The 57,671-nt window shown below is 49.0% G+C and carries 49 protein-coding genes, 1 tRNA gene and 1 pseudogene (2 of these 51 only partly in view); 35 read left to right on the top strand and 16 right to left on the bottom strand.

The window, feature by feature from the left end:
- From GA565_RS04575 to araC, 7 genes are all read left to right on the top strand, one after another.
- A protein-coding gene (locus GA565_RS04575) for a LacI family DNA-binding transcriptional regulator (protein WP_226950908.1) crosses the window boundary here: on the top strand, positions 1–240 show its end. 783 nt of this gene lie to the left of the window's left edge; the window shows 240 of its 1,023 coding nt (coding positions 784–1,023); its start codon lies off the left edge, out of view; the stop codon is at positions 238–240.
- A gap of 520 nt (positions 241–760) precedes the next feature.
- Complete coding sequence (locus tag GA565_RS04570) at positions 761–1,486, top strand: gluconate 2-dehydrogenase subunit 3 family protein (RefSeq protein WP_193311874.1); 726 nt, start codon at positions 761–763, stop codon at positions 1,484–1,486.
- 48 nt (positions 1,487–1,534) lie between these two features.
- The gene (locus GA565_RS04565) at positions 1,535–3,304 is read left to right on the top strand and encodes a GMC family oxidoreductase (protein WP_152197522.1); all 1,770 of its coding nucleotides are present in this window, start codon (positions 1,535–1,537) and stop codon (positions 3,302–3,304) included.
- 14 nt (positions 3,305–3,318) lie between these two features.
- On the top strand, positions 3,319–4,572 hold the full coding sequence (locus tag GA565_RS04560) for a cytochrome c (protein WP_370518090.1): 1,254 nt from the start codon (positions 3,319–3,321) through the stop codon (positions 4,570–4,572).
- A gap of 213 nt (positions 4,573–4,785) precedes the next feature.
- Entirely contained in the window at positions 4,786–6,018 is a 1,233-nt protein-coding gene (locus GA565_RS04555) for an oligosaccharide MFS transporter (protein WP_152197520.1), read from the top strand.
- 14 nt (positions 6,019–6,032) lie between these two features.
- Positions 6,033–8,054 carry a beta-galactosidase gene (locus GA565_RS04550; protein ID WP_152197519.1) on the top strand — a complete coding sequence of 674 codons (2,022 nt, stop codon included), beginning with the start codon at positions 6,033–6,035 and terminating at the stop codon, positions 8,052–8,054.
- A gap of 39 nt (positions 8,055–8,093) precedes the next feature.
- Positions 8,094–8,969, top strand: coding sequence for an arabinose operon transcriptional regulator AraC (gene araC / locus GA565_RS04545; RefSeq protein WP_152197518.1), 876 nt, complete (start codon positions 8,094–8,096; stop codon positions 8,967–8,969).
- Positions 8,970–9,115: 146 nt separating this feature from the next.
- Here the strand turns inward: araC and GA565_RS04540 are convergent, their stop codons facing one another.
- Both GA565_RS04540 and GA565_RS04535 read right to left on the bottom strand, forming a co-directional pair.
- Positions 9,116–11,551 (bottom strand): glucose/quinate/shikimate family membrane-bound PQQ-dependent dehydrogenase, encoded by a 2,436-nt coding sequence (locus GA565_RS04540; protein WP_152197517.1) that lies wholly within the window; start codon positions 11,549–11,551, stop codon positions 9,116–9,118.
- A gap of 485 nt (positions 11,552–12,036) precedes the next feature.
- Complete coding sequence (locus tag GA565_RS04535; protein ID WP_055781966.1) at positions 12,037–12,849, bottom strand: IclR family transcriptional regulator; 813 nt, start codon at positions 12,847–12,849, stop codon at positions 12,037–12,039.
- Positions 12,850–13,122: 273 nt separating this feature from the next.
- Between GA565_RS04535 and GA565_RS04530 the strand changes: the two genes are divergently transcribed.
- The 10 genes from GA565_RS04530 (at position 13,123) to GA565_RS04485 (ending at position 24,549) form a co-directional block, all read left to right on the top strand.
- The gene (locus GA565_RS04530; protein WP_152197516.1) at positions 13,123–14,661 is read left to right on the top strand and encodes a sugar ABC transporter ATP-binding protein; all 1,539 of its coding nucleotides are present in this window, start codon (positions 13,123–13,125) and stop codon (positions 14,659–14,661) included.
- Positions 14,662–14,729: 68 nt separating this feature from the next.
- Positions 14,730–15,821, top strand: a complete 1,092-nt coding sequence (locus GA565_RS04525) for an ABC transporter permease (RefSeq protein WP_152197515.1) — start codon at positions 14,730–14,732, stop codon at positions 15,819–15,821.
- Between the two features lie 19 nt (positions 15,822–15,840).
- On the top strand, positions 15,841–16,947 hold the full coding sequence (locus tag GA565_RS04520) for a substrate-binding domain-containing protein (protein ID WP_055781975.1): 1,107 nt from the start codon (positions 15,841–15,843) through the stop codon (positions 16,945–16,947).
- 14 nt (positions 16,948–16,961) lie between these two features.
- Positions 16,962–17,834, top strand: coding sequence for an SMP-30/gluconolactonase/LRE family protein (locus GA565_RS04515; RefSeq protein ID WP_152197514.1), 873 nt, complete (start codon positions 16,962–16,964; stop codon positions 17,832–17,834).
- 347 nt (positions 17,835–18,181) lie between these two features.
- On the top strand, positions 18,182–19,162 hold the full coding sequence (locus GA565_RS04510) for a TIM barrel protein (RefSeq protein WP_152197513.1): 981 nt from the start codon (positions 18,182–18,184) through the stop codon (positions 19,160–19,162).
- A gap of 76 nt (positions 19,163–19,238) precedes the next feature.
- Positions 19,239–20,282, top strand: a complete 1,044-nt coding sequence (locus GA565_RS04505; protein WP_152197512.1) for a substrate-binding domain-containing protein — start codon at positions 19,239–19,241, stop codon at positions 20,280–20,282.
- A gap of 20 nt (positions 20,283–20,302) precedes the next feature.
- Positions 20,303–21,805: a sugar ABC transporter ATP-binding protein gene (locus GA565_RS04500; protein WP_152197511.1), complete on the top strand. Its 1,503-nt coding sequence runs from the start codon at positions 20,303–20,305 to the stop codon at positions 21,803–21,805.
- Positions 21,806–21,858: 53 nt separating this feature from the next.
- Complete coding sequence (locus GA565_RS04495) at positions 21,859–22,830, top strand: ABC transporter permease (protein WP_152197510.1); 972 nt, start codon at positions 21,859–21,861, stop codon at positions 22,828–22,830.
- Positions 22,830–23,687 carry a MurR/RpiR family transcriptional regulator gene (locus GA565_RS04490; RefSeq protein ID WP_152197509.1) on the top strand — a complete coding sequence of 286 codons (858 nt, stop codon included), beginning with the start codon at positions 22,830–22,832 and terminating at the stop codon, positions 23,685–23,687. The genes GA565_RS04495 and GA565_RS04490 overlap by 1 nt, the downstream gene beginning before the upstream one ends.
- Before the next feature lies 1 nt (position 23,688).
- Positions 23,689–24,549: a ribokinase gene (locus GA565_RS04485; protein ID WP_152197508.1), complete on the top strand. Its 861-nt coding sequence runs from the start codon at positions 23,689–23,691 to the stop codon at positions 24,547–24,549.
- 67 nt (positions 24,550–24,616) lie between these two features.
- On the opposite strand, the gene GA565_RS04480 is transcribed toward GA565_RS04485, so the two are convergent.
- Positions 24,617–25,477, bottom strand: coding sequence for a fumarylacetoacetate hydrolase family protein (locus GA565_RS04480; RefSeq protein WP_152197507.1), 861 nt, complete (start codon positions 25,475–25,477; stop codon positions 24,617–24,619).
- A 317-nt stretch (positions 25,478–25,794) separates the two neighbouring features.
- On the bottom strand, positions 25,795–27,255 hold the full coding sequence (locus tag GA565_RS04475; protein ID WP_226950907.1) for a DUF4091 domain-containing protein: 1,461 nt from the start codon (positions 27,253–27,255) through the stop codon (positions 25,795–25,797).
- A 693-nt stretch (positions 27,256–27,948) separates the two neighbouring features.
- On the opposite strand from GA565_RS04475, the gene GA565_RS04470 reads away from it, so the two are divergent.
- The 11 genes from GA565_RS04470 (at position 27,949) to GA565_RS04420 (ending at position 39,692) form a co-directional block, all read left to right on the top strand.
- The gene (locus tag GA565_RS04470) at positions 27,949–29,229 is read left to right on the top strand and encodes a sugar ABC transporter substrate-binding protein (protein WP_152197505.1); all 1,281 of its coding nucleotides are present in this window, start codon (positions 27,949–27,951) and stop codon (positions 29,227–29,229) included.
- An 89-nt stretch (positions 29,230–29,318) separates the two neighbouring features.
- Positions 29,319–30,293 (top strand): carbohydrate ABC transporter permease, encoded by a 975-nt coding sequence (locus GA565_RS04465; RefSeq protein WP_152197504.1) that lies wholly within the window; start codon positions 29,319–29,321, stop codon positions 30,291–30,293.
- A gap of 103 nt (positions 30,294–30,396) precedes the next feature.
- Complete coding sequence (locus tag GA565_RS04460; protein WP_152201310.1) at positions 30,397–31,179, top strand: carbohydrate ABC transporter permease; 783 nt, start codon at positions 30,397–30,399, stop codon at positions 31,177–31,179.
- 53 nt (positions 31,180–31,232) lie between these two features.
- Positions 31,233–32,354: an ABC transporter ATP-binding protein gene (locus GA565_RS04455; protein WP_152197503.1), complete on the top strand. Its 1,122-nt coding sequence runs from the start codon at positions 31,233–31,235 to the stop codon at positions 32,352–32,354.
- Positions 32,355–32,396: 42 nt separating this feature from the next.
- On the top strand, positions 32,397–33,698 hold the full coding sequence (locus GA565_RS04450) for a Gfo/Idh/MocA family protein (RefSeq protein ID WP_152197502.1): 1,302 nt from the start codon (positions 32,397–32,399) through the stop codon (positions 33,696–33,698).
- A gap of 17 nt (positions 33,699–33,715) precedes the next feature.
- The gene (locus tag GA565_RS04445) at positions 33,716–34,615 is read left to right on the top strand and encodes an ROK family protein (RefSeq protein ID WP_152197501.1); all 900 of its coding nucleotides are present in this window, start codon (positions 33,716–33,718) and stop codon (positions 34,613–34,615) included.
- A 342-nt stretch (positions 34,616–34,957) separates the two neighbouring features.
- On the top strand, positions 34,958–35,728 hold the full coding sequence (gene agaR / locus GA565_RS04440; RefSeq protein ID WP_152197500.1) for a transcriptional repressor AgaR: 771 nt from the start codon (positions 34,958–34,960) through the stop codon (positions 35,726–35,728).
- Between the two features lie 50 nt (positions 35,729–35,778).
- A complete protein-coding gene (locus GA565_RS04435; protein ID WP_152197499.1) occupies positions 35,779–37,077 on the top strand; it encodes a D-tagatose-bisphosphate aldolase, class II, non-catalytic subunit in 1,299 nt (432 codons plus the stop codon).
- Positions 37,074–38,258 (top strand): SIS domain-containing protein, encoded by a 1,185-nt coding sequence (locus GA565_RS04430; RefSeq protein ID WP_152197498.1) that lies wholly within the window; start codon positions 37,074–37,076, stop codon positions 38,256–38,258. Before GA565_RS04435 ends, GA565_RS04430 begins: the two co-directional genes overlap by 4 nt.
- A 34-nt stretch (positions 38,259–38,292) precedes the next feature.
- A complete protein-coding gene (locus GA565_RS04425; RefSeq protein ID WP_152197497.1) occupies positions 38,293–39,147 on the top strand; it encodes a tagatose bisphosphate family class II aldolase in 855 nt (284 codons plus the stop codon).
- A 125-nt stretch (positions 39,148–39,272) separates the two neighbouring features.
- A complete protein-coding gene (locus GA565_RS04420) occupies positions 39,273–39,692 on the top strand; it encodes an NUDIX hydrolase (protein WP_152197496.1) in 420 nt (139 codons plus the stop codon).
- Positions 39,693–39,707: 15 nt separating this feature from the next.
- Here the strand turns inward: GA565_RS04420 and cho are convergent, their stop codons facing one another.
- A complete protein-coding gene (gene cho, locus GA565_RS04415) occupies positions 39,708–40,547 on the bottom strand; it encodes an excinuclease Cho (protein ID WP_152197495.1) in 840 nt (279 codons plus the stop codon).
- 208 nt (positions 40,548–40,755) lie between these two features.
- Between cho and GA565_RS04410 the strand changes: the two genes are divergently transcribed.
- The 4 genes from GA565_RS04410 (at position 40,756) to GA565_RS04395 (ending at position 43,577) form a co-directional block, all read left to right on the top strand.
- Entirely contained in the window at positions 40,756–41,490 is a 735-nt protein-coding gene (locus tag GA565_RS04410; RefSeq protein ID WP_152197494.1) for a pirin family protein, read from the top strand.
- Positions 41,491–41,606: 116 nt separating this feature from the next.
- Positions 41,607–42,515: an SDR family oxidoreductase gene (locus GA565_RS04405; protein WP_152197493.1), complete on the top strand. Its 909-nt coding sequence runs from the start codon at positions 41,607–41,609 to the stop codon at positions 42,513–42,515.
- A 97-nt stretch (positions 42,516–42,612) separates the two neighbouring features.
- Positions 42,613–42,924 carry a hypothetical protein gene (locus GA565_RS04400; protein ID WP_152197492.1) on the top strand — a complete coding sequence of 104 codons (312 nt, stop codon included), beginning with the start codon at positions 42,613–42,615 and terminating at the stop codon, positions 42,922–42,924.
- 260 nt (positions 42,925–43,184) lie between these two features.
- Positions 43,185–43,577, top strand: coding sequence for a helix-turn-helix domain-containing protein (locus GA565_RS04395; protein ID WP_152197491.1), 393 nt, complete (start codon positions 43,185–43,187; stop codon positions 43,575–43,577).
- A gap of 829 nt (positions 43,578–44,406) precedes the next feature.
- Here the strand turns inward: GA565_RS04395 and GA565_RS04390 are convergent.
- Both GA565_RS04390 and GA565_RS24730 read right to left on the bottom strand, forming a co-directional pair.
- Positions 44,407–44,482 (bottom strand) — tRNA-Phe (locus tag GA565_RS04390).
- 256 nt (positions 44,483–44,738) lie between these two features.
- Positions 44,739–44,960, bottom strand: a complete 222-nt coding sequence (locus GA565_RS24730; protein WP_226950906.1) for a hypothetical protein — start codon at positions 44,958–44,960, stop codon at positions 44,739–44,741.
- Between the two features lie 194 nt (positions 44,961–45,154).
- On the opposite strand from GA565_RS24730, the gene GA565_RS24725 reads away from it, so the two are divergent.
- The 3 genes and pseudogenes from GA565_RS24725 (at position 45,155) to GA565_RS04375 (ending at position 46,399) form a co-directional block, all read left to right on the top strand.
- Positions 45,155–45,322, top strand: a complete 168-nt coding sequence (locus GA565_RS24725; protein ID WP_226950905.1) for a hypothetical protein — start codon at positions 45,155–45,157, stop codon at positions 45,320–45,322.
- A pseudogene (locus tag GA565_RS24910) lies at positions 45,291–45,589 on the top strand (isocitrate/isopropylmalate family dehydrogenase); the annotation flags it as partial. The gene GA565_RS24725 and the pseudogene GA565_RS24910, both read left to right, overlap by 32 nt.
- 192 nt (positions 45,590–45,781) lie before the next feature.
- The gene (locus GA565_RS04375) at positions 45,782–46,399 is read left to right on the top strand and encodes a phosphatase PAP2 family protein (RefSeq protein WP_152197490.1); all 618 of its coding nucleotides are present in this window, start codon (positions 45,782–45,784) and stop codon (positions 46,397–46,399) included.
- A 75-nt stretch (positions 46,400–46,474) separates the two neighbouring features.
- On the opposite strand, the gene GA565_RS04370 is transcribed toward GA565_RS04375, so the two are convergent.
- From GA565_RS04370 to GA565_RS04330, 9 genes are all read right to left on the bottom strand, one after another.
- Positions 46,475–47,629, bottom strand: coding sequence for a glycosyltransferase family 4 protein (locus GA565_RS04370; RefSeq protein ID WP_152197489.1), 1,155 nt, complete (start codon positions 47,627–47,629; stop codon positions 46,475–46,477).
- A 183-nt stretch (positions 47,630–47,812) separates the two neighbouring features.
- Positions 47,813–49,189, bottom strand: a complete 1,377-nt coding sequence (gene cpsG, locus GA565_RS04365; RefSeq protein ID WP_152197488.1) for a phosphomannomutase CpsG — start codon at positions 49,187–49,189, stop codon at positions 47,813–47,815.
- A gap of 12 nt (positions 49,190–49,201) precedes the next feature.
- Positions 49,202–50,623, bottom strand: coding sequence for a mannose-1-phosphate guanylyltransferase/mannose-6-phosphate isomerase (locus tag GA565_RS04360; protein WP_152197487.1), 1,422 nt, complete (start codon positions 50,621–50,623; stop codon positions 49,202–49,204).
- 130 nt (positions 50,624–50,753) lie between these two features.
- Positions 50,754–52,304, bottom strand: a complete 1,551-nt coding sequence (locus tag GA565_RS04355) for a right-handed parallel beta-helix repeat-containing protein (protein WP_152197486.1) — start codon at positions 52,302–52,304, stop codon at positions 50,754–50,756.
- A gap of 98 nt (positions 52,305–52,402) precedes the next feature.
- The gene (locus GA565_RS04350) at positions 52,403–53,566 is read right to left on the bottom strand and encodes a glycosyltransferase (RefSeq protein WP_152197485.1); all 1,164 of its coding nucleotides are present in this window, start codon (positions 53,564–53,566) and stop codon (positions 52,403–52,405) included.
- Positions 53,553–54,122 (bottom strand): acyltransferase, encoded by a 570-nt coding sequence (locus GA565_RS04345; protein WP_226950904.1) that lies wholly within the window; start codon positions 54,120–54,122, stop codon positions 53,553–53,555. Before GA565_RS04345 ends, GA565_RS04350 begins: the two co-directional genes overlap by 14 nt.
- On the bottom strand, positions 54,115–55,599 hold the full coding sequence (murJ, locus tag GA565_RS04340) for a murein biosynthesis integral membrane protein MurJ (protein ID WP_152197483.1): 1,485 nt from the start codon (positions 55,597–55,599) through the stop codon (positions 54,115–54,117). The genes GA565_RS04345 and murJ overlap by 8 nt, the downstream gene beginning before the upstream one ends.
- Positions 55,600–55,615: 16 nt before the next feature.
- Positions 55,616–56,773 carry a glycosyltransferase family 4 protein gene (locus GA565_RS04335; protein WP_226950903.1) on the bottom strand — a complete coding sequence of 386 codons (1,158 nt, stop codon included), beginning with the start codon at positions 56,771–56,773 and terminating at the stop codon, positions 55,616–55,618.
- A gap of 37 nt (positions 56,774–56,810) precedes the next feature.
- A protein-coding gene (locus tag GA565_RS04330; RefSeq protein WP_152197482.1) for a hypothetical protein crosses the window boundary here: on the bottom strand, positions 56,811–57,671 show its 3' portion. 420 nt of this gene lie beyond the right edge of the window; 861 of the gene's 1,281 nt are visible here — the last part of the coding sequence; the start codon falls outside the window, past its right edge — the gene reads right to left on this strand; its stop codon occupies positions 56,811–56,813.

Here is a 57,671-nt window from a genome sequence, read left to right as displayed (position 1 = left end):
GGGGCAATCATGGAGGCCGAGGCGCGCGGTTTACGGGTTCCGCAGGACCTGAAAGTTATCGGTTTTGCTGATTTAAACTTTGCGGCACATAACCGGCCTGCCATTACCACTATTTGCGTCGATAAAGTCAAAATTGGCCAGCAGGCTGCCAACATGTTGGCGGATAAAATCGAAGGTCACGAGGTTGCCGAAAGCGTTATCGATATCGGTTTCTCTCTTATCGTCCGCGAATCGGCCTGATTTAAAAGCATCTTAAAACCGCAGACTTTATCAATCAGTCTGCGGTCTTTATCTTATATCCTTCCGTAATATCTCTTATCCGCCAAATAAAATCCTAATGTTCAATATCATTTATTACCTAAAAGAAGTCGGGAATATTTAATTAATTAAATAGAAAAATATCTCATTTGATTATTTTGTTAGAAATGTTAGCGAACAAAACCAACATTTAACAACAAGATATTTCCATTGGTTATTATATTAATACGCAAATAAAGGTTAATTTAAAATTGATAAAAGAGAAGATTAATCGATTTATTTATAGCAAAAAATGCCACTCCCCCGCATGATCAATAAAATGCAACAAACTGAAAAATAACAACTTAAATTAAAAACTCACTCATCAGACAAGATGAACACACAAACAGCATGGAATTTAATCATTTATTTATCATGTTACGGTGATATTATTATTTTGTACCCAAACAATAATTAAAATTAACCCCCTTCTAACATTTAAGCCTGTGAGAGTCGTAATGCTATGCTCCTTCAAAAGAAAACTACCCGTCGTAAGTTTTTACTCGGGTCAATAATGGCTTTACCGGTTAGCGCCATCATGGTCAAAGGATTAACAGCGGCGCAGGCAGCTGAAATGGCGGCACCGGACCTGCTCGACTACAAACCCGTCTTTTTTAGCGCCGAAGAATGGCAATTTATTATGTCTGCCGCTGACCGCCTGATACCGCCGGGGGGCAAAGGGAAAGCACCGGGCGCACTGGAAACTAATGTGCCTATCTTTATCGATCAGCAAATGCACGGCGAATTCGGCAGCGAAATTTACATGCAGGGACCATTCAACGTGCATGCGCCCGCAACAATGGGTTATCAACTGCCTTATCGCCCGCAGGAAATCTACAAAATTGGCATTCGTCTGGCAAACAGTTGGTGCCAGCAGAATCATCAAAAAGCCTTTCATGATCTTTCAGAGAATGACAAAGACAGCGTTCTGACCCAGCTTCAGAAAAACGGTATCAAGTTCGCAGACCTGGGCGAGGCGTCTCTGATGGCCTCGCAATTCTTTAGCGAACTGCTTTCTGATACCAAACACGGCTACCTCGCAGACCCCATTTACGGCGGCAACAAAGGCATGAAGGCCTGGATTGCCATCGGATTCCCGGGAGCACGCGCCAGCTATACGGAATGGGTGAAGCAGCACAACATCCCCTATCCATTAGGTCCCGTCAGCCTCACCGGCGCGCGCGCTTAAGCAGACTGCACCCTCTCTCCGTTTTCTGATGATTTGACAGGATTAATGATGGCACAAGTGACAAAAGAAGAAGTCGACGTCGTTGTCGTCGGCCTCGGTTGGGCAGGCTCGCTGATGAGTATCGAGCTTGCTATGGCAGGCCTTAAGGTGCGCGCACTCGAACGCGGCGGTGACCGCGGCTATGAGGAGTTCGCCTACCCTAAGCCGGCCGATGAATACGCCTATGCGGTAAGAAATAAGGTCATGGCCACCCCGGCAGAAGCCGCGGTTACCGTGCGCTATAACATGAGCGAAACCGCATTACCTACCCGCAAATGGGGCGCTTTTGCGCCAGGCACCGGCGTGGGCGGATCGGGCCTGCACTGGACGGCAGTATTAATTCGCCCTACTCCTACCGATTTAAAACTTAAAACCTATGCCGACCAAGCGTATAAACCCGGAATTCTGCAGGAAGGCATGCGCATCATGGACTTCCCGTTCACCTGGGACGAGATTGAACCTTACTACACCAAGTTTGAGCACATTTGCGGTCAGTCGGGCAAAACCGGCAATCTGCGTGGCCAAATCATGGAGGGCGGCGATCCGTTTGAAGGGCCGCGTTCTGAGCCTTATCCGCTGCCTGCGCTAGAAGATACCCTTAATAGCAGCATGTTTGCCGACGTGGCAAAAAAGATGGGTTATCACCCGTTCCCCAACCCTTCAGCCTGCGTTTCTCGCGCCTGGACGAATCCGTATGGCAATCAGATAGCGCCCTGTAACTACTGCGGTTATTGCAGTAAATATCCATGCCTCAACTACTCCAAAGCGTCGCCACAAACGGCAGTGATGGACGCCCTCAAGCGCATGGAAAACTTCTCCTATGAAGTTCATGCCAATGTGCTGAAAGTCGTGCTGCACGACGACAAAAAAACCGCAAAAGGCGTTATCTACATGGACGCACAGGGCAACGAGTGCTTCCAACCGGCAAAAATCGTGGTGTTGAGCAGCTTCCAGTTCTGCAACGTGCGTTTAATGCTGCTGTCGGGTATCGGCAAGCCCTATAACCCTATCACCGAAGAAGGCGTAGTCGGTCGTAACTATGCGTTTCTGAGCAACGGCGGCTCCACGCTGTTCTTCAAAGATAAAAACTTTAATCCGTTTGCCACCGCAGGCGCTACCGGTCAGATGATCAATGACATCTCACCGGGTAACTACGACGGTCCGGGATTAGGCTTCATCGGCGGAGCAAAAATTCACAGCTCGCAGGCCACCGGCACGCCTATCAGCACCTCATTGCCAAAAGGTACGCCCGCCTGGGGAACCGGCTGGAAAGAGGGAATGGAAGAGTGGTACGGCCATTCGATGAAAATAAGCATCACCACCACTTGCCAGTCGTATCGCGATATTTATCTCGATTTAGACCCGAACTACAACGACGAATACGGCATGCCGCTACTGCGCATGACCTTTGACTGGAAAGAGAACGAGCTGAAACTGCAGCAGTATCTGAAAGGCATCGTCGGCAATATTACCAAAGAGTTGAATCCGGACAGCTACAGTGAAAGCTTCCTGCCGATGGATGCACACTTTGATCTGACCAAATACGTATCGACCCACAACGTGGGCGGCGCGGTAATGGGTGATAACCCAAAAACGTCGGCGCTGAACAAGTATCTGCAAAGCTGGGACGTGCACAACGTATTTGTGCCGGGCGGTAACGCCTTCCCGCAGAACTTCCAGGCGAACCCCACCGACACCATCGGCGCAATTACCCTGATGGCCGCTCAGGCGATTAAAGATCACTATCTGAAAAATCCCGGCCCGCTGGTACAGGTATAAGTGACATGAAAATGATGAATATTAGAAGTTTTTGTATTGCTAACGTTGTGTTGATCGGTGCCGGTTTTATGACGCATGCGCAAGCTGACAGCGCACAGTTAATTAAACAGGGTGAATACGTTTCGCGTCTTGGCGACTGCGCTGCCTGTCATACCGTCGCGGGTAAAACACCTTTTTCCGGCGGTCTGGCAATAAAGTCTGATTTAGGCACGATTTACTCGACCAACATCACACCGGATAAAGAGCATGGCATCGGCGACTACAGCGAACGGCAGTTTGCAGACGCCGTACGTAAAGGCGTGTTGCCCGACGGCACACGGCTTTACCCGGCAATGCCTTATCCCGATTATGCAAAAATCAACGATGAGGACATGCACGCGCTGTATACCTATTTTATGCAGGGCGTAAAACCGAGTGCAGAAGCGCCGCCGAAAACGGACTTGAGCTTTCCATTCAGCCAGCGTTGGGGCATGCGATTCTGGAACTGGGCCTTCACCTCTGACAAACCGTTCCAGCCTATCGGTGGCGCATCGGCCGAGGTCAACCGAGGTGCCTATCTGGTTGAGGGGCTGGGCCACTGCGGCAGCTGCCATACGCCCCGCGGCTTAGGGATGAATGAAAAAGCGCTCGACAGCAGCGACGCGAAGTTCTTGTCTGGTGGCAGTCTCAACGGCTGGGACGTTCCGTCACTGCGCGGCGTGGCCCACTGGAATGAGCAGGAAATAGTTGATTATCTTGGCAAAGGTCGTAACGACAAAGCTGCCGTGGGCGGCGAAATGACCTCCGTGGTCGAGAACAGCACCGCCTATATGACGGATGCCGATCTGCAAGCGATTGCGGCCTATATGAAGTTTTTAGGTGGTAATCCTCCGCTACCAGCAGAAGATAATCAGGCGGCTAGCGCCACCGAGGCCAAGTTGACCACGGCGAAAAATCTCAGCGTGGGCGAGCGGCTGTATCTCGACAACTGCGGCGCATGCCACTTTGTGACAGGTAAAGGCGCGCCGGGCGTGTTCCCGCAGCTGGATCAGGCCACCGTGGTCAATGCGCAGGACCCTACCGGATTGATCCATACTATTCTCGCCGGTGCCCAACAGCCTTCCACCGCACGCGCCCCTTCTACACTGGCAATGCCAGGCTTTGCGGCCCGTTTGTCTGACGACGAAGTGGCACAGCTTTCATCCTTTATTCGTCAAGGCTGGAGCAACAAGGCGCCAGCCGTCACGGCGGGTGACGTGAGTAAAGTGAGAAAAACGCTGGCACCGTAGCGAATCCATGGATTGCCAACATTAGTATTACCGCTGCCTAACGGCGCCCTTAATCGGGCGCCGTTTTTATATCTCTTCACCCGCGTGAGTTGGCTCACAAAGCAGTGTGGTGCAGCAGATTTTTCTATGTTGGCAGCGTCTCTTTACCGCTTTATTGACGCCTTTAGCGATAAGTTAATTCGATATCCTAAAAGGGCGGTAAAGAGGTTAATCATGCTGAAACTCGATAATAATTATCTCATGTGTTGCCTGTTCTTCTTATTTTTCTTTATCGGATGGGGAAGTTGCTACCCTTATCTTTCATTATGGCTGACCGATACCATCGGCATTGATTATGCTGACGTCGGGCTTGTTTACTCATTTACTGCCATCGTTTCCGTCTGCGTACAACCCGCTTTCGGTTTTATTGCCGACAAACTTGTTTTTAGAAAAAACCTGATGTGGATGCTGGCGATTATTATTACGCTATTTGCTCCTTATTGGATTTGGGTGTTTGCCCCGCTATTAAAATATAACATTATTGTCGGGGCACTGGCCGGCGGTATTTATATCGGTTTTGCCTTTGGTGCCGGCTGCGGAGTTTGTGAAGCTTATATCGACAAAGTTAGCCGCATGACCGGATTCGAATTTGGCAAAGCCCGGATGTTTGGCGGTATCGGCGCGGCCATCGCCACTTTTATGGCCGGTATATTGTATGGGATTGATCAGAATTATATTTTCTGGATGGCAAGTGCGGCGGGCGTTCTGCTGTTATTTATTGTCTGGAAAACTAACCCACGCATTTCGTTAAAAGACGCGGCAGAGGGTACCAAACGCACGCCAGTCACACTTGAAGATGTACGTAATTTAATGAAAATGCGTAAATTTTGGTTCTTCGCACTGTATATGGTCGGGGTGGGCGCAGTGTATGAAACCTACGATCAGCAGTTTGCGATTTACTACAGCCACTTCTTTTCCAGCAAAGCACGCGGTGCCCAAGTCTTTGGGTATCTCTATACCGCACAAATTTTTCTTGATGCGGTAGTGATGTTTTTTTCACCGTGGTTTGTGAACAAAATTGGTCCCAAAAATGCACTTATCTACTGCGGCCTGATTATGAGCCTGAGGATAATTGGGTCAGCCTACGCCATCGGCCCTATATCAATCAGCGCCGTTAAAATGCTGCATGGCTTTGAAAGCTCAGTATTCCTGGTGGCCGGCCTTAAGTATATTGCCAAAAACTTCAACCCTTGGCTTTCGGCAACGGTTTATTTGATTGGTTTTCAGTTTTCAAAACGCTTTAGCGAAATATTCCTCTCTAGCGGCATTGGCCATATGTATAAAAGCTATGGCTTTGCCGACAGCTATCTGGTGCTGGGGCTTATTGCATTGTCATTTACGTTCATCTCTTATTTCACCCTGGATAAAACGCGCGCTTTTATTCAGCAAAAGACAGTAACTGAATAATATCAGGAGGCAGTATGTCGACAATTTATTATGGTGTGGCCTATTACGATGAATATATGCCACAGGAGCGGCTGGCAGCAGATATTGCCATGATGAAAGAGGCGGGCATTAATATCGTTCGCATTGCAGAATCGACCTGGAGCACGCTGGAGCCGCAGGAAGGGGAATACAACTTTTATCATATCGACCGGGTGCTGAACGCCATGTATGAGGCGGAAATAGCCGTCATTATCGGTACGCCAACCTACGCCATTCCTTCATGGCTGGCGCGAAAACATCCAGAGGTCATGGTCACTACCGTTAAAGGACAGGAAAAATATGGCCGCCGTCAGATTATGGATATCGTTAGCCCAATCTTTCTGCGCTACGCGGAAAACATTATTCGGGTTCTGCTTGAGCACGTTCATACTCATCCAGCGATTGTGGGTTATCAGTTAGATAATGAAACCAAGCATTACGACAATGTCGGGCCGGTGATGCAGCAAAAATTTGTCGAAAGCCTGCGACAGCGTTACCCCAATATAGACCAGCTGAATAAAGATTTTGGTCTGGATTACTGGAGTAACAGGATGGATAACTGGGAGGATTTCCCTCCGGCGGCTTCAACAATTAACGCCAGCCTGGGTTGCGCATTTTCAACTTTTCAGCGTCAAACGGTGACCGATTATTTGGCCTGGCAAAGCCGTATCGTCGGGGAATATTCCCGCCCCGACCAGTTTATTACCCACAACTTTGATTTTGAATGGCGCGGCTACTCCTACGGCGTTCAACCGCGGGTCAATCACTTTGCCGCCGCCAGGGCGCTGACCGTTGCCGGTGTCGATATTTATCACCCCTCGCAGGCGCAGCTGACCGGCCGTGAAATATCTTTTGGCGGCGATATTACCCGTGCGCTAAAACAGGGAGCCGGATACTTGGTGCTTGAAACCGAAGCGCAGGGATTTGCACAATGGACGCCCTTCCCCGGTCAGCTTCGCCTGCAGGCTTTTAGCCATATTGCCAGCGGTGCAAAAATGGTCTCGTACTGGCACTGGCACTCTATCCACAACTCTTTCGAAACTTATTGGAAAGGATTACTTAGCCACGACTTCTCGCCTAATCCAACCTATCTGGAAGCCAAAACTATTGGTGCTGATCTGGCGCGTTTATCGGCTGAGCTTGACGGCCTCAAAATTGAAAACGATGTCGCTATTCTGATAAGCAATGAGGCGATGGACGCCGTAAACTGGTTCAAACCTGGGGACACAAAAAGCAACGTTTACAACGACGTATTCCGCCGGTTTTATGATGCGCTTTACGACAGCAATATCTCCGTCGATATCATCAATGATGTCGATGCAGGCTGCTCGCGTTATCGCGTTATCGTGGTTCCCGCGCTCTATGCCGCCGATGACGCGCTGCTAAAACGCATTAATCACTATGTGGAAGCCGGCGGTCAGGTTCTTATTGGTTTCAAAAGCGGTTTTAGTGACGAGAATGTCAAAGTCAGAACCTGCCGACAGCCGGGCATTCTCAGTGAATGCTGCCGAGTCAGCTACAGTCAGTTTGCACTGCCGCAGGACACGGGTCTGAACAGCCATTCTCCTGACGTTGTGATAGGTGCCGAGGACTGTGCCGAATTATGGATGGAGTTATTAACCCCGGATGAATCGGAGGAAGTGCGGGTGCTGGCTTCTTATCAGCATCCCGTTTGGGGAAAATATGCAGCGATTACCGAATCCCGCTACGGAAAAGGATCAGCCATTTATATGGGCTGCCTGAGCAGTAAAAAGGTCATTTCACAGTTGGTGTTACGCTTTGCCGACAAAAAACCACTGGCATCCTGTAACAGTGCTCACAGTTTCCCAGTGATTGTTAAAAAGGCTATAGGTAAAAATGGCAAAAGGCTGACATTCTATTTTAACTATTCGTCCGATATCCAGCCGATACAACAACCCGAAGGTGCCGTTTGCCTGTTGGGCGACCATGATGTGCTTTCCTCTCATCGTGGGGAAATAGAACCTTGGGGACTGCGTGTTTACCAATCGGACGTTTAGTACTCAATCCTTAAACTAACCGGTACGCGAGCAGAAAAGATGGAATTGAATCAGCAAGAGAGGGTGAGCTATTCACCCTTAATGAAAAGTTTTACGTTCAATGCCTACCTGGTTGCCGGTTATACCCCGATATCGCGTGCCAGCCAGCTCGATTTTTATATCAATCGACCTGGCGGCATGAAAGGTTATATTTTGCATATGACGCTGCGAGGAGAGGGGCGTATTAAAGCGGGTAATCGATTTATTGCCAGCCGCATTAACGACCTTTTTCTTTTCCCGCCAGGCGTTGCACACCATTATGGTCGAGCGGAAAACAGCGATCACTGGGATCACCTGTGGATCTATTTCCATCCGCGTCCCTACTGGCTCGATTGGTTACGTTGGGACAGGCAAGAGGATAATATTGGCATTACCAGCCTCAACGATCCGGCGTTATCTGCACACATTCAGGACTGCTTTTGGGAAGTTATTCAGCAGAACGCCAGTAATGACTTACTGAGCGAAGCATTGGCAATGAACGCGCTTGAACGGCTAATTATATCGAGTTTCAAACTACAGCCCGTATCCAATCATCAAAACCTCGATCCGCGGATAAGTAACCTCTGTCATTACATCACCGAGCATATTGTTGACGATCTGACCATTGAGCACCTGGCTGAACAAGTATTTTTATCGCCTTCGCGTCTGGCGCATTTGTTCAAAGACGAGATGCATCAGACAATCTTTTCCTGGCGGGAAAAGCAGCGTGTCATCCGCGCCAGAAACCTGCTGCAGTCAACGCATCTCACTATTGGGCAGGTCTCACAGGCGGTCGGTTACGAGGATCCGCTCTATTTTTCTCGCATCTTTAGACACCACATTGGCGTCAGCCCGCGGCAGTATAAAAAGCGTTACGAGCAGATGATCTCTATCTGATGCCACCGGGTAAAACGACTGAAATTTAAGACATTAATTGATTGATTTTATTTTTTATTATCTAAAATAAGGTTGCAGATTTTTCCATAAAAAAAGCCCCCGCAGTTTCCTGCAGGGGCTTTGATCATTCTACTGAGGCCTGAGCCTTATTTGTTATCCAGCGCATAGGCAATGACGTAGTCACCACGGTCCGGTGACTGACGTGCGCCACCTGCTGAGATAAGAATATATTGTTTACCGGTCGTCGGTGAAACGTAGCTCATTGGCGTGCCGCCGCTGCCCACCGGCAGACGCGCTTTCCAAACTTCCTTACCGCTAGAGGCATCGAATGCACGCAGGTAGTAATCCTGCGTACCGGCGATAAACACCAGGCCGCCTTGGGTAGCCAAAGTGCCGCCCAGCGTCGGCATACCCACCGGCATCTGTACACGCATTTTGATACCAAACGGACCCGTATCTTGCACGGTACCGGCCGGAACCTGCCAGACGACTTTCTGCGTTTTCAGGTCGATTGCCGACAGCGTACCAAACGGTGGTTTCTGACACGGAATACCCAGCGGAGACATAAAGCGGTCTTTGTTAACACCATAAGGCGTGCCTTTCAGCGGCACAGCACCCATACCGGTGTTAACAGACTCACCGCCGTTGCTGGCAGCAATAGCATTGTTGTTCTGCTTGATCATCTGTACCCACAGGCCCAGACGCATGTCGTTCACAAAGATGTAATGATTATTCGGGTCAATAGACATACTGCCCCAGTTCATTCCACCCAGTGACCCCGGGAAGCTCAGAGACTTGTCGGTATCAGGCGCGGTGAACAGGCCGTCATAACGCATTGATTTAAAACTAATGCGGCACATCAACTGGTCGAACGGCGTCGCGCCCCACATGTCAGATTCTGACAATTTAGCATTGCCGATTGAAGGCATGCCCACCGAGAACGGCTGAGTTTTAGAATACTGCTCGTTAGGGATGTTACGCGTCTTGACCGGCAGCTCTTTCACTTCTGTTAAAGGCTGGCCAGTAAGGCGGTCAAGCACAAAGATCTGCCCGGTTTTCGCGCCAATAACCACCGCAGGTTTCGTGGTGCCATCTTTCATCGGGAAGTCGATCAGACTCGGCTGCATCGGCAGGTCGAAGTCCCACAGGTCGTTATGAACGGTCTGATATACCCACTTCTCCTTACCCGTAGTGGCATCAACAGCCAAAACCGAGGCGCCATATTTGTGGTCAAGTGCGTTACGGTTTGCCCCCCACAGGTCAACGGACGAGCTGCCCATTGGCATAAACACGGTGTTCATCGCTGGGTCATAAGACATCGGCGCCCAGGAGTTAGGCGTACTGCGAACAAAGGTCTGACCGGGCTGCAGTTTAGCGTTTGGATCAGCATTACCCGGGTCAAACGCCCAGCGCATTTGGCCGGTTATCACGTCAAAACCACGGATCACGCCGCCAGGCATATCGGTTTGTACGTTATCCGCGACGCGACCGCCCACCACCACAGTGGTGCCCGCCAGCGTAGGTGCAGAGGTAAGCTGATATTTAGGATCGCTGGCTTCGCCCAATCCGGCCTTCAGATCAACGGTCCCGTTGTTGCCAAAGTCTGCACAAAATTCACCGTTATCGGCGTTAATGGCAATCAGGCGCGCATCGATGGTGTTCATCAAAATACGGCGTTGGCAGGTGTCGCCCGCAGCCAAAGAAACGGGCGCAGCAGGCGTTGAACCCGGAACGGTAGGCTGAGGAACAGGTTTGGTGGCATCGAAATAAGCCAGACCGCGACAGCGGTTCCAAACCTGAGCCTGTGCGTTAACCTCATTCTTCCAGATTTGTTTACCGGTATTGGCATCAACCGCAATCACATTGTTGTGCGGAGTACACAGGAAGACTTTATCGCCGATTTGCAGCGGAGTTTGCTGATCTTCGGCGCCGTTCCCGCCAGGGCTGATTGGGATATCACCGGTGCGGAAGGTCCAGGCAACTTTCAAATCTTTAACGTTATTGCGGTTGATTTGGTCCAGCGCCACGAAGCGGTCACCGCCGGGGGTGTTGCCGTAGTTGTCCCAATTTTTTTGCTCTTTCGCTTTATCAACCGGCACTAAAGGCAGCTCGTCACCTTTAAAGGCAACGGTCGGATGCGGTTGGAACATTTGTACCAGAGCAGCCACCATGCCTACTGCCAGCACGGCGGTGAAGAGATAGGAAAGTTTGGCAAAACATCTTTTGCCTTCTCTTTTACGCAGGGTCGGCCAGGTCACGAAGCCCAGCAACATAAATCCGGTCGGCACCATCAGGCGAGAGACCAGTGGCCAAAAATCCCAACCCGCATCAAAGAAGGACCAGATAAGCGTTCCTAAGAACACCAGAATAAATAAAACAACGGCGGAGGATTTTGCACGGAAGTATTGGATAGCAGAAAGCACCATCACGATACCGGCAATCAAGAAATACCCACTGCCGCCGAGTGAAACTAACTTCCCACCTTCAATGGCAAAGAATAAACCACTAACGGTAAGAATAACTCCTAAAATACAGCACCATAGCCTGAGTATGGGACTCGACTGGGAATGTAATCCAGACATACAGGCACTCTCCGAAATTATGAATTTTGATGGTTATTACAAAGTGTAATCGTTACTTCTGTCTTCTCAAGCATGACCAAATAATGAGTTTTGAGTCAAAAAGTGAACGCAGTATTGTACCACCTGATTCATTGCAGTGTTAATGCTATAACTCTTTTCAACCAATTTATTAACAAATCAGTACAACACCACCATAAAAAATCTCATTATTCATAGCGTTAACAAAGCACGAATAAAAGAAATAAATGTGGGAGGTGTAACGGATAGACCTTTAAAGTAAGAGGTTATTTAGTAACACATTAAAAAATCGGAGAGGAAAAACGGTTAAAATAGAAAATTTGAGTGCAATTAAACCAATATAAAGCATCAGAAGAAACAAAATGTTAATCAAATGAACCATTGAATCCAGCGGTTCATTTGCCTTGCATCAATGCCGTTTGCCATCTTGCAGGTTCAAAAACGTCAACTATCGCTAGATACAATGCTTAAGAAACAAACCCAATCTCCTGCGAGATGCGACCCGCAATATCCTGAACGGCATCAATCAGCGCTTTTGACCCCACGTGCTTAAGCTTGGCGGTCGGCAGAGAAACAGACACACTGTATTTAACCTTTTGATGAATATCAAAAATAGGTGCTGCCACGCAGGATACACCCAGCTCATTTTCCTCTCGGTCCATCGCCAGTTTTAACCGGCGGATATCTTCCAGCTCCTCGTGCATTTTCGGCAGTTCGGTGATGGTATTGTGAGTGAAGGTTTGGATTTCATCCGCATGGTTAAGCCAGTAATGGGCAGCAAACTCGCTCTTCTCATAGGCCATAAAGATTTTGCCCATCGCCGAGCAGTAGAGTGGCATGTGCTGACCAATATAGGCGCGAGTGCGCATCATGCCGGTCGTGGGTTCAAGCTTATAAATCAGCAAAACGTGATCGTCTTCACGGGTCGAAAAGTTCACCGTTTCACCGGTGATCAGATTTAACTGCTCAAGATGTGGCGCCGCCACGTGAATAATATTGAGTGACGACAAGGCTTTTTGACCGATTGAAATCAGCTTCGTCGTCAATCGATAGCTGCCCGGCGACGGCGCAGGCGTCACATAGCCGCTGGCATGAAGCCCTTGTAGCAGCCGATGAACCGTACTCTTGTTCATTTCGGCCAATTCAGCCAGGTGCGCCAGCGGGCAACCATTAGGGAAATTACCCAGTATCTCTATCAGCTGAAGGCCTCTAAACAAACTCTGGCTGCCCAAAGGTTTCTCTTTTTTATTTTTTTCGTCTTCAAGCGTGGTGAGATTCATTCCGCGTTTCCTCAGGATCCAAAATCCAAGACTATCACCCTTTTCGCACTGAGGTGAAAGTGTGTTACCGGTCACATTTAAGCAACATAATAATTAAGATTATGATTTTTAACATAAATAAAATCACCCACATCTTTGATTATTCCGCACAAACCGCATAGTATTTTTGAAATCAGGTTTCGCATATTGAAATATGCAGTGTGATAGTAGACCAGACGTTCAGCACTTTCCATTTTGCCGGTAAACCAGCATGGCGTTCATAAGGGCGTAAAGATGCAAAACGACAATTATCCAGGCAACGATCGGCCCATTCTCTCTCTCAACCATATCGTCAAACGCTTCGGGGGCAACGTCGCGGTAAACGATGTCAGCCTGCAGGTCCTTCCGGGGGAAGTATTGGCCCTGCTCGGTGAAAATGGAGCAGGCAAGTCGACGCTAATAAAAGTACTGGCAGGCGTTTATCAGCGCGACGGCGGTGAAATTTTATTTCAGGGGAACAGCATCGGCTCGGCGGCAGAGCTTAAAAGTGGTTCAAAGCAGCCGATCGCTTTTATCCATCAAGATCTCGGCCTGATCGAGTGGATGACCGTTGCCGAAAATATGGCGTTGGTGATGGGTTTTCCACGTCGAATGGGGCTGATTAACTGGAAAGCGATTCGTCAGTGTGCTCTGGATGCGTTGAAAGACGTCGGTATTGCGCTTGATCCAGACGCCCGCGTTTTCGAACTTTCTCGTACTGAAAAGTCACTGCTGGCCATTGCACGCGCGGTGGCAGTGAATGCCGAACTGCTGGTGCTGGACGAGCCAACGGCCTCGCTGCCCGCCAATGACGTGCGGCACCTGTTTGCCGTAATTAACCGCCTGCGCGCCAAAAAAGTCGGCATGATTTATGTCACTCATCGCCTGGACGAAGTGATAGAGATTGCCGACAGCGTCTGCGTCATGCGAGACGGACGCTACGTTGCCGGCGGTAAAACCGCTGACTATTCCCTGCGCGATTTAGTACACATGATCGTCGGCGAAAGCGTCGATGACGATCAGCGTGAGCCGTTGCCCGTCAACAAGCCTGCCGTTTTAGAATTAAAAGACGTATCCGTTGGCGAAATTGGCCCAGTCTCATTTTCGCTACAGCCGGGTGAAATGATGGCGCTGGCCGGACTGCGCGGAGCCGGACAGGAAGAGATTGGCCGACTGCTTTTCGGACTGCGCGACAAAAATGCCGGCAGCATTACTTTCCGAGATAAACCCTACGACGTCACAACACCGGCTCAGGCAATCGACAGAGGCGTTTCACTGGTGGCGGGTGACCGCACAGGGGAGAGCCTGGTGATGACCATGAGCGTAAGAGAGAATCTGTTTCTTAATCCTTGCACCGCGGGGCACAAACTGTTCTCGCGCTACAGCAATCGCGAGGAAACGGGCGCGAGTTGGTGGAAAGTACAGCTGTTCGATATCCGTCCAAAAGACGTTAACACCACCGTCAGCGCCCTTTCCGGCGGCAATCAGCAAAAAGTGGTGATGGCGCGCTGGATGAATCTCAACGCACCGCTGCTGATCCTCGAAGACCCCACCGCCGGCGTTGACGTTGGCGCCCGTGCCGAAATCTATCACCTGTTAAACAAATCACTGGCAGAGGGCGTGGCCGTGCTGGTTATTTCCACTGACTTCGAAGAGATAGCGCACATCTGCAACCGTGCCCTGGTCTTCAACCGCGGCAAAGTCGTGGGCGAGCTCAAAAATGAGCGCGTCTCGTTTGCCAATCTTTTGGAGTTGGCCTCTGCCAGCACCGGGGAAACCGTTCCAACATCCTGATTAAACCTTTCACTCTACTGATTCTGTCTGGCTAAGCGTTTAATAAGAACTATGAGGCGTAAAATGTCATGTCAAAAACATCTGTAAAATCAACCGCGTTAGAACAGCGCGTTAGCCTTCGTCAGCACGGTGCTGGCCCGTGGAGTATGCAAATCCTCACCCGCTACGGCCTGTTGCTGCTGTGCGTCGCGCTGGTAATTTTCTTCTCGCTGGCAACGCCGTCGTTTGCCTCAATGCTCACGCTGCAGGCCATTCTCTCCAGTAAGTCGAAAATTGCCCTGCTGGCGCTGGCGGCCACGATTCCGATGATTGTCGGTAAAATTGACCTCAACGTCGGCTTCGGCATCGTGCTTTGGCACATTTTGGCCATCACCCTGCAAGTACAATACGGCTTCTCGTGGGAGTTTGCGGTGATAGCCGTGCTGGTGCTTTCCGCACTTTACGGGCTGCTGAACGGCATTTTGGTCGCACTGGCCGACATCGACAGTTTTGTTGCCACGCTGGGTTCCGGCACCGTGCTGTACGCCATTGCCCTATGGCACTCCGGGGGGCGCCAGATTGTGGGTGATTTGCCTGATGCGTTTACCGCGATTCATCATACGGAAATTGCAGGCATTCCCATCGTTGCCTTCTATGTGTTGCTGGTCGCAGTCGTGTTGTGGCTCATCACCGAACACACCCCGCTTGGCCGCTGCATGTATGCCGTTGGGGGCAATCCGGCAGCGGCAAGGCTGAACGGCATTTCCGTTAATCGCTTCACCATCGGCGCGTTCATTGCCTCCAGCGTGTTGACCGGTTTCACCGGCGTACTGATCGCCTCCGAGCAGGGCGTGGGCCAGGCCAGCGTCGGCATGGACTACTTATTACCGGCGTTGGTCGGCGCATTTTTAGGCAGCACAACCATCAGACCGGGCCGCGTCAACGTCTGGGGCACGGTGGTCGGCATCTCGGTACTGGCGATCGGCATTGCCGGTATTCAGCAGTTTGGCGGCGACTTCTGGGTCGAACCGCTGTTTAACGGTGTCACCTTGCTGCTGTCGATAACCCTAGCGGGCTATGCGCAGCGCCGCCGTTTATTGAATCAAAAGGCGGTGCAACGCAGTCAGGCCGTCATCAAAAAAGAGTCATCCCCTACCCCCGAAACCGATTTGCGGCCATAAGTCACACTGGAGAACAATAATGAAATCAAAAAACCTCTTAGTCGGAATAGTATTAAGCAGCGCCCTATTCAGTTCTACTGCCGCGTGGGCTGATGCCTATCTGGATCAGGCAAAACTGGCGGTAGAGAAAGCTACCGCACCGGTCACCCAATGGGATGGCCCCACCACCGGTCCTAAACTGGTGGCTGGAAAACGCATTATCTTTATTGCCTCGGATATGAAAAACGGTGGCGTTCAAGGTGTGCAGCAGGGCCTGAGCGAGGCGGCAGCAGCGGCGGGATGGAAGCTTGAAACCCTCGACGGCGGCGGCTCCATCAAAGACCAGCTTTCGTCATTGAATCAGGCTATTGCGCAAAAGCCCGACGGCATCGTGATAGGCGGCTGGAATCCCAACGTGGCAAAAATCCCCCTGAAAAAAGCCATCAGTGAAGGCATCACCCTGGTTGCCTGGCACGCGGTGCCCGAGCCTGGCCCGATCCCGAAATACAACGTTTTCTATAACGTGACCTCAGACTCCACTCAGGTGTCGGAAATTGCCGCGCAGTACGCGGTAGTGAAGTCAAACGGTCAGGCAAAAGTGCTGATCTTTACCGATTCGCTGTACCAAATTGCGTTGGATAAGGCCAATGTAATGAAGAAGGAAATAGAAAAATGCAGCGGATGCCAGGTGCTCGAGTTTATTGATACGCCGCTGGCCGACACCGCCAACCGCATGCCGTCAATGACCTTTAGTCTGCTGCAGAAATACGGCGATAAATTCCAATACGCGTTAGCTATCAACGACTTGTACTTTGATTTTATGGCCCCGTCGCTGAAAACTGCAGGCAAAGGGGGCGATAAAGCCCCGTTCAACATTTCCGCCGGGGATGGCTCAATCTCTGCCTACCAGCGCATTCGCTCCGGTGACAGCCAATCGGCTACGGTGCCTGAACCGCTGAAACTGCACGGCTGGCAGCTGCTCGATGAGCTGAACCGCGCCTTCGCTAAACAGCCACCTTCTGGCTACGTGACGCCCGCGCATCTGGTCACTCGCGACAATATCGGCAGTGACGGCGGTAAAAATAATATGTTTGACCCACAAAACGATTATCAGGGTCATTACAAAGCTATCTGGGGCGTGAAGTAGCGCGGGAGAAAATCATGTCCGACGTCAATAAACCGGCGTTCGCGCCGGATAATTCGCTTGAAAAGCTTTGCTCACCTGCCATCTGGGCAGAAGGTCCGGTATGGCTGCCGCATAAAAATTCGCTGATATTCAGCGACGTAAAAGGCAACCGGATGTTCCGCTGGTCAGCGTCCGAGGGCGTCAGCCTGTTTCGCGCCTCATCGAACTTTGCTAACGGCAATGCGTTGGATACTGAGGGCAGAATTGTCAGCTGCGAGCACGGAAGGCGTGGCATCAGCCGAACGGAACACAACGGCGAAGTCACGCTGCTGGTTGAGCGAGTTGACGGCAAACGCTTCAATTCGCCCAACGATGTCGTGGTGCGTTCGGACGGCACCCTTTGGTTTACCGACCCTCCCTACGGCATCATCAATGACGAAGAGGGGTACAAATCCGAGAGTCAGGTGATCGGCTGCTACGTTTACTGCTTTGACCCACGGGACGGCGCATTGAGCATCGCCACCAGCGACGTACAGCGCCCCAACGGTCTGGCCTTTTCACCGGACGAAAGCCTGCTTTACGTCGCCGATATGTCCATTGTTGATTTCCCCACGCTGGGACGCCGCGAGCTGAGAGTGTTTCCGGTGGAGGGAAATAAACTGGGTGCCGGTAAATTTTTCACCCACGTTTCACCCGGCATTCCCGACGGTTTTTGCATCGATAGCCATGGCAATATATTTTGCAGCTGCGAAGACGGGGTGATTATTTTCGACCCACAGGGCAATCAAACGGGAAAAATCCCCGTACCCGAACGCGTGTCTAACTGTACGTTGGGCGGTGCCGAGGGCAATGAGCTTTACATCACCGCCACCACCTCGCTTTATCGCATCCGCTTAATCTCTGCATAATCCGCTCGGTGGGCAATCCACGCTCACCGAGTCTCTTATTTATACCGAAGCCATTACTTCACAAAAAATAAATAAAAAGTAAACTTGTAGCTTAACACCTTCGTTCGGAAGACTTCTCTGCCCTTGATTTACCAGCCTGTAAACCACACGCCTTCCTGCAAGAAAAAAGCAAAGATTTACCCAACCACAATGCAGAAATAAGCAAAACTGTGAATACCCTCTCAAATTCAAAATTTGAGTATTTTTTAATCTTGAAATCCATGACAGCAAGATCTAATAATCACATAACTTCACAAAATAACGTAAAGCTGGAAAGTACATCACGTTCAATTTATAAAGGAAGACAAATGTCTGAACTAAAATTTGCTACACGTTTGAACTCATTTGCCTCTGGGGCACACCTTTACTGGCCAGGCCAGCAGGGCAAACCGTCTGTGTTACAAATGATTGAACGTGCCTCGACGGTTGAAGGATTAACTCACCTGGATTTAAATTATCCACAGCACATCACGACTGACATTCCTGCGCTTCGCAAAAGAATCGAAGACGTAGGACTGGCGGTCAACGGCATGCAAATGCGCTGGGATGCGCCAGAGTTTAAAATTGGTGCCTTCACCAATCCCAACCCTGAAATTCGCCGCAAGGCCATTGAGCTGACCAAGCGCGGCATTGACGCAGGCCGAGAGTTTGGCTCAACCCTGATGACCCTGTGGATGGGGCAAGACGGCTTTGACTACTGCTTCCAGGCGGACTACAAAAAAATCTGGGACGACGCGGTGAGCGCGGTGCGCGAAATCGCCGAATACGCACCGGACTGCGATATCAGCATTGAATACAAACCTAACGAACCGCGCGCCTTTGCAATCTTCCCTAACGTCACCACCTGCTTGATTGCGGTAGAGGAAGCCGGCTGTCCGAATTTGGGTATCACCCTCGATTTTGCCCACGTACTGTACGCCAACGAAATTCCGGCCTACGCCGCCGCCATGGTTTCACGCCGCTCCCGCCTTTTGGGACTTGACTGCAACGACGGCTGGGGCAAGCGCGATGATGGTCTGATGGTGGCCTCGGTGAATCCAAAAGCGACGCTTGAATTCCTGTGGCAGATGAAGCGTGACGGTTATCAGGGTGCCTACTACTTTGATACCTTCCCGGACGCCAGCGGTCTGGACCCGGTTCGTGAAGCACAGGCCAACATCGCGACCGTCAAACGCCTGCTTAAACTGTGTGAAAAACTGGACGACAATCCGGCGCTGCACGCCGCTATCAGTCAACAAGACGCGGTAGCCTCACAGCTGATTATAAATGACATCATGTTTGCACAATAAGAATCCCTACAGAGGAGATGCGCAGCCTTAAGGTTGTGACACCCCCCAAATACCTCATAACAATAAAGGATAGAACATGAAAAAGTTGCTATTAATGGCAATCGCCTCAGCCCTACTCAGCACCAGCGTTTATGCCGCCGAACTGCCGCCTTTGCAGTCGGATACCGAGCAAGACCGCACCGACTGGACACAGCTCGACGCGAAATACGGCCCGATGCCGAAACCTAACGCCAAGCTGAAAATTGGCGGTGTCTCCAAGACGCTGACTAATGAATACTGGCGCTCACTCGGCCAAGGTTATAAAAACGTGGCGGATAAGGACGGTTTCACCTTCGCCTATCAGGCTGCCGCTAACGAAGACGATCAACTGGGTCAGCTCTCCATCGCTGAAACCCTGATTGCCGAAGGCTTTAATGGCCTACTGGTTTCACCGCAGACCGATGCCAATCTGCAGCCCGCCTATGAAGTGGCACAAAGCAAAGGCGTTTCAGTGGTTAACGTTAACGACGCCGTGATGCCAAACGCCGCGCACTATGTGGGCAACGTGCAAAAAGACAATGGCGTACGCGTGGCGCAGTGGTTCATTCAGCACTATCCGAACGGCGGCAGCGTAGCGATTATTGAAGGTCAGCCCGGCGTATACGCCGCGGGCCAGCGTACTAAAGGGTTCCGTGAAACTATCTCGGCAAACCCTAAATTTAAAGTCGTCGCCAGCGTTCCCGCCAACTGGAGCCGCGAAAAAGCCTACGACGCGGCGTCGACCATTTTGCAGCAATACCCTGATTTGATTGGATTCTATGCCAATAATGACGGCATGGCGCTGGGCGTGGTTGAAGCGGTGCGTTCCGCCGGTAAAAGTAAGCAAACGGCGGTATTCGGTACCGACGGTATTTCCGATGCCTATGCTTCAATCAAACGCGGTGAGCTGACCGGCACCGTAGACAGTTTCCCGGTGCTGACCGGTGAAGTCGCGATGAACGTCATGCTACGCCTCATCGACGGACAAAAGATCTCCCGCGTGGTTTCAACGCCGCAGGCCCTGATTACCCAAGACAATGCTGATGCTTTCTCGACTAAAGATAACGAGAAGCTACGCAAACTCCTTGAGCAACAAAAATAATTAAAAGCAGCGGAGGGGGTATGGAAAATTATCGTTTAAGTATGCAGGGAATGACCAAAATTTACGGTAGCGTTGCGGCCATTGAAGGGGTGAATTTTTCGGTCGTGCCGGGAGAAGTTCACGCACTGATCGGCGAAAACGGCGCAGGTAAATCGACCCTGCTCAACATCCTGTCCGGCGTACGCGAAGCCAATGCCGGGGAAATCATGGTTGATGGCAATATCATCAAGATGAAAAACCCGCTGTCTGCACGCCAGGCCGGTATCGCAATGATTCATCAGGAGTTGCAGCATGTCCCTGAACTCTCCGTTGCTCAGAATATGTTTTTGGGTCGCCCGATAACGCACTACAAAGGGCTGTTTGTTAACAAAAAAGCGCAGCTCGAACGCGCAAAAACTATCCTGAAACAGCTGGATCCGTCGATCAACCCCGACGAACCCATCAAGAACTTGAAAGTTGCCCAGCAGCAGATCGTCGAGATCGCTCGCGCATTGCTCGATGACGCAAAAATTATTGCCATGGATGAACCGACCTCCAGCCTGACGCCCACCGAGTTTGACCGTCTTGCGGAGCTGATTGCAGATCTCAAATCGATGAAAGTGTCGATCGTTTACGTATCGCACAAGATGAACGAGATCTTCAGGATCTGCGATCGCGCCACCATTATGCGCGACGGCAGGCAGGTGGGCGTGGTGAATATCAGGGACGAAACCGAAGAGTCTATCGTGTCGAAGATGATCGGCCGCAAGCTTGAAAAAGTACAGCATCAGTCGTTTATAACCGATAAACAGATCCTCAAAGTCGAAGATCTCGGCCGTGGAAAAGACGTTTTACCCGCCAGCTTTAGCGTCCAGGCGGGTGAAGTCCTCGGCATTGCTGGCCTGGTCGGTTCAGGGCGCACCGAGTTATTGAAGCTGATTGCTGGGATAGATCATAAAACCAGCGGTTCCGTTTATGTCAACGGCGAACAAATTCACAAGCTCAACGTGTCAAACGCGATTAAAGCCGGTATCGGACTGGTACCGGAAGACCGTAAAAAAGAGGGCATCATTAAGCAGCGTTCAGTGGCCGTCAATATGGCACTGCCTAAAATGCATAATTACACCCGTAACGGTTTTATTAAAAAATCGAAGCTGGCTGATGCCGCGCTGCAGGTGATGTCAGAATTAAAACTTCGTCCGCTGGATATTGATAAGCATATTGGTTTATTAAGCGGAGGAAATCAGCAAAAAGTGATTATCGGTCGCTGGGTCGCAGCGGATACTAAAGTTTTCCTCTTTGACGAGCCAACGCGCGGAATTGATATCGGTGCCAAATCGGAAATTTATAACCTGATTGAAAAATTAGCTCAAGAAGGTAAAGCCGTCGTGGTCGTATCGTCAGAGATGCAGGAAATTATGCGTATTTCTGACCGCGTATTAGTCATGCGACAGGGAAAAATCGCAGCGGAATTAACAGGTGACGATATTAGCGAAGAAAATATCGCGCAATACGCTATCAATGAAGCTTTTAATAAAAAATAACCCTGCAACTCTCTGCAAAACCCGGCAGATTGAGACCGACAAGAGGCTGAAAAATGAATACTCAAGGAAAAACCATGCCTGCTTTACGCACTTCGACGTTATTTAAATTTAACCTTCGAGACACAGGTACGCTGATTGGATTATTAATTATCGTTTGTACCTTCTCAGCCTTGTCGCCGGTATTTTTTACCGTGCCCAATCTGCTGAATATTTTGCAGCAGTCGTCATTAAACGCCGCTATTGCACTCGGCATGACGCTGGTGATTATCTCCGGCGGCATTGACCTCTCGGTAGGTTCAACCGCGGCGCTGTCGGCGATTTTCGGCGCCACGCTTATGGTTGCAGGCGTGCCGGTTCCGCTGGCGATTTTAGGCACGCTGGGCATCGGTGCGCTGTGCGGTTTATTCAGCGGCATACTGGTGGCCTATGCCGGTTTACAGCCGTTTATTGTGACGCTGGGCGCGCTGTCTCTGTTTCGCGCGCTGGCATTGATTACCACCGGCGGCAGCCCGATTTTTGGCATTCCGCTGGCGTTTCGCAGTGTCATTACCGGCACAGTCTTCGGCATTCCTTGCCCGATTTTGATTGTGGTGGTGATTGCGATATGTGCCTGGATTTTAATGAATAAAACGCCGCTGGGTGAATACATTCTCGCCGTAGGCGGTAATGAAGAAGCTGCCCGCGTTGCCGGCGTTCCGGTCAAAAGAACTAAAGTTACGGTATACGTTATCTCCGGCATACTGGCCGCGTTAGCATCGCTCATCCTCATCGCCCGCCTCGGCGCAGCGGAGCCTACCATGGGTAATCTGTGGGAGCTGGACGCAATTGCCGCCGCCGCCATTGGGGGCACATCCTTGATGGGCGGTAAAGGCAGCATCATCGGCACTATTATTGGCGCGATTATTTTAGGCTCACTGCGCACCGGCTTAACACTAATGAATATACAGGCCTTTTATCAATTGCTTGCCACCGGCCTCATCATTATTATAGCCATGCTGATTGACCGGGCGACACGAGGTAAGTAATGAAACAAGATCCGCGAGCCATAGGTGCTCATATCAGAATGAGGTTGCCACAACTCACTCCATTAGAAAGAAAAGTAGTCGACTCAATGACGTCCAAAAATGATTTGTCCGAACAGACATCATTAAAAGAGGTGGCATTGGAAAATGCCGTTTCGGAGGCAATGATTGTTAAGCTGGCCAAAAAATTAGACTTCTCGGGATTTAGAGAATTCAGGACCAGCCTTATTTACTACAATAATTCTGATGTAGCTAATCTGCATTCTGAAATTGGGCCTAATGATTCGTCGGAAGAATTACTTGAAAAGGTTTTTCGCACCTCGATTCAGGCAATAGAAGAAACAAAAACCATTTTAGACATTTCCGAATTTAATCGGGCAGCAGATATTCTTTTTAAAGCCAGGCATATCGATTTATATGGCGTAGGCGGTTCTTCGTCAGTGGCGCGCGACCTGTCACATAAACTGCTTAAAATCGGTATTAAAGCCATGGTTCATGATGATGCCCATATGATGATGATGTCGGCGGCTATTTTAAGCGACGACGACGTGGTGATAGCAATAAGCCATTCGGGAATGACCAGAACGGTAATTGACCCAATAAGACTCGCCGCCAAAAATGGGGCAAAGGTGATTGCAATTACTAACTATGCGGGTTCGTCTTTAGCCAAAGACGCGCACATAGTCCTTAATTCCACCTCACAGGGGTCACATTTATTAGGGGAAAACGCCGCGGCGCGCATCGCCCAACTCAATATACTGGATGCGTTATTCGTGGCTATTGCCAAAAAAGACCTGAAGAAAGCTGCGCTAAATTTAAATAAGACACAACAAGCCGTTAAAAACTTAAGAGAATACTAATATGAGTAAGCTCCTCGTTGTCGGTAGTCTGCATTACGATATTATGGTGGACGCGCACCATCGCCCCGAGAAAGGGGAAACGGTCATCGGCACTGGATGTTCATACAAGTTTGGCGGTAAAGGCGGAAATCAGGCAGTTTCTGCCGCACAGGCGGGGATTAAAGTCGGTTTTTCAGGTGCGGTTGGCGATGATGCCCACGGCAAATGGCTGCTCGACGTTTTGCAAAAAAACCACGTCGATGTTCAACACGTCGAGATTGTCAACGGCAGTGCATCAGGCATGAGCGTTGCCATTACTGACGCCGAGGGCGATTACGGCGCGGTGGTTATCTCAAATGCCAACAGCAAAATGAATGCGCAACAGTTTGGTGACAGCGCGCTGTGGACTGGCGTTGGCATGCTGTTGCTACAAAACGAGCTGCCGGAAGAGATCAATCTTCGTGCCGCTGTCGAAGCGAGAAAACGTGGTATAAGCGTATGTATTAACGCCGCACCGGCCAAAGTTCTTTCAGCCGAGCTGCAAAAACATATCGACTTGTTGGTGGTCAATGCGGTCGAAGCCCGGGACATGTCCGGCATCGCCGTTAACAGCCTGCACAATGCCTCAGAAGCTGCTCGTGCACTGAATAAAACCTATCCCGTCGTAGTGGTGACCGCCGGTGAACTGGGCGTAGCCTACTGTGGGACCGAAGGGCAGTCTCAGGCCATTGAAGCAGAGAAAATCGAGTTAGTAAGTACTCACGGGGCGGGTGACTGCTTTATGGGAATGCTGTGTGCATCAATGCTGCAGGGCGAGTCATTGGACACATCGGTCGTGAAAGCGAATAAAGCCGCCGCGCTGCACGTATCACGCAGGGCGTAGAGACAATGAAACTCCCCCCTGCAATCACGCACAGGGGAAATCTCATCATGTCTTGGGTTTTAACGAACTATACGGCTTGAGCAACAGCTTGAGCGACGATTTGGTTGGTCAAGGTGCCAATTCCACCGATTTTTACTTCTATCACATCGCCACTTTTCATAAATAGAGGTGGCGTTCTTTTCTTACCTACGCCGCCTGGCGAACCGGTAATAATAACGTCGCCCGGTGATAACGGACTGAAGCGAGAGATATATTCGATGATGTCAGCAACCGAGTGGATCATATTACCGGTAGTATCGTTTTGTACGCGCATACCATTAAGGAAAGTTTCGATGGGCAACGCCTGAGGGTCGCTAATTTCGTCACTCGTTACCAGCCACGGACCAAAACCCCCGGTCTGTCTCCAGTTTTTTCCCGCCGTGAACCAGGTGTGCTGCATATCGCGCACTGTCGCATCCATAAAGCAGCTGTAGCCCGCAATATAATCCAGCGCATGTTCTTTCTTCACTTCACTGGCGTAGCGGCCAATAACCACGGCTAATTCGCCTTCATAATCAAACTCATCGCTAGAGGCCGGTTTGATAAGATTGTCTTTATGGGCGCTAAAGGTATCCGGAAAACGAATAAACAAGGTCGGCGCGTTGTTATTTTCTTCGAACTCTTTGCGCTTATCTGAATAATTCATACCCACGCAGAAAATCTTTCCTGGTGTTTCAATAACCGGCAGAAAAACAATATCTTCAATAAGGTAATCAACGGGAGAACCCGCCAATTGATACAGCTTGTCTAATGCATTGTCATTTAATAGAGACTGCAGCGTTAAATACTGGTCGGAGAATCTTTTTCCCGCATCAATAACGCCATGTTCAGTAACAATACCATAAGACTTTTGATCGGACTGCGGGCGATAAAAACTGGCTAATTTCATAGGATTCCTTAGATCAACAACATAGACCGCAACGGCGACGCCTGCTGTCTATCGGATCTTTTATTTAGCTAAAATGGCCACCTGGCTGGTGTTTAAACAACAAAAAAACAAGATGGCAACCGAGCAAAATGCTACAGCACATCAAGTGGCCGTAATTTTGTCACAGAGCTAAACATAATGCACAGTCAAACTGAAGATTGGCAGCAGATTATTAGCGAAATTAATGATCAAATCCTATTTTTCTTTAACAACTATTTCAGAACCCACCAAAATAATTAATACAGGTATGAAATCATTTATTTTCATACCTGCGGCAGTCAAACGGAGGCCAGAATTATCTGTTGGTTGACTTGCTCTCTGAGCGTCAGCAAAAACTCGGCCTGGCGGGGATACTGCTTAAAAGTAATGTGCATACCCGCCAGATTATCGATTAACGCTTCAACCGCTTCCCGGCTGGTTAGCGTTTCGAGTAACTGCAGTGCGCGCAGGTCCTGCAGCGCCTCGCGCAACACCAGTAAACGCAGTGACTCAATCGGCTGATAGTCTTCACCCGGATAGACCACGAACAGATCGCCCGAAGGGAAAGCGCCCTGCCCGTCGGTGATAGCGAAAGGATCGAGGTGTTCCAACGAATGTCCGCTGTTATAGAAGTTGAATCCCCAGTGTAAAAACCCGCTTATCGAATAAAGGTAAAGCTGTACGCCCAAAATTCGGTTGCGATAAGACGGCATGGCAAAGAATCGGTTAGCGACTGCCAGTTTCTGAACACAGCAGTAATAGGTCCATAAATTAGGCACCTTATTGCTCAAAAACGGTTCTATATGGTCACTGGCGGTGACCGGATTTTCTACCAGCCCTTGTTGATAAAATTCATAGTCTGACAGTGCATCGAGTACCGGAAAACCAGCGATCAGCGGGCGGATAAGATTATTAGCGCGACGATATGCCTCAATATCTGCCATTTTTGGCTCATCGGAGACGTGGAACCAGGCGTTCTTTTCCAACCCTTTATGACGCAAGAATTCACACAGCGTGGGCAAAAAGGCGTGCAGAAAATCACGATATTCAGCGCCGTGGGCATCCGTGTGCCAGCCAAATACCTGACGCAGCTCTCCCTCAGTTTCGATTAAAATTTTTGGCGCGTGGTGTGCGCCCCATTGGGTAAAGAGATGAGAAATTTCAAAGGTCGTGATCCCCAACTGCTGGCACAGCGAAACCCACCTTTCAAGCCTGTTGAAATCAAAATGATAGACTCCACCAGCATCCTGCTTGACCCCCACCAGCTGCACCGTGGTGCGTTCGCCGCCAATTGCCGTGTCCAGCGGCGGCGTGAAAACCGGCGTGAGGATCATATTGACGCCATTTTTTACCGCGCAGCGCACAAAATTTTCGATCGTCCGCCACCAAACCTCGCTAAACACCTCAATGTGATAAACGTCAGCAAGACAGTCGGCGTGCAGCCATTCGGTATGAAGCAGCTTTTGTGGCGGTAAAGCACAAGGCAAAATTTCGATTTCCACCGCTTTTTCTGCCAAAACCTGCTCAGTGGCCACGTCAATAACCCGCAAGTTCAAACTGAATGTACCGACAGGCAGGCTTTCTTTTGCGGGCATTAGCGTCAGCCACAGGCTGCCGTAATAATTACCGTTAACAAAGAATGTATTATTCTTCAGCGGCATCAGTGGGTCGGGGAATAATCCGGGTTCGGTGGTGAGATAATCGTCATCGGTCGTTGCGTAACAAGGAAAAAGACTGGGAACATGACGTACCTGGCGCACCTGGATATATTCAGACAGCGGACTATCAAGCTCATAGCGTAATTGCCTGCGCGGCTCATCGTCCTCTTTACTCAGACAATAGACACACTGAAAAGAAAGACTTTCATTTTTTAAAAGTGAAAGGTGATGGAGGGGAGTAAACGCGGGCAATATTTTTTGATGAAATATTTTTTCCAAGCTATGAGTGAAGGATATTGATAGCAGCATAATAGGTAGACTCGCATCGACAATTAAAAGAGATGATGATTAAACCTGACACCTTTTTATTAAATATACAATATGCAAGATGAGAGGAGATCTCATTGATAATGTTGGACCGCGACAGTCACTCACCTAAAACGAACGAAAGCCGTTTTTTTTTGTTTATTTACATCACAAAAATGAAAGATTTATCTGGATGCACAATAAAAGCTTTTCTATTCCCCGTTGTAGTGCAGGGTTTCTGCCCGCCAGGCCTCGACAGTACAGCCCCGACACCGCTTGCCGTCAGGAGAAGCGCCGGTAAATGTTATCGAAAAGTTACAAGGAAAACAGCTTTCATCTTTCGCTTTTAACCTTTCGATTTTAACAACATCGAAAGCAATCCGCACTGATTTAGGGCAAAAGTAGTGATATTGACACACCGAAATTTAGGGGATAGAAAGAATGCACGTTACGTAAATGTTTATTTTTCGAACGACCAAGGGGATGTCAATGTCACGAACCAAATGCACCGATTTTCTATTTGCACCGGCTTTATTTAGCCGTCGCATAATTGCATCAGCGATATTATTACCTGCCCTCATTTCATTCTCCGTGCACGCTGCGGACCCGATAACCTTGCGTTATGCCGTGTGGGATAAAAATCAATTAGCCGCCGAGCAGCAAATTGCCAAGAATTTCGAAAAAGAAAACCCTGACATTAAAATTGATATTGAACTGACTCCCGCCGCACAATATTTCATAAAACTTGACGCAGCAGCGGCCGGTGGCGTAGCACCAGATATATTCTGGATTAACATGCCCTATTTCATTCAATACGCCAAAAATGGTTTATTGGAACCGTTAAATAGCGACATTGAAAAAAGCAAACTCGACCTGAATAATATTGTCGCCAGCTCGGTTAAAGCTTATCAATATAAAGGGCAACAGCTGGCTATTCCACGCGACGTCGACTCGATTGCCGTCTGGTATAACAAAAAGCTGTTCGATGAAGCCAAAGTCAGTTATCCCACTAACGACTGGACCTGGGACCAGTTGAAAGCCAAGGCTACCCAGTTAAAGGCCGGTTTGAAAGGTGACGAATTCCCGCTGGTGATGGATTTGAGCAATGACGGTCAGGATAGCTACCTCAACCTGCTCTATCAAAGTGGCAACAACGTGGTGCCAACCGACGGCAAACCTACCGATATCGCCAACGATAAATCAATTTGGGTCTATCAGCAGCTACAGGAAATGATGAAAACCGGCCTGCTGCCCACCGCGCAACAGATGAGTGAAGTCAAAACTGAGAACATCTTCCAGTCCAACCGTGCAGCGATGGCCTACGCGGGTTCTTGGTTGGCGGCGCCTTTCGCCAGTAATCCACTGATTAATGACCACATTGGCGTAGTAATTATGCCTAAAATAGACCGTCAGTCCGGCGTGGCGCACAGCCTTGGATTTGCCATGTCGGCCAAGAGCGCGCACAAAGTAGAAGCCTGGAAGTACATTCAATTTATGAGCTCAGAGCCATCACAGGAAATTCTCGCCAACGCCGTGATCCCGGCCAACAAAACGGCAGCAAAAGCATGGGCAGCCAACATTAAAAATGTTGACGTCACGCCGTACATCGAAACGCTCAATTTTACCAAAGCCTACCCCACCGCCGGGACGAACACGCCAAAATGGCAAAACATGTGGATTGCCAGCCTGAAGCGCATTTTTATGGGCGCCGACGCCAAACAAGAGATGGACAAATCGGTTAAAAAAATCTCTCGCGTCATGGAAGAGTAACGGTTAATTGAAGCGTTATTCACCCTCTCTGGCCGATTAACACTGTGGGTCGGAGAGGGCCTTTTGCACACCCACATGAGGTATTTACCATGTCGCTTGCAGAATCGGTTTCGGTTGCGGTAAAGCAGCAAAACACCGTCACCCAAGACCTCAATACCGCCTCCGCTCGCCCGGCGCGCCGCATATTAACCCGCCTTGAGCGCGCCGAACGTTTTTGGGGCTGGATAATGGTCCTGCCGTTGCTGATTGGGTTGCTGGTGTTTTACTTCATTCCCTTCCTGCAAAACATTTTCTACAGCTTCACCGATCTTGACCAGTTCATGAACTGGAGCACCTTTAATCTCAATAACTATCGCGACCTGTTTAGCGACGACGATTTCTATTCGGCAATTTTCAATACGCTGTTTTACGTGGTGGTGTGTGTGCCTGTCAGCCTGACGCTTTCCCTGCTGCTGGCGATGGGTCTTAATCAGAATATTCGCGGCAAAGCGGTGTTTCGTACTCTGCTTTTCTTGCCCGCCGTAACCATGCCCGCCGCCGTTGCCATGGTGTGGCAATGGTTATTTAACAAAGATTTTGGCCTGATTAACTACCTGCTGCATTTCTTTGATGTCTCGGCAGTGGGCTGGTTATCTGACCCGGAAGTGGTGCGCCTGAGCGTCTCCATCATCATCATCTGGTCTTCGCTGGCGCTTAAAATCATCATCCTGCTGGCGGGACTGCAAAATATTCCGAAATCAATCTACGAAGCCGCCGACATTGACGGTATCAGCACACTGCGCCGCTTTTTCTGCCTGACGCTGCCGATGATGGTCCCCACGCTGTTCTTTGTTTCCGTCATGAGCTTCATCGAAGTACTGCAAATCTTTGACGTCATCTACCTGATGTTCAATCGTTCAATGGTCGAAAGCGACACCATGACCATTACCTATTTGTTCTTCAAAAATGCGTTTTATTTGCAGGAAAAAGGCTACGCCTCCGCCATCACCGTGGTGCTTTTTATCGTCACCATGCTGATCACTCTTATCCAGATGGCCATCGGCAAACGCCTGAAAGTGTCGTAAGGAGCATTCAATGAGCCTATTTTCAACCCCTACTCAGGACTTACATCACCGCGCCACGCAGGCGAAGCGGTTCGACACCCAAAAATGGGCTGTCTATTCCTTCATGCTGCTCGCCAGTCTGGCGTCGGTGGTGCCATTCCTGTGGATGCTAATTACTTCACTTAAAACTCAGGCCGAAAGCATCCAGATCCCACTGCAGATGCTGCCTTCGCACCCTAACTTTTCGGCCTATGGGCGTATTTTGCACGAGATCCCCTTCACCGGGTTTTATCTAAATTCGATCCTGTCGACGTTTTTCACCGTCACGCTGCAAATGGCTATCGCTACCATGGCCGCCTACAGCTTTGCCCGCCTGCACTTTCGCGGACGCAACGTGGTGTTTGTGCTGTGTATTTCAATTTTGATGGTACCCGGTCAGGCGTTTCTCATTCCGCAGTTTTTAGTGGTGCAGAAGCTGGGTCTGATCAACACCCTGACCGGGATGATCCTTCCCGGCGTCTTTAGCATCTACGCCACCTTTTTACTGCGCCAGTTCTTTATGGCCGTGCCGAAAGAGATGGAAGAAGCCGCGCTGATGGACGGCTACAGCCACTTCACTATCTTCTGGCGCATTATGCTGCCGCTTATTCGCCCGGGGATCGTGGCCTGCATCATCATCAACGGCCTGTGGAGCTGGAACAACCTGATGTGGCCGCTGATCGTCAACACCAGCAGCGACAAACTCACGCTTCCCGTGGGTCTGGCGTCGCTGTCAAGCCGCGCGGGCGAGGAGTATCCGATGCTGATGGCCGGTGCGCTGATGGCCATTATCCCGATGCTGATGCTGTTCATTCTGTTTCAGCGCTATTTCATTCAGGGCATCGCCAGTTCAGGCGTCAAAGGTTAAGCCCTTTTATTAATCACCTTATCACCCCGAAAGATGCAGGGGGGGAGAGTTAGATGAGCGGAATACAATTGCATAGCGTTGAAAAAGTTTATCCGAACGGATTTAAAGCGCTTCACGGCATTGATCTGGAGATCCGCGACGGCGAATTTATGGTGTTTGTCGGGCCTTCAGGCTGCGCCAAATCCACACTGCTGCGCATGATTGCCGGACTCGAGAGCGTGAGTGAAGGGCAAATCATCATTCAGAATCAGTGTGTAAACGACACCATGCCCAAGGATCGCGGTATCGCCATGGTGTTTCAAAACTACGCGCTTTATCCCCATATGACCGTTTACAAGAACATGGCGTTTAGCCTGATTGGCAAAGAGAGTAAGCAAGAGATTGACCGTCGGGTGCGTAATGCCGCCGAAAAGCTGGAAATTACCAATTTACTGCAGCGTAAACCGGGCCAACTCTCGGGCGGTCAATGCCAGCGCGTGGCGGTAGGTCGCGCCATTGTGCGCAAGCCAAAAGTCTTTCTGTTTGATGAACCTTTATCAAACCTTGACGCCAAACTGCGCGTTTCGATGCGCGTGCAGCTAATTGATTTACATAATCAACTTAAAAAAGAAGGCGTAGGCGCCACCATGATTTACGTCACCCATGACCAGGTTGAAGCCATGACCATGGGTGACCGCATCTGCGTGTTAAACCGTGGGCAAATCATGCAGGTCGATAAACCTGTCAATCTCTACCATTCACCGGCCAACCGCTTCGTGGCTGAGTTCATTGGCAGTCCGTCGATGAATCTGCATGACCTGCCGCTGGTTCGCCAGGGATTTTCCATCAGCCTGCGCCTCGGCGAGCGTACGCAGCTCAATCTTCCCCCTCAGCTGCACCAACAACTTAGCGGCTATCACCACAGCGAAGTGTGTCTCGGCATTCGCCCCGAGTATTTGCGCCTGGTTGAGGCGGGCCATGCAAACGCCATTGCCGCCACCATCGTTACCGTCGAGCGTATGGGCAATGAAGAGCTGCTGCACTGCGACATCGGCGGCTATCGTTTCATTACCCGCGTTGCGACGCGCTATGACTGGGACCCGCTGCTGGGGGAACAAATCTGGCTCGATTTTGCTCTCGAGCGTGCACACCTGTTCGACAAAGAAACTGGCCTAAATCTAAAACAACATCACTAAACGTTACGGCCCTTTTGACAGTTTGCAATGTGGAGAACCCTTATGTCGTTTACATCATCATCTGCTTTAACGCCCACTCAGCCCGTGAGCGTGTTGGTTGTCGGTGCCGGTGCGCGAGGTGAAATCTATTCACGCTACGCGTTGGCACATCCAGAACTGATGCGCGTTGTCGCCGTGGCCGAGCCGCGTGATACCTATCGGCAGCAGTTTGTCGAGCAGCACGGCATCGCGCCACAGGGCGTGTTCAAAGACTGGAAAGACGCGGCCGCCGCGGTAAAAATGGCTGACGCGGTACTGATTTGTACTCAGGACAGTATGCATCTCGAGCCGGCACTGGCTTTTGCGGCGCAGGGCTATCATATGCTGCTGGAAAAACCCCTCTCGCCCGACAGCCAGGAGTGCAAAGATATTGTTGCGGCGGTGCAGCGTGCGGGGGTTATTTTCTCGGTAGGCCACGTGCTGCGCTACACGCGCTACACCCAGAAACTCAAACAGCTGCTGCGCGACAAGGTGATTGGCGACGTGATCAGCATGCAGCATCTGGAACCGGTGGGTTATTGGCATCAGGCCCACTCTTTCGTGCGCGGCAACTGGCGCAACGACCAGCAGTCGGCCTCGATGCTATTGCAGAAATCTTGCCACGATATCGATTGGATCCGCTACATCATGGATACCCCGTGCGAGCAGGTCAGCTCGTTTGGCGGCCTGCGTCATTTCCGCGCCGAGAATCAACCGGCCGATGCCGCCGATAACTGCCTCGACTGTCGCGTAGAAGCCACGTGTCCCTATTCGGCCAAAAAAATCTATCTTGGCGATACCCACAAATCCACGCAGGGTTTTTTGCGCGTGCTGACGCCGGAAGTCAGCCAGGAAAATCTGATTGCCGCCCTGCGCCACGGTCAGTACGGCCGCTGCGTTTATCGCTGTGACAATAACGTGGTCGACCATCAGGTGGTCAACATTCAGTTCGCCGGCGGCAAGACGGCCTCTTTCACCATGACCGCCTTCACTCGCCACGAAGACCGCAAAACACAGCTTTTCGGTAGCCACGGCACGCTGGAGGGTGACGGTCGCTTTATCCGCATCACCTCGTTTATCGACGACAGCGAAAAGGTGTACGACGTAGAAGACATCGACGACATCGGTCCGGCGCAAAGCAGCACCATGAGCGGCCACGGCGGCGGTGATTACTACCTGATGGCACACTTTATCGACGCCGTTCGACGCAACGACGCCAGCCAGATCCTCTCCGGTCCTAAAGAGACGCTGGAAAGCCATTTAATGGTTTTCGCTGCCGAACGCGCGCGCCGCGAAGGGGCCGTTATCGCTGTCCATTCGGCCTGATCCCAAGGAGAGCACTGATGCGCTATGGATTTGATATTGGCGGCACAAAAATTGAAATGGCGGCCTTTGATGACCGCCTTAACCAGGTTTTTTGCCAGCGGGTCAATACGCCGACCGGAGACTATCAGCAGTTTCTGAACTGTGTCAAAACGCTGGTCGCGCAGGCTGACATGACGCTGCACACGCGAGGCAGCATCGGCATCGGCCTGCCCGGTGTAACAGACCCGGTGAGCCATCGGCAACTTTCGGTTAACGTTCCGTGCCTGTCGGGCCACTGCCTGGAGGATGACCTCACCCATACGCTGGAGCGGCCAGTGGCGATTGAAAACGACTGCCGCTGCTTTGCACTTTCAGAAGCCAGTACTGAACAAACTCGCGGTCATGACATTGTTTTTGGTGTGATTATCGGCACCGGTGCAGGTGGCGGTCTGGTGCTTAACAAGCATCTGTACAAGGGGAAAAACGGGCTGGCGGGCGAATGGGGACACACGCCTATTTCGGCGCAGCTGGTACAGCGCTATGACCTGCCGCTGTTCACCTGTACCTGCGGATTGACCGGCTGCTTTGAACGCTACGTTTCTGGCCGTGGACTGATGGCGCTGAGCCAGCATGTTAACCATCCGGCCACCAGCGTGCCAGAACTGCTGATGCACTATCGGCAAGGCTGTCCGCTGGCCGCACGGCTGTTCACTCTTTATATCGATATTCTCGCCAGCGCACTGGCCAGCCTGCAGCTGATGCTCGACGTTGACGCGTTTGTTTTCGGCGGCGGCCTGTCGAACATACCCGAGATTTACCAACTGCTGCCACAGGCAATGCGCGGCTGGTTATTCGCTCACAGCAACCCCGCGGCTATTTTGCCGCCGGTATTTGGCGACAGCAGCGGCGTACGCGGCGCGGCCCTGCTCCACCATTAGCCGAGCGTGGACCATGGCCGAAATATTTTTCATCAAATAAGCGAAAGATAAAAAGTATTCCGTTAATTACGCCCTTTCACTGTTTAAAAAAATAGTGCGTAGGGAAACCGAAAGAAGCGCTGAAAAATAACCGTTTTAAAGGTTTTCACTCATTCTTGCGGTCTTTCGGTTCAGAGCAAAACGAAAGAAAATAATGATTAACTTTATGATATATAAGGATTTATTGTAAAAAAATGACGTTGATTTTCGGTGTTGCGTTTGGTGTAATCACCTCGAAACACCGAAAGCAGCAAAATTAACGTAAGCAGAAACAGCACCGCTGCCTCGGGAGTGTAAACGCCAATGATTAATACGCTAAAACGTCGAGAGTTAATTATCGACCAGCTGTGTCGTGAAGGGTCGGTGCGGGTTGAAGATCTTAGCGGGCAATACGACGTGTCGAGCGTGACCATTCGTAACGATTTGCGTTATCTGGAAAAAAGTGGCTGTGCCGTTCGCGCGTACGGCGGCGCCAAGCTTAACAAACAGTTCGTGTTTGACCGCCCGCTGCAGGACAAAGGTCGTATCAATCGCGACGTGAAATACACCATCGCCTGTGCCGCCGCCGCGCTGGTCAACGATGGAGATTCCATCATTCTTGATTCCGGTTCCACCATCAGCCAGATGGTGCCTCAGTTGCAGGGCAAGCAGGAACTGGTGGTGATGACTAATGCACTCAACATTGCCTTTGAATTAGCCAGCAACGAGCAGGTGGATTTGATGGTGATAGGCGGCAGCGTCAGGCGCAAATCATGGTCGCTTTATGGGCCCTCGGCCGAGCAGCACATTCGCCAATACCGTTTCGACAAGCTGTTTTTAGGTGTAGACGGTTTTGATCTGGTCAGCGGCATTACCACGCCCAATCCAGGAGAAGCGCAGCTCAATCGCGCAATGTGTGACGTTGCGCGTGAAGTGATTGCCGTGGCGGATGCCAGCAAGTTTGGCCGCACCAGCTTCTGCATGATCCGTGAAATTGGGCAGATCCAAAAGCTGGTGACCGACAGCGGCATTCCCGACGAGTACCGCCGGTCGCTGCACAATTTAGGCGTCGAGGTGATCATCGCCGACAGCTAAAGCAATCTATCGAACATTCTGTCAGTCGACCATCCTGTTAAGGAGTTTTCATGCAACAACTACTTTCGCTGATCCAACGCCACAAATCCGGGGAACCGGTGGGCGTGTTCTCTGTCTGCTCGGCGCATCCTTGGGTAATAGAGGCCGCGCTGCGTCAGGCGCTACAGCGGGATAGCGCGGTGTTAATTGAGGCGACCTCGAATCAGGTCAATCAGTTTGGTGGCTATACCGGTATGCAGCCGCATCAGTTTCGTGATGCTGTCTGGCAGCAGGCCGATGCGCTGGGTTTAGCGCGCGAGCGCGTCTGGCTCGGCGGCGATCATCTTGGCCCCAATGCCTGGCAGGATAAAGACGCAGAACAGGCGATGGCGCTGGCCGACACGCTGATTGCCGATTACATCGCCGCCGGTTTTCGCAAAATTCACCTCGACTGTTCAATGTCATGCGCCGGAGACCCTTTCCCGCTCGGCGACGAACAGGTGGCTCAGCGTGCCGCACGCCTTTGCGCCATCGCGGAAAAAAACTGGCAGCTGCACGGCGGAGAAGCACCGGTGTACGTGATTGGCACTGAAGTGCCGGTACCGGGCGGCGCACAGGGTGAGCTGGAGGAAGGCATGCACGTCACTACGCCAGAGGCGGTTGAAACCACACTCGGCGTGCACCGCAGTGCCTGGATGGCGCAGGGTCTGGCCTCGGTTTGGCCTCGAGTGATCGCGTTAGTCGTCCAGCCTGGCGTTGAATTTGATAACCACAGCGTTGAACACTATCAGCCGGAACGTGCGCGCCAGTTGACCCGTTTTATCGAGAGTTGGCCGACGCTGGTATATGAGGCTCACTCCACCGATTACCAGCCCCCGCAGGCTTATCGCCAACTGGTGCGCGACCACTTTGCCATTCTCAAAGTCGGCCCTGCCCTGACGTTTGCCCTGCGCGAGGCGCTGTTTGCTCTCGACCACATTGAGCGGGAATGGCTGGGAGAGCATCAGGCTTCACACCTATGTTCCACGCTGGAACAGGTGATGTGTGAGCGCCCCGAGCAGTGGCGCCGCTACTATCCGGGTAAACCGCATCAGCAACACCTGTATCGACAATACAGCCTCAGTGACCGCGTGCGTTATTACTGGCCGCTGCCTGAAGTTTCACAGGCGGTTGACCACATGCTGGACAATCTGCGAAAAAATCCGGTTCCGCTGGCATTGCTCAGCCAATATCTGCCTGAACAGGCCCGCGCTATCAACGCCGGCACGCTTTCTTCCGATCCCCAGGATTGGGTTATACACAAAATCAGTGAAGTGCTGACGGATTATGCCGATGCCTGCCAGCCAACTGTCAAGGAGCACGTATCATGAGCCACTATTTTTCCTACAGCACCGACTGGCTGGATCAGCACAACGCCCTGCACACCGCCCGCGAAATATGGCAGCAGCCGGACATGTGGCGTCGCCTGCATCAGCAGCTAACCCACGACAGCGGACAGTGGCAGCCCTTTTTGCAACCGCTGCTGGCCGACCCACGTCTGCAAATTGTGCTCTGCGGCGCAGGCAGTTCCGCCTTTGCCGGTCGTGCGCTAGCGCCATGGCTGCGCCAGCAAACTGGCCGTGACGTAGTAGCCTATGGCACCACGGATATTGTTGCCAATCCGCATCAGTATCTCGACCGCTCGCGCCCCACCCTGCTGGTGTCGTTTGCCCGCTCGGGCAACAGTCCTGAAAGTGTGGCCAGCGTGGCGCTGGCAGACCAACTGGTGCCGGAGTGCTATCACCTGATGCTGGTGTGTAACCCGGACAGTCAGTTGGCGCAATATGCAGAAGGCCGCGACAACGTGCTGGCAGTGGTAATGCCGGAAGGCTCCAACGACCAAAGCTTTGCCATGACCTCCAGCTTCAGCTGCATGATGCTCAGTGCGGCGCTGCTGCTGGGGCCACAGTCGCTCAGCGAAGCCTATCCACAACTGAATGCAATGGTCGAAAGCTGCTATCTGCTGCGCGAAAGCCTGCAGCCGCAGGTGAAAAAACTGGCCAACAGCGGTTTCAGCCGCTACATCACCCTAGGCGGCAGCTGCTTTACCGGTTTGGCGGAAGAAGCCTCGTTGAAAATGCTGGAGCTTACCGCCGGTCGCATTGTCACCCGCTATGACTCACCGCTGGGTCTTCGCCACGGACCAAAATTTATGGTCGACGACAGGACGCTGGTGCTGATGATGTTTTCCAGCGACAGCTATGCGCGTCAGTACGACGTTGACCTGTGGCACGAGCTCAAGCGTGACGGACTGGTGCAGCAAATGGTCGGTCTGAGCGGCGAAGCCGATACCGTGCCCGACGTGCAAACATTGCATCACGAAGGCGATGATGTGTGGATGATGTTCCCCTACCTACTTTTTGCACAGATGTTGGCAATGGAAACCTCGCTGGCCCACGGCCTGACGCCGGATAATCCTTGCCCGACCGGCGAGGTTAACCGCGTGGTGAAAGGAGTCACGATTTATCACTATTCAAAGCCGGTGGATCAGGCCAGCGCCTCAGCGCTTTAGTTTTGCTTTAACATTGCCAACACAGGGAGTTTCTATGTATTTAGTCTCTAACCGCGAAATGCTTAACAAAGCGCAGCGCGAAGGCTATGCGGTTCCGGCGTTCAACGTCCACAATCTCGAGACGGTACAGGTGGTTGCCGAAACCGCCGCCGAAATGGAGTCGCCGGTGATTATGGCCGGCACGCCGGGCACCTTTAGCTATGCAGGTACCGATTATCTGGTGGAGATCTGCCAGGCGGCCGCGCGCCGCTACAATCTGCCACTGGCGCTGCATCTCGATCACCACGAAGAGATGAATGACATTGAAAACAAGGTTCATCAGGGGATCCTGTCGGTAATGATCGACGGTTCACACCTGCCGTTTAGACAAAATATTGAATTGGTTTTACAGGCAGTAAAACTGTGTCATCGCTACGGTGCCAGCGTGGAAGCCGAGCTAGGCAGGCTCGGCGGACAGGAGGATGATCTAGTTGTAGATTCGGCCGACAGCTTCTTTACCGATCCGCTGGCGGCGCGTGAGTTTGTCGAAGTCACCGGCATTGACTCGCTGGCGGTGGCCATAGGATCGGCACACGGGCTGTATCAGGGAGAACCAAAGCTGGATTTCGATCGTCTGGAGAAAATCCGCCAGCAGGTTGATATTCCGCTGGTGCTGCACGGCGCCTCGGGGATCCCGGAAGCGATGGTGAAACGCGCCATCGCACTGGGCATATGCAAAGTCAACGTTGCCACCGAGCTAAAAATTGCCTTCGCCGATGCGGTTAAAGGGTATTTTAATCAACATCCTGATGCCAACGATCCGCGCAAATACATCGTTCCCGGTAAACAGGCGATGAAGGCGGTGGTGGCCGAGAAAATCCGTATCTGCGGCAGCGCAGGACGGCGTTAGGTGTGAATTAAGCGTAGCGGAGTCTATTTCAGTTCGTTCGTCCAGATTCATGCCAACCGCAGTAAATGAAACTTGTTTGAGGACGCTTAGCCAAGCATTATCTCTAAAACAACAGGAGATTTTTTATGTCACCACAGATTGGCGTTGGCGTGCTCATTTTCCGTGAGGGCAAACTGCTGCTGGGCCGCCGAAGAGGCAGCCACGGGGCAGGAGACTGGTCAGCACCGGGCGGACACTTGGAATTTGGCGAAACGCCACAGGCCTGTGCTACGCGTGAAACGGCAGAAGAAACCGGTCTTGATACTGGAGAACTGCACGCCGGACCTTATGTCAGCAATGTGTTCCACGACGTTGGCAAGCACTACATCACGCTGTTTATGTACAGCGGCACGGCAGTCGGGGAACCTGCCGTATTGGAGCCGGAAAAATGTGAAGGCTGGCACTGGTTTCATCTTGATGAACTGCCCGCCCCACTCTTTTCACCACTGCAAACGCTGATTGAAACCCAAGGTATTGCGGCACTTAAGGCATTATCCAAAGGCTAAAGGCTTAACGAGGGGTTAATCGAGCAGCGTGATCGCCAACCCCTTGTGCTTCAATACGTGCTGACACAGTATCTTGTAGCTGTCGCGATCGAAGTGCGGAGGCGCGATATTCACCTCTTTAGCGGCGTCGAGAGTGCTAACCGTACCTAAATAAAACCAGTTATTCAGCACGTGATATTCGGTCCGCTGCTCTGATTTTTCTTCAATCGCGATGCGCCCCGGATAGGGCCAGCTTCGAATCCTCATCGCTTCCAGCGCGCTTTTTAGCCGCAGCTGGTGAGCCTCAAGCGACTCTTTTTCGCAGCAAACACCCGCACAGCGACCTAACGAATAGCGAAAACAGGCTCTCTTGGCCGACAATTTTTCTAGCCCCAGTGCGCCGTAGCAAAGCCGTTCCTGATCGGCGATTTCCCTTAATTTCTCAATAGCCGCCATTTTGGTTTTAAATAATCCAAACAGGTCATCGGCAGTTGAAAAATCCGTTTCATTACTAAAAATGACCCGCGTCGTGCCGTCGCTCACTTGCAGGGAACAGAGTTTACGCGTCACGCGTAGGCGTTTATTAAACAGCGGCCGCTGCTGTTTAATCATTTGTGATTCAAGCAGTAAAGCGCCAATTTCACCCACGGTTTCAAAATAATTAATGCTGCTGGTCATGCGTAACAGTTTGGCTTCGGCGGCCGTTCGAAAGTGCGCCTGCACACGGCTGCGAATGTTCACACTTTTGCCGATATACAGTGGAAAGGTGTGGTCCAAACCGTAAAAAACGTACACGCCGCTGCGTGAGGGCAGCGTATCGAGCGTATGACGCAGATGTTCAGGATACTGATAAAGCAGGGTATTTTCGTTTTGCATAAGGACACTAAAACAGCGAGGCGTTACCGAATAAAAAATAGACAACGTTGATGATACTGAATATTTATACAGCCATCAATACTCCATTTGTCACGCCGAGCGTCTCTGCAAACTCACCCGCTACAGGAAAATTCGCCATTATGCTGCCATGATGCTTATTCCAAGTGCACGGGATCACCGTGTTCACCCTATGCCGAGGGAGTAAAAAATGTTTAACGTACTGCGCGCGGAACCGAAATCGACCTTTGAATATGGCCCTTTCAAGATACGTCGAATGCGCCCTGGGAAGATCCTACCTGAACGTAATGACGACGCATTTGGGCCGTTGAGCGTTATCGACCATGCGAATCTGCAAATGGGTACGATGGTCAGCATGCATCAACACGTCAATGATGAAATCCTCAGCTATGTCTGGCAGGGATCGATGGTGCATGAGGATTCAAACGGCAATCGCACGCCGCTGTCGTTGAAAAAGCTGATGATGATGAACGCTGGCGAAAGTTTTTGGCATGAAGAGTCCACGCCTCTGGTTGCGACCGAAATGTTGCAAATTTTTATCCGCCCGCGTCTGGCAAATCTTGAAGGTCGCACGCAGTTTATGAATCGCCCTGAAGGCATCAAAACCAATCAGTGGACGCTACTGGCCGGACCCGAAGGCGAAGATGCGCCGCTGGAAATACGTCAGGCGGTTTATGTTTATGACATTCGTCTTGAGCACAATGATAAAACCGAGGCTCCGCAACGCGAAGGTTTTGCTCAGTTTTTATATGTCATGGACGGCGAGATTGAGGTTGAGAGAAATATGCTTTACAAAGGCGATGCAATAAGCGGAGGCAACGTAAACTTATCATCAATAGAATCAACGGGTAATACTACGTTAGTCTGCTTCCTTGTGGATCTAGATGCCGAATCGGTGATGGACGGGCTGATTAGCGGACAGTGAAAATTGTCGGTTGGTACCCAGGCCCGTTTTGTGAAGAACAATCCTAAAAACTCAAAACTGTGATTTTTTGACCTAGGCTTTATCTATGTTTCACGTAAATATAGAAGGAGCACATAATGAGTAACAAGCAAAATTCTGACACAGCAAACGTCTTGGGTAATGCCGATTCTTATCCTGTACCGCCTTTTAAAAAGCAGAAACAACCCTTTCCGGGGCTGGCAAGCGAGATGTCTCCTCGCCCAGACCACGGTGAAAAATCCTATCAAGGCAGTGGAAAATTGGCAGGCCGCAAGGCGCTGATAACTGGCGGAGACTCCGGCATCGGCCGTGCGGTTGCCATTGCTTATGCCCGCGAAGGGGCCGACGTTGCGATAAACTACCTTCCAGCAGAAGAGTCGGATGCAAAAGAAGTGATTGCATTAATTGAGGAAGAAGGCCGCAAGGCGGTTGCCATTCCGGGTGATATTCGTGAAGAGAAGTTTTGCCAGCAGTTGGTCAAACAGGCTACCCAGGCGTTGGACGGATTAGACATTCTGGTAAACAATGCGGGTCGTCAGCAGTTCTGTAAATCCATTAAAGACCTCACCACTGAGGCTTTCGACGCGACGTTTAAAACCAACGTCTACGCCATGTTCTGGATCACCAAAGCTGCTCTGGAATACCTGCCTCGCGGCGCTTCTATCATTAATACCACCTCAGTGCAGGCGTATAAACCGAGCGAAATTTTGTTGGATTATGCGCAGACTAAGGCTTCAATCGTCGCCTTTACCAAGTCGTTGGCAAAACAGCTTGGTCCAGACGGCATAAGAGTAAACGCCGTTGCACCGGGACCTTACTGGACCGCGCTTCAAGTTTGTGGCGGACAGCCTCAGGAAAAAGTAGAGAAGTTTGGGGAAGAGGCTCCGCTGGCCCGTCCGGGACAACCGGCTGAAATCGCATCGTTATATGTCACCTTCGCCAGCGCCGAGAACAGCTATGCTTCTGGCCAAGTGTGGTGCTCTGACGGCGGTACCGGAACGCTATAACCCACAGCGCCTGTGCCAAATTAACTTGCGGATTATGCTGCATAAATAACCTACAGCCTGTATTTGTTAACTCTTTTAAGGCAAATACAGGTGTCGTATGTCACACGGCGAGCATGCGCTGTCTCAAGCCCAAACCATGAAAGTCTGCCAGCCCTATCACGGAATTCTTGCACTCTATGGTGCTCAAAGTGAAAACAGAAGGCTCTACGGCGCGGAAGATAACTGGTTGGAAGATGTAACCTTTTCTCTTGGAACTGCCTCCTGCGTCATGGTGCATAAACATAACGTTAAATGTGTGATAGCTTCTGTTAAACCGAAATATCAGAACCGGATAATATTCATAAATAATTCGTTGATTTCGTCCCCGCCGACTGCAAAATTCCATTGCACCTTAATTCAAAATTATTAAATTGACCATTTTATCGATACACCTGTCTTGTTGAACCAATAAGGTCCATATTGAAGTATAAAGCTGGACCGAATAGCTCACAAGTTTCAAATCCCCCCCTATAAAACGGAAGAATCCGCTGCGCTATTATCACTCAAGCACAATCTCATTGAAGGAAAACCGATGGGAAAATTAGATTTTAAATAAAAAACCCATGTTAGCTTTTCCTAAAAAATCGTGTTTGAGATATTTAAGTCGATAAAAATTAGAATCATCCAATTATGATGAACCACGGTGAACGCATTAAATTGCGACGGAAAGAGCTGAAACACACCCAACGCAATCTTGCTTTGGCGGTGAAGGTTTCACACGTCACAATTTCGCAGTGGGAAAGCTGTGATACAACGCCAGGAGGCAAAAATCTTTTTGCACTGGCCAAGGCGCTAAAGTGTTCACCTACGTGGATCTTATATGGTGACAGCGAGTATTCACCGACGCCTATCGAAGCATTGACCCCGCCACTTTCAGAGCGTGAGCTCGAGCTACTCAAGCTTTTCGCCTATCTTCCTGAATCAGAAAAAGAGCGTCACATGGCCGATCTGCGCGCCAAAGTTGATGAATTTAACAAACTCTTCGCCGAGCTGCTAAGTGCCAGAAACGACTTAAAAATCTAAACATCGTTTTTATTCTTAGCCAAAAAATAAGGTTTATTTCCCAAAGTACCTATCCTCACTCATCGCCTGATTGAATAATGATCAATGTTAAGCCCTATTTACGTCTAAATGATATTTTTTAGGTTATCTTAAACAAAAACGCGTAATATTTATATTTTACAAAAAATGAAAGTCGAGCTAAACGTCCCAATTCAGCGTGATACAGCTTAAATCCTGTCGTGCTAGACTGAGTTCTTAAATGTTTTTATATTGGATAAAAAAACCGAAAGCCAAACCTCAGGCGGATGATAAGTTATCACTAATTTTTTTAACGCTTATGTTACAAAAATCTCATATTATTTGTCGGTCGGTTCTTTTGAAAAATTGTCGATATTATTTTAAAAATTTTAGTTGCCTGTTCTTTAGCAATGATCGGCCGTATAACGGGGACAACTCTTCAGGTAGCTGGGGCTCATGTCGAACACAGGCTACATTCGCTTTTGACTGTGATGTTTTAGTCCATCTTCAGGGGCAATATCATGTGCTTCAGGCAGTGACTGCTGCGGAAAATCGGGATCCGGCCTGGTGTCTTCATCGCCCATGGCTTTTTTAAACCCCTTTGTCGTTAGAGATGAAGGTAGCGAGGCTTAAATCTAACGTCTTACGTGTATTGACTTTGTGGGTATTGACTGTGAGGATGACGGACAACAAAAAAAGGGAACCCGTTTAAAGGTCCCCTTCTTGAAGTTGATGGTTAATCTTGAGTGCTTTTATTTAGTTTAAAGTAGATTCTAACACCAACTTTCTCACGCCAGTCAGAAGCTTTCTCTGACCCACGCTGTATGAATGATGGTGCCCGGACTCGGAATCGAACCAAGGACACAGGGATTTTCAATCCCTTGCTCTACCGACTGAGCTATCCGGGCAACGGGGCGCATTAAACCGTATTGGCCCTGTGTCGTCAACGGCTTTTTTACAGATTAGTGGCTTAGCGCGCCTGAGTGATGTTTTTTAAAGCGAAAGGGTGAAAACCTCGACGATTTTCCTTCATTCGCGGATTATGTCCAAGATGCTGCTTGAGATAATGAATAAAAACGCTGATACGCGCGAGTACATGCTTTCTGTAAGTATACACCGCGTAAATATCTGCCTCTGGCGCGTGATAGTCCGTGAGCAGCGGGATTAACTCATCCTGCTGTAGATTATTTTGAATGTCCCACCCTGAGCGAAGGATAATCCCATGTCCGTCCAGCGCGTAATCCCCCCCGTTTCACCGTCGTTACTCGATAAATCTCCCCTCACCTTTTGCACGTATTCCTTACCCTCTTTGGTAAAGCGCCAGACTGCGTAATCGCCATCAAACTGGCGCAGCACGATGCAGTTATGGTGAGCAAGACTCGCCACGCTGGTCGGCGCCCCGTACTGTTCGACGCGACACTCTCCAGCTCGTCAATTTGATTAACATCAACGTAGCGTTCGCCTTCGAGCGTTAATTGCAGCTTGCGCGTGGTCCTGACTGAGTATCTTATTAATGATGTAACTCCGCCCGATAATGATAAGAGGCCCTCAAGATCTCTGATAAAAAACATAAAATTGCCGTGATTACCGGCGACGGTATCGGTAAAGAAGTCATGCCGGAAGGCGTTAAAGTGATAGAAAAGGTTGCCGGGATAATGTTTCCAAACACGGACAGAGAAGTGGTCATTCAGGAAACGGTGATGACGCGCATCGCGCACCATCGGGATAGCACCTTCGGCCAACATTAATCCTGAAGGTAACTTCCCAAGCCTGTTTGAACCAGTGCACGGCTCGGCGCCCGACATTGCAGGAAAAGGTATTGCCAATCCCATTGGGCAAATCCAGTGCGGTGGCATGATGCTTGAGCATCTTGGCTATTCTGAGGCAGGTGCCGAGATACTGCAGGCGATTGAAAAGGTGTTAAGTCTTGGTGTGGATAATGCGCCATTAACCGGCGACCTTGGCGGCACAGGTATAACCTTCAATTGGGTCAGGCTATTGCCGATGCCTTGTAATCTTTCCCCGACAACACCTTGCTCACTATTTAATCAAAGATAAACAAAAAGAATATTACCGATAAATTATGATTTATCTTAGGTCGGGCGGAGACAATTTAGCTATCGCTCACCGCCCGCCTGCTGGTACACTCCTTAATTATTACTAGGCCTTTTTAAACAAAAAGTTAGAATTAATTAAGGGGAATCCTATTGTCTTGGAATAGCCTGACTTATTTTGGCGATAGCATGCTGTTATTGCCGACTGGGGTTATTATTGCTTTATTTATGGCATGGAAAGTAACGGGTCGTTTAACACCATGGGCCTGGTTATTTACTTTTGGAATCACCGGCTTAATCGTCAGTATCTCAAAATTTATTTTTCTCGCCTGGGGTATGGGCAGTGCGACCTATAATTTTACCGGGTTTAGCGGGCACACCACGATGTCAGCGACGGTATGGCCCGTTTTACTCTGGTTGCTCACCGGTGGCTATCGCCGTGGTATCCATCGCACCATGGTCACTCTTGGTTTCCTACTGCCCGTATTAATTGGCATCAGCCGGGTTATGCTGCAGGCGCACTCACCGAGCGAAGTGATTACCGGTTTGATTTTAGGTATCAGCGCCAGCAGCCTGTTTTTGTTTGCCAACCGCCATCAAAAGGTTCAGGCATTCACGCTGCCACAGCTTGCTGTATTATTAATATTGCCGATTATTTTGCTTAGCACCGGCAAAAAAGCCACTACGCAAAATATGATTGAGCAACTCGCAGAACATGTTACTGGTCATCCCGCCTGGACTCGAGCAAGGCTGTTGGCGGAACTTCATTAATCAGTATCAACACCGCTCTATTTAGAGCGGTGTCTACACGCTGCGGTAAAAACCAGACTGTTAAACTGTAATAACCTAATAAACAACCTTTTTATTATTATTAAATGCTAACCACTTCTCTTTGATAAATGTATCTATTTCCAATTTAAAGCGTTCTGCTGAAAATCTTAAGGCATTATTACGGCAGTTTTGCGGTGTGATTGCGTCGCGTACTGCCTCAAAATGTTGCACCGCCTCGTTCAGCGAAGCTACTGTTTGCATGCTAAAGAAAACGCCCGTCGGATTTTGCTCACCGTAGGGTCTGATCGTTTCGAGTGCTCCCCCCTTGCCAAATGCAATCACTGGCGTGCCACAGGCCTGGGCTTCAACCGGCGTTATTCCAAAATCTTCCTCTGCTGCAAAGACAAAGGCCTTCGCACGCCGCATGTAGTCCTGCATCACTGCGTTTGGCTGATAGCCGAGGATCTCTACGTTCGGGCCGGCTTTGGCTTTAATTTTGGCCATCTCTGAGCCATCCCCGATAACCACCAATTTTTTGTCAGGCATTTGGGTAAAGGCTTCGACAATGAGATCAATACGTTTATAAGGCACCATCCGTGAGGCAGTAAGATAGAAATCTTCTTTATCCTCCTGCAGGGTAAAATTATTAACGTCTACCGGCGGGTAAATCACGTCTGCGTGACGGCCGTACACTTTTCTGATTCGGCGGGCAATAAACTGCGAGTTAGCGATAAAATGGTCAACGCCGTTGGCCGTGCGATAATCCCAAAGCCTTATTTTGTGTAAGAATAGGCGCGCCAGTTTCCCTTTAAGGCATTTAGTCAGTCCAGCCTCGCGCAGATATTGATGCTGAAAGTCCCAGGCATAGCGTATCGGTGAATGTACATAGCTGATATGCAGCTGGTCCGGTCCTGTCAGCACGCCTTTTGCGACGGCGTGACTGCTGGATAAAATAATGTCGTGCCCGGTCACATCCAGTTGCTCTATTGCCAAGGGCATTAATGGCAGGTACTGCTGATAGCTTCCTTTTGCTTTTGGCAGTCGCTGAATAAAAGAAGTGGTGGCTTTCTTATCATTAAATAGAAGCCTTGACTCATCAGAGAGAAAATCTACTACAGAATAAATCTCTGACTGAGGATAAAGGTTAATAAATTCGGCAATAACTTTTTCAGAACCTGCAAAAGTGACTAACCAGTCAGCAACAATGCCAACGTTGACATTTCGTAACATTATTATTCCTTTTTTATAATAAAGCACAAAGCAACGATCTACGGTAAATATCCGCAAAGGATTAACCGCCAGAACATCATCTTGGCTTGTTTTTATTTTTTAATAAAATCGCTGTGCAACTGAATTAAAAACCCTGATTAATTGTCATAAAGACAGACTGATTTCAAAAATAGATTCAGTAGGTCAGTCTCGAAGAATAGAAATAATTCTCTCGGTTTGCTCATTCATTAACGCTGTGTTGGCCCGTGACTCAACATTTAGGCGAACAACTGGCTCCGTATTTGAGCTGCGCAGGTTAAAACGCCAATCGTCAAACTCCAGACTAATGCCGTCGGTATAGTCAACCTTTAAAGCTTCTTTCTCATAAACCGCCAACACGCGCAAAATAGCCCGGTCCGGGTAACTTAGCTTGCTGTTTATTTCCCCTGAGGCCGGATAGGCGATAACCCGATCGTTAACTAACTGTCGCAGAGATTTGCCTTTTATATGCAGCAATTCGGTCACGACAAGCCAAGGGATCATCCCACTGTCGCAGTAGGCGAAGTCGCGAAAATAATGATGAGCACTCATCTCGCCGCCGTAAACGGCATCTTCCTCGCGCATGCGCTCTTTGATAAAGGCGTGTCCGGTTTTTGACATCACCGGCGTTCCCCCAGCCTGAGTGACAATATCAATGGTATTCCAGCTCAAACGTGGGTCGTGAATAATCCGTGAGCCGGGGTATTTCTCGAGAAAGGCATCCGCCAGTAAACCAACAATGTAATAACCCTCGATAAACTCCCCCTCGTCGTCAAACAGGAAGCAGCGGTCAAAGTCACCATCAAAGGCTATTCCCATATCCGCCTGATGCTTAATAATGGCATCCGTCGTATCCTGACGACATTCAGGCAATAGTGGATTAGGAATACCATTAGGAAAATTGCCGTCTGGGTGATGATGTACCTTGATAAACTCAACCGCTTTACCTGCCTGTATAAAGCGCTGCTCGATAGCATCAACGACGTGTCCTGCTGCACCGTTACCCGAGTTAATAACCAGTTTTAAAGGGCGATTGAAATTGTTTAAATCCACATAGCTGAGCACTTTATCAACATAGGCATCGAGCACCGACAGCGTCTCGTAATAACCACGCTTATTCTCCTCGATGGGAATAAAATTATTTTCTTCCGCTAGCCGTTGGATATCACGTAAACCCGTATCACCGCTAATCGGTTTTGAACTCTCTCGGACTAACTTCATGCCATTGTAATTCATTGGATTATGGCTGGCAGTCACTTCGATACCGCCATCCACATTTAGATAAGAGGTGGCGAAATAAATTTCTTCAGTGCCCGATACGCCTATGTCGACTACGTCCGTTCCTGCATCCCGTAGTCCTCTCGCTACGGCTAATTTCAGCGCCTCACTGGTTAACCTTACATCTCCGCCTACCACGATTCTTTTAGGCTTTAAGTACTCACCGTAGGCGCGGCCGATTCGGTAAGCAATCTCTTCATTTAACTCGACACCCAGTTCACCGCGAATGTCATAGGCCTTGAAGCAGGTTAATTTAGCTGACATGTTGTATCCCCGTTAGAAATGTTCATGAAGGTCCGAAATACGGATAATGTCGTCATCGCCCAAATAGGAGCCTGACTGGACTTCAAGCAGCTCTAACGGAATTTTCCCCGGGTTTTCCAAGGTATGCTGGGTGCCAATCGGAATAAAAGTTGATTGGTTTTCAGTCAGAAAATAGGTTTTATCTTCGAGGCTCACTTTGGCGGTACCGGAGAGAATGACCCAATGCTCGGTGCGGTGGTGGTGCATTTGCAGCGAAAATTTCCCTCCTGGTTTCACCGTAATACGATTAACGTTATATCGTGGCGCATTAACCACTTTATCGTTATGTCCCCACGGGCTATAAGACTCACGATGCAGTCGATATTCACGGCGCTGGTTTTTTTTCAAAAACTCCACGACCTTTTTAACGTCCTGAACCTGGGATTTATCAATAACCAGCACCGCATCCTTAGTATTAACGATGACCAGGTTATCGACGCCAATGGCTGCCACCAGTTTCTCATCGGACTTGATATAGCAGTTGGCGGCGTTATGAGTAAATACATCGCCAATGAGGGCATTGCCCTGATCGTTTTTATTATTCACATCCCACAGTGCAGACCATGACCCTACGTCACTCCAGCCAGCATCGAGAGGGACAACAATGGCATCCGAGGTCTTTTCCATTACCGCGTAGTCAACAGACTCATCGGGACAGGCAATAAACGAGGCGGCATCAACGCGTATAAAATCTTGCTGAGGATCGGCTTGAGCGGTTTCAATAGATTTACGGCAGGCCGCAACGATATCTGGACGGAATATTTCCATCTCCTGCAGAAAACGTTTGGCGCCAAACAGAAACATGCCACTGTTCCAGTAATATTCACCGCTTTCAAGATATTCCAGTGCGGTTGCCAGCAACGGCTTTTCTACAAAACGCTGTACTCGATAGGCAGGAACGGCGTCACTGCTGAACGCCATGCCGCGTTGAATATAGCCATAGCCGGTCTCTGGGCTGGTCGCTACAATCCCGAAAGTGACTAACTTTCCCTGCTCGGCAAAAGGAATGGCTCCCTGCACCGCCTTATGAAAAGCCTCAGGATTTTCGATGACGTGGTCGGCAGCCAGCACCAGTAATAACGGGTCTTGCCCATTTTTGATCGCGTGTAATGCCGCTAGCGTAATCGCAGGGGCGGTATTACGGCCAATGGGTTCTAGCATGATGTTATTGGCTAGCTGATTAATTTGGCGTAATTGTTCGGCCACGAGAAAACGATGCAGCTCATTACAAATAACCAGCGGCTCACAAACGTTCAGGCCATGCAGGCGGGTGACCGTCTCCTGTAGCATTGACTGTTCGCCGTGAAGACTCAAAAATTGCTTTGGAAAATGTTCACGAGACATCGGCCATAAGCGGCTGCCGGTACCACCGGCCATAATAACGGGAAGAATCATAGTCATCCTCGATATATATTCCTCAGAAAAATACTCAGAGGAATCGACAAGAGCAATACCACAGGAATTAAATCCAGCGGCTACTTTTCATTATTAGTAAAATAAAATACACGACTGAATACGCTGAAAATTATGCTATAACAACGCTGTTATCGACGGTATTTGGCTGCGCTGTTGAATTCCACTGCAGCTCTGATAGCCCAGCGCCATAAAAAATAGAATAATCGAGTGTTGGGTAGGTAAATGTATTTTTAGAAATATCTAAAACATCATCACACTGGGTTAATCTAATAGAATATTTCTTGATAACCCCGACTGCACCACCATTAACGATAAACGTATTATTTAACACTTGTAAATTAGATAGCCGCTTGGTGCTATTATAAGCCAGTTCAGATATACCCACACGAGAGTTATATATTGAGTTATTTTCGAAACTAATATTGGTAATTTTAGAGGCATGCCCTTCTACAGGCCAGAATCGAATTCTTAATGCTCCCCCTTCATCCGACTGGCCATAAACACCAATGGCATAAAAATCATTGTAGAGAATTTTCACGCCATCAATAGTAGACCCCTCAGGAGAGTTGGCATCGTCAGTCAGATATACCCCACCCTCACGGGCACCTACGACTTTATTTCCCTGAATAAGAACGTTACTCGCAAAGGCATAAATTTTCATTCCTCCTTTAGAGGAATATATCTTGTTATCGAGGAAAGATATATTCTCAGCCGCGTAATTACTGTCGTATGAACCGGCTGAAATAGCATCATCACCGACATCATGCACAAAGTTTTTTTCCGCAGTGACATTTTGCGAGCGATAGAAATGAATACCGTCGGTACCTGATAATCCCGCGGCCTGCCCCTTATGGTCGTGAACATGGCAGTCTCTGACCACCACATTATTTGAATAGTCTATATGCAAGCCATAGCCTAAGCCATAACACTCTTCCACACTCTCGATGAGTAACGGACTCGCATTACCCACATACAATCCCTTAGGGCCAGCCCCCCCCTCATAAAGCCCATTATTAAGTCTTTTTATGGTGAAGTTTTTCAGTGTGACAGTTGATTTTTCAATGTTCGGAGAAGCACGGCTAAACTCGATACCGTTATTGTAATGGTTCAAAAGGAACGTCGTTTTCCCCTGCCCCAATCCGGTGAGGTTAAGATAAATATCACTTATGTTAATCGTTCTACCGAGTAAAAAGGAATAGCCTTTAGTTTCTGTTATAGCAAGACCGGAGTTAAGCGCTAACTCAATGGCATCGGCAGAGTCTGTTGCCCCGTCACCAACAGCACCAAAGTCACTCAGCTCAAATTGCAAAATATACTTCTGCCATTTAAGCCCATCAATGGAGGTCACATACTCGCTAGACGTTGGCGTGGCACTGCCGATACAGATATAAAGACTGAGAGGATCGTTCTTTATGTCATCTGGCAACACGAAATAATAATCATAGATCGCTGAACCCTGGATATTTTTTAGAGCTTCAAGTGTGATTTTATTTTTTATTTTTTTCAAAAATAAAGCAGGGTCAGTAGCATTTTGATTAGCGATAGGATTAATCTCCGCCGCAAGCAACGCTATCGGGCTGGCAAATGACCTAAAGCCTACACATGAATAAATAGCACCAAATAAAACACGCTTTAAGAGCAGTCTTTTAGTAATATTCATACTCTACTACACCTGTCTGAGTGAAAATAAGATGAAGCCGCAAGCGCATCAAGAAACCTAAAATACATCAGAAGTAGGCATAAAATGTTTTCCTTCCATCAATCAATCATATCCAACATCTTGGCCGTGCGGTTTTCATAGGTATATTCCTTCGCTAATAGCAAACGATCATCTAAAGAAGCGACATCTCCTTTTAAGACCTGATCAACCGCTTGTACAAACTCCTCGGAACTGTGCCCTATTTTCACAATATGCTGAAACTCTTTGATAGAAGAAAGATCAACGCTAACAATAGGCTTACCCGCAGCCAAATACTCAAAAAATTTCATTGGAAACATATTGTCAGTGTATTCATTTAGATTATTAGGTAAAAGTGCAACATCAAAATGCTTCAGGTATTGCGGCAAAATGGAGTAGGATCTTGGTCCCAAAAGATGAATATTTTTAAACTCTTTTAATAGATGGATCTTTGTCGAAGGATCGCCCTCCCCCACTTCACCGATTATCACGATATTATATTCAGGCCTTGATTTGGCGAGATAACACAATAGCGCCATGTTTATTTTATAAGCACTCACGGCTCCAACAAAGCCTAAAATGGGGGCTTTAATATCCTTGATATCATCAGGTATTGGATAATCTTCAGTCAGTGCTTTATTAAAGTGTAAAAAATCAGCTACGTTGGAAAAATAATGGATATTATCATTCCATTGCAGACGAGATTCCTTCAGTTGCGGTGCTGTCACAAAAACAATATCAGCACATTTAAGCAGCGTTTTTTCTTCACGCTCAAGAATATCGATAGGCATTCCCGGCTGAGCCTTAATCTCGTCGACACAGTGATAAATCGTTTTAGAGAAATTATCCGGCTTTAGAAACTCCGTAGTAAGTGGATTATAAGTCCACAGCCAGGGCTTTTTGAAGCCCAGTAATTTACTCCACAGTTTCACACACGAGCTGAGATAAAATTTATTGAAGAATCGAACTGGACGATAGGCGTTCCAGGGAAGCGTCACGGGAGACCAGACCCAGATATTTTCCTGCACTTTTTTTGGTGGTCGCACAACTTTAACCAGCTTCTTTACTATGCGGCCAAAATCTTTCTTATTTAAGCTTGGCGCCCTCAGGCCTAGAGAATCGATATAGAGAACTTTATATCCCCTGCGAGCAAACTCAACGGCAACGTGCTGCTTGTTAGTCCAAAACGGATTATCCCAATCAGCGGTCGACAACAAAACGATCTCTTTATTATCGGTTTCCATGAATGTTCCTTACGAATTTGACCGGATTGCCCGCATATACGCTTTGACCGTCCAACAAACCTCTAACGACAGAATTCGCACCAATAACACTGTGCGCACCAATAGATGTTCCTTTAGTCACAATTGACCCGGCGCCTATCCAGACATTATCGGCAACACTCACGGGTTTTATGCTGTATCCCTGATCGCGTATTTTCTTCTCTAAATTGCCAAACTGATGATCTGAGTCGAAAAAACAAACATTTTGTCCAAACAAGCAGTCATCCCCAATCGACATCGAAGAGTGGCAAACAAGATGATTATTTTCGTTAAAAAACACACCATTCCCGATAGTTAATGTTCCGCCTGAGCAGTGTATTGAGGTGTTTTTAGACAGGAAGACTCTGTCGCGACCCCCTCTAATTTCGATCGTTCCACCGTCAGTTATTTTTATTTTCGCACTAAAAGAAATATATACTCTTAGCGGATTTATTTTTATATCCTTACCATACTTAATCATTAAAAATAAACATCTAACAAATGAAATAAGGAAGCGCAGTCTTATTTTTCTAAACATCAACCTTCCTCCGTTTAATGATAATGGATAACATGCTTGCCCTAAAAGAGGGAACCCAATAAACAACTCCACTCCAAAAAACGATAAAAATAGCACTATTTAATGACAAGTTCGCCAAGGGATTTGACAGACCAATGTCTAAATAACTTGAGGAAGCATAAAGCGCCGAAAAGGTAAGGACATAAATGACACTATTTTTAACATTGCTCCAAATGCCGAGTAAATATACGCATCCGCCCAACGTTATCAATCCATAAAGCGAATATCCCAACCCTAACGTTAACGCCTTAAAATAGTTATGAAAGAAAATATTAAATAAAGCATTAGTGAGTAATCCAGCTGTCATCAATACCATGACGGCTTTATTCCTGAATTGAGTATTCAAGGCTTTTATAAGGACATAGCTGATAACGTTTGCCCAAAGGCCAATCGACATGCCCTGCAGAATGTTAGCTGTCACGACGATTGAGTTATGGTCAAATTTTCCTCGGGCAAACAACACGGTAACCAGCAGTTTGGCATGCAGTCCCAGGAACAGCGAAACGGGCAAAGAAAAGAGCAGAAGTAAGGTAAAAGCTTCAACCAACTTAGCTTTAATGATCTCGGGCTTTAAGCCCCCCCAATTTGCCAAACCCGCCAATGCAATCGGTGTAGAAACAACCAACAGCAGGGTTTCGGTAATAAATTTGGCATAATCCAGAGCAGAAACGGCGGTGATACTAATTAATGTCGCTGCTGCACGCTCAATGGCGATATTACCTTGATATAAAAAAGGCAATAAAATGAGCGGCTTCAAGGTGCTCCAGAAGCTTGCACTGACTTCCTTCAATACCGACAGTTCACATTTTCGGGGGAAACCCAATATCCCTTTTCTTAGGCCGCGAGAGAACACCCAGCCAAAAAAAATGCCATAGCTGAGGGTAAAACCCCAAGCCAAGTAGATGGGGTTGTTAATGAGATAAGCAAAAAGCGCACCCAGAAGCATGCCGAAATTTTGAATAGACGGCCTCATCGACATCGGCAGAAAATCGTCATGTGCCATTTCGACATAGTTTATCAAGGCCGAGCCCAAATAAAGCACAATGCCAAGACTCATGATAATCAACATACTTTCAGACAGTGCTCGGGTTTTTTCATCCAAACCAGGGGCCAGGATACTTAACCAAGGACCAACAAAAATAATTGCCGCACCGGTGAGTAGTATTGAGAACAGTAGGAAAACGAGCTGCATCGACCAGAAGAACAACTTTCCTTTATCTTCATTTTCCGCACTAAATTTCTTATAGAGCGGGATAAATGCGGTCAGGCTGTCGCTGACTAAAAAATTTACCGGAACCAATGTGCCGGTCTGCGCCACCCGATAGGCTCCGTTGACATATCCGGTACCAAAAAGCGCAGCAACAACAACTTCCCTTATCAGTCCTAACACCTTGGAAAGTAAATTACCGCTTATTAACGAGACTATGGCCTTCCTCACGTGCATTATCCTTTCATCATTCTAACGTTAGAAGGCGCTTATATTTATTAGCAGCATAACTTAATGTGTATTCGGCCGGAATATAGCTTACTTTTTCACGCGGCAACTCGGAAAGTAAAGAGGCAATTTTAGCCGCAGCCGTCGCATAATCTCTTGGATTAATGAGATGAATATTACTTGATGGAAAAAGTTGCACCTGCTCAGCGAGCACAATAGGTAATCCCACTGCCGCTGCTTCAAGAATATTTAGCGGCAGGCCTTCTATACGGTCGGTAAGAAACAAAAAAATATCACTGACTGACGCAATCTCGGCAAGCTCGTCGCGCGTTTTAGCGCCAATAAATTTGATATAATCCTGGGCATTCAAGGTTTGTACCAAAGCCTTCAATCTTGCTTCATCGCTGCCATCACCGGCAATCAGATAGACAAAATCTTGCTTGTTCTTTAGCAAGTTCAATGCCTGAATGCAGTTATATACGCCTTTTTGTGGATGGAGTCGACAGGCGGTCAGGATAACTTTCTTGTTAACGGGGATATGGTATTTATTTTTTATTTTTTCAGTATTTTCACAAGAGTCTTTGAATAATTCCACATCAATCCCATTGCTAATTAACCGGGTTTTATCCAATTTTATTATACGAGAGTAAGGCCATTTTTTAAAATCCGCACAGACCTGTTGTCCAATACCGACAATATAATCAAACTGATTATAAGTTAAGAGATCACGACACAACCACATTAGATTTTTAGGTGAGGTCAAAAACCCACGCAGCGTTCGGGTCTTAATTTTTGAAACAAATTCTCCCCACGCGGTTCCGTGAACCTGAATTAAAAATTGAGTACCTGGGTATGCACGTCGATGATTAATAATACCGTAGGCACCCGAGCTCACACTAAACACCGTGTCGCAATGATGGGCGAAGTATTGATCAAAAATACGTTTAGACTCTCGCCACCACTTCGCAGAGTATTTACCAATTTTTATATTCTCGATAAAATAGATATCAATTCCATCAATCGTATGCTGGCCTGTAAATTCCGCTGTACAGGTGGTGACCACCTTAATATTACAGCCCTCATCGCGTAATCCCTTGGCAATATCCCAGGCTACGACTTCCATGCCGCCTAACCCATGCATAGGTAGAGAGCGGGTGAACATCACAACGTTATTCATAGTTCGTCTCATCTGAAGAGTTATTTTTATTCAGTTATTATACTTGATGCCGGTTAAACCTATTTATATAAAGCAACAGCATCGACGAACATAAACCGAGCATTATCGGAGGCGCAATGGAACCAAAAGATCCACGAAAAATGATAAATGAAAATGATGAAATCCAAATACCTATAAAATAATAATAGGAAACTTTTGCCTGTCTCAAATACGAATCGGCCCGCCCCGTCAATAAGCCAATGAAAAGTGCACCTAACACCACTGCGATAAGATCACCCGCGTAGTAAAGCTCACCAACAATAGGCGCACTGAGGTTAGTGTAAAAGTATCCCTGATGCTGAGCGGCTAAAATGCCCAGGTTAACCGGCTTTGACTCCCAAAGGCTCCTGGGAACAAAGAAGCTAACTCCCGAAACAAAATTTATGCCCCAGGAATAACCCTGGTCCTTAACAAATCGAGTGATATTGACTAACTGTTGGAAAGAGTCAAAATCCACACCGCCTACAATATAGTCGGACAGGTCGTAGGTATTATAACTTTTCCCCGTTTCACCTAAATGTTTGACCATTGGAAATAAAACGAAAAGAAACAATGGTGAAGCTATAAATAATACAATGGAAGAAAGCCTGGTGTTCATTTTCTTAAGTGCTACCGCAATAGCCACAGCCATGCTTAGAAAATGAAAACGCGGACTGGACAGCGGGCTATTAATGATAAAGTTAATGCCGCTGCAAAGAAGCATCACCGCATACGACAACATGCCAAATTTTTCTTCTTTATTTCTATTAACCCAGAAACACAAATAAACTACAAATATTCCAAACGCACAAAATTTTGACAATGCGTAGAGCATCGGCAGAAAACCATCGGCATAGACTAAGTCGCTAATGATTGACCT

It is taken from the genome of Rouxiella sp. S1S-2, from assembly GCF_009208105.1.
In the GTDB taxonomy this organism is placed as follows: domain Bacteria; phylum Pseudomonadota; class Gammaproteobacteria; order Enterobacterales; family Enterobacteriaceae; genus Rouxiella.
Note: the sequence above shows the minus strand (reverse complement) of the source record. Positions and strands in the feature narration are given on the sequence as shown.

What these genes read in the sequence shown, in the direction of transcription:
- GA565_RS04500 (WP_152197511.1), top strand. Translation starts at nt 20,303, where the DNA reads ATGGAAAATTATCGTTTAAGTATGCAGGGAATGACCAAAATTTACGGT.
- GA565_RS04515 (WP_152197514.1), top strand. Translation starts at nt 16,962, where the DNA reads ATGTCCGACGTCAATAAACCGGCGTTCGCGCCGGATAATTCGCTTGAA.
- GA565_RS04450 (WP_152197502.1), top strand. Translation starts at nt 32,397, where the DNA reads ATGTCGTTTACATCATCATCTGCTTTAACGCCCACTCAGCCCGTGAGC.
- cpsG (WP_152197488.1), bottom strand. Translation starts at nt 49,189, where the DNA reads ATGTCAGCTAAATTAACCTGCTTCAAGGCCTATGACATTCGCGGTGAA.
- GA565_RS04560 (WP_370518090.1), top strand. Translation starts at nt 3,319, where the DNA reads ATGAATATTAGAAGTTTTTGTATTGCTAACGTTGTGTTGATCGGTGCC.
- GA565_RS04435 (WP_152197499.1), top strand. Translation starts at nt 35,779, where the DNA reads ATGCAACAACTACTTTCGCTGATCCAACGCCACAAATCCGGGGAACCG.
- GA565_RS04345 (WP_226950904.1), bottom strand. Translation starts at nt 54,122, where the DNA reads ATGTTTAGAAAAATAAGACTGCGCTTCCTTATTTCATTTGTTAGATGT.
- GA565_RS04335 (WP_226950903.1), bottom strand. Translation starts at nt 56,773, where the DNA reads ATGAATAACGTTGTGATGTTCACCCGCTCTCTACCTATGCATGGGTTA.
- GA565_RS04480 (WP_152197507.1), bottom strand. Translation starts at nt 25,477, where the DNA reads ATGAAATTAGCCAGTTTTTATCGCCCGCAGTCCGATCAAAAGTCTTAT.
- GA565_RS04425 (WP_152197497.1), top strand. Translation starts at nt 38,293, where the DNA reads ATGTATTTAGTCTCTAACCGCGAAATGCTTAACAAAGCGCAGCGCGAA.
- GA565_RS04395 (WP_152197491.1), top strand. Translation starts at nt 43,185, where the DNA reads ATGATGAACCACGGTGAACGCATTAAATTGCGACGGAAAGAGCTGAAA.
- GA565_RS04570 (WP_193311874.1), top strand. Translation starts at nt 761, where the DNA reads ATGCTCCTTCAAAAGAAAACTACCCGTCGTAAGTTTTTACTCGGGTCA.
- GA565_RS04490 (WP_152197509.1), top strand. Translation starts at nt 22,830, where the DNA reads ATGAAACAAGATCCGCGAGCCATAGGTGCTCATATCAGAATGAGGTTG.
- GA565_RS04455 (WP_152197503.1), top strand. Translation starts at nt 31,233, where the DNA reads ATGAGCGGAATACAATTGCATAGCGTTGAAAAAGTTTATCCGAACGGA.
- GA565_RS04535 (WP_055781966.1), bottom strand. Translation starts at nt 12,849, where the DNA reads ATGAATCTCACCACGCTTGAAGACGAAAAAAATAAAAAAGAGAAACCT.
- GA565_RS04430 (WP_152197498.1), top strand. Translation starts at nt 37,074, where the DNA reads ATGAGCCACTATTTTTCCTACAGCACCGACTGGCTGGATCAGCACAAC.
- GA565_RS04410 (WP_152197494.1), top strand. Translation starts at nt 40,756, where the DNA reads ATGTTTAACGTACTGCGCGCGGAACCGAAATCGACCTTTGAATATGGC.
- GA565_RS04565 (WP_152197522.1), top strand. Translation starts at nt 1,535, where the DNA reads ATGGCACAAGTGACAAAAGAAGAAGTCGACGTCGTTGTCGTCGGCCTC.
- GA565_RS04360 (WP_152197487.1), bottom strand. Translation starts at nt 50,623, where the DNA reads ATGATTCTTCCCGTTATTATGGCCGGTGGTACCGGCAGCCGCTTATGG.
- GA565_RS04405 (WP_152197493.1), top strand. Translation starts at nt 41,607, where the DNA reads ATGAGTAACAAGCAAAATTCTGACACAGCAAACGTCTTGGGTAATGCC.
- GA565_RS04350 (WP_152197485.1), bottom strand. Translation starts at nt 53,566, where the DNA reads ATGGAAACCGATAATAAAGAGATCGTTTTGTTGTCGACCGCTGATTGG.
- GA565_RS04525 (WP_152197515.1), top strand. Translation starts at nt 14,730, where the DNA reads ATGTCAAAAACATCTGTAAAATCAACCGCGTTAGAACAGCGCGTTAGC.
- GA565_RS04485 (WP_152197508.1), top strand. Translation starts at nt 23,689, where the DNA reads ATGAGTAAGCTCCTCGTTGTCGGTAGTCTGCATTACGATATTATGGTG.
- GA565_RS04370 (WP_152197489.1), bottom strand. Translation starts at nt 47,629, where the DNA reads ATGTTACGAAATGTCAACGTTGGCATTGTTGCTGACTGGTTAGTCACT.
- GA565_RS04555 (WP_152197520.1), top strand. Translation starts at nt 4,786, where the DNA reads ATGCTGAAACTCGATAATAATTATCTCATGTGTTGCCTGTTCTTCTTA.
- agaR (WP_152197500.1), top strand. Translation starts at nt 34,958, where the DNA reads ATGATTAATACGCTAAAACGTCGAGAGTTAATTATCGACCAGCTGTGT.
- cho (WP_152197495.1), bottom strand. Translation starts at nt 40,547, where the DNA reads ATGCAAAACGAAAATACCCTGCTTTATCAGTATCCTGAACATCTGCGT.
- GA565_RS04495 (WP_152197510.1), top strand. Translation starts at nt 21,859, where the DNA reads ATGAATACTCAAGGAAAAACCATGCCTGCTTTACGCACTTCGACGTTA.
- GA565_RS04550 (WP_152197519.1), top strand. Translation starts at nt 6,033, where the DNA reads ATGTCGACAATTTATTATGGTGTGGCCTATTACGATGAATATATGCCA.
- GA565_RS04520 (WP_055781975.1), top strand. Translation starts at nt 15,841, where the DNA reads ATGAAATCAAAAAACCTCTTAGTCGGAATAGTATTAAGCAGCGCCCTA.
- GA565_RS04540 (WP_152197517.1), bottom strand. Translation starts at nt 11,551, where the DNA reads ATGTCTGGATTACATTCCCAGTCGAGTCCCATACTCAGGCTATGGTGC.
- GA565_RS04460 (WP_152201310.1), top strand. Translation starts at nt 30,397, where the DNA reads ATGCTGCTCGCCAGTCTGGCGTCGGTGGTGCCATTCCTGTGGATGCTA.
- GA565_RS04355 (WP_152197486.1), bottom strand. Translation starts at nt 52,304, where the DNA reads ATGAATATTACTAAAAGACTGCTCTTAAAGCGTGTTTTATTTGGTGCT.
- GA565_RS04445 (WP_152197501.1), top strand. Translation starts at nt 33,716, where the DNA reads ATGCGCTATGGATTTGATATTGGCGGCACAAAAATTGAAATGGCGGCC.
- GA565_RS04420 (WP_152197496.1), top strand. Translation starts at nt 39,273, where the DNA reads ATGTCACCACAGATTGGCGTTGGCGTGCTCATTTTCCGTGAGGGCAAA.
- GA565_RS04530 (WP_152197516.1), top strand. Translation starts at nt 13,123, where the DNA reads ATGCAAAACGACAATTATCCAGGCAACGATCGGCCCATTCTCTCTCTC.
- GA565_RS04470 (WP_152197505.1), top strand. Translation starts at nt 27,949, where the DNA reads ATGTCACGAACCAAATGCACCGATTTTCTATTTGCACCGGCTTTATTT.
- GA565_RS04400 (WP_152197492.1), top strand. Translation starts at nt 42,613, where the DNA reads ATGTCACACGGCGAGCATGCGCTGTCTCAAGCCCAAACCATGAAAGTC.
- GA565_RS04505 (WP_152197512.1), top strand. Translation starts at nt 19,239, where the DNA reads ATGAAAAAGTTGCTATTAATGGCAATCGCCTCAGCCCTACTCAGCACC.
- GA565_RS04465 (WP_152197504.1), top strand. Translation starts at nt 29,319, where the DNA reads ATGTCGCTTGCAGAATCGGTTTCGGTTGCGGTAAAGCAGCAAAACACC.
- GA565_RS04510 (WP_152197513.1), top strand. Translation starts at nt 18,182, where the DNA reads ATGTCTGAACTAAAATTTGCTACACGTTTGAACTCATTTGCCTCTGGG.
- araC (WP_152197518.1), top strand. Translation starts at nt 8,094, where the DNA reads ATGGAATTGAATCAGCAAGAGAGGGTGAGCTATTCACCCTTAATGAAA.